General features: G+C 71.0%; 42 protein-coding genes and 1 pseudogene (1 of these 43 only partly in view). 8 read left to right on the forward strand and 35 right to left on the reverse strand.

Features of this window, described 5'->3' with window-relative positions; genetic code table 11:
* The 3 genes in view from hisB to hisD are tightly spaced (each overlapping or abutting the next) and all read right to left on the reverse strand, a layout consistent with a single transcriptional unit that may run on beyond the window.
* Positions 1-564, reverse strand: partial view of an imidazoleglycerol-phosphate dehydratase HisB gene (gene hisB / locus VG296_RS16650; RefSeq protein ID WP_325566646.1) — the 5' portion only. The gene continues 45 nt to the left of window position 1, outside the view; the window shows 564 of its 609 coding nt (coding positions 1-564); the start codon lies at positions 562-564; its stop codon lies off the left edge, out of view.
* Positions 561-1,670 (reverse strand): histidinol-phosphate transaminase, encoded by a 1,110-nt coding sequence (locus tag VG296_RS16655; RefSeq protein WP_325566647.1) that lies wholly within the window; start codon positions 1,668-1,670, stop codon positions 561-563. The genes hisB and VG296_RS16655 overlap by 4 nt, the downstream gene beginning before the upstream one ends.
* A complete protein-coding gene (hisD, locus tag VG296_RS16660; RefSeq protein WP_325566648.1) occupies positions 1,671-3,047 on the reverse strand; it encodes a histidinol dehydrogenase in 1,377 nt (458 codons plus the stop codon).
* 79 nt (positions 3,048-3,126) lie between these two features.
* Between hisD and VG296_RS16665 the strand changes: the two genes are divergently transcribed.
* Positions 3,127-3,789 (forward strand): LON peptidase substrate-binding domain-containing protein, encoded by a 663-nt coding sequence (locus VG296_RS16665; protein ID WP_325566649.1) that lies wholly within the window; start codon positions 3,127-3,129, stop codon positions 3,787-3,789.
* A 15-nt stretch (positions 3,790-3,804) separates the two neighbouring features.
* Here the strand turns inward: VG296_RS16665 and ybaK are convergent, their stop codons facing one another.
* The 8 genes from ybaK to VG296_RS16705 all read right to left on the reverse strand — a co-directional run bounded on the left by ybaK (position 3,805) and on the right by VG296_RS16705 (position 9,221).
* Positions 3,805-4,302, reverse strand: coding sequence for a Cys-tRNA(Pro) deacylase (gene ybaK / locus VG296_RS16670; RefSeq protein ID WP_325566650.1), 498 nt, complete (start codon positions 4,300-4,302; stop codon positions 3,805-3,807).
* A gap of 9 nt (positions 4,303-4,311) precedes the next feature.
* Positions 4,312-4,944 (reverse strand): hypothetical protein, encoded by a 633-nt coding sequence (locus tag VG296_RS16675; protein ID WP_325566651.1) that lies wholly within the window; start codon positions 4,942-4,944, stop codon positions 4,312-4,314.
* Positions 4,945-5,011: 67 nt separating this feature from the next.
* A complete protein-coding gene (locus tag VG296_RS16680) occupies positions 5,012-5,260 on the reverse strand; it encodes a hypothetical protein (protein ID WP_325566652.1) in 249 nt (82 codons plus the stop codon).
* A 101-nt stretch (positions 5,261-5,361) separates the two neighbouring features.
* On the reverse strand, positions 5,362-6,366 hold the full coding sequence (locus VG296_RS16685) for an NADP-dependent oxidoreductase (protein ID WP_325566653.1): 1,005 nt from the start codon (positions 6,364-6,366) through the stop codon (positions 5,362-5,364).
* Positions 6,367-6,410: 44 nt separating this feature from the next.
* On the reverse strand, positions 6,411-7,358 hold the full coding sequence (locus VG296_RS16690; RefSeq protein WP_325566654.1) for an RluA family pseudouridine synthase: 948 nt from the start codon (positions 7,356-7,358) through the stop codon (positions 6,411-6,413).
* Between the two features lie 47 nt (positions 7,359-7,405).
* A complete protein-coding gene (lspA, locus tag VG296_RS16695) occupies positions 7,406-8,023 on the reverse strand; it encodes a signal peptidase II (RefSeq protein ID WP_325566655.1) in 618 nt (205 codons plus the stop codon).
* Between the two features lie 68 nt (positions 8,024-8,091).
* On the reverse strand, positions 8,092-8,658 hold the full coding sequence (locus VG296_RS16700; RefSeq protein WP_325566656.1) for a TraR/DksA family transcriptional regulator: 567 nt from the start codon (positions 8,656-8,658) through the stop codon (positions 8,092-8,094).
* Between the two features lie 260 nt (positions 8,659-8,918).
* On the reverse strand, positions 8,919-9,221 hold the full coding sequence (locus VG296_RS16705) for a DUF167 domain-containing protein (RefSeq protein WP_325566657.1): 303 nt from the start codon (positions 9,219-9,221) through the stop codon (positions 8,919-8,921).
* Between the two features lie 303 nt (positions 9,222-9,524).
* Between VG296_RS16705 and ileS the strand changes: the two genes are divergently transcribed.
* A complete protein-coding gene (gene ileS, locus VG296_RS16710; protein ID WP_325566658.1) occupies positions 9,525-12,683 on the forward strand; it encodes an isoleucine--tRNA ligase in 3,159 nt (1,052 codons plus the stop codon).
* A 49-nt stretch (positions 12,684-12,732) separates the two neighbouring features.
* On the opposite strand, the gene VG296_RS16715 is transcribed toward ileS, so the two are convergent.
* From VG296_RS16715 to VG296_RS16820, 22 genes are all read right to left on the reverse strand, one after another.
* Positions 12,733-14,445 (reverse strand): serine/threonine-protein kinase, encoded by a 1,713-nt coding sequence (locus tag VG296_RS16715; protein ID WP_325566659.1) that lies wholly within the window; start codon positions 14,443-14,445, stop codon positions 12,733-12,735.
* A gap of 351 nt (positions 14,446-14,796) precedes the next feature.
* The gene (locus tag VG296_RS16720; RefSeq protein WP_325566660.1) at positions 14,797-15,933 is read right to left on the reverse strand and encodes a DivIVA domain-containing protein; all 1,137 of its coding nucleotides are present in this window, start codon (positions 15,931-15,933) and stop codon (positions 14,797-14,799) included.
* Between the two features lie 81 nt (positions 15,934-16,014).
* Positions 16,015-16,299, reverse strand: coding sequence for a YggT family protein (locus tag VG296_RS16725; protein WP_325566661.1), 285 nt, complete (start codon positions 16,297-16,299; stop codon positions 16,015-16,017).
* A 59-nt stretch (positions 16,300-16,358) separates the two neighbouring features.
* Complete coding sequence (locus VG296_RS16730) at positions 16,359-17,009, reverse strand: cell division protein SepF (RefSeq protein WP_325566662.1); 651 nt, start codon at positions 17,007-17,009, stop codon at positions 16,359-16,361.
* Positions 17,010-17,118: 109 nt separating this feature from the next.
* The gene (locus VG296_RS16735) at positions 17,119-17,865 is read right to left on the reverse strand and encodes a YggS family pyridoxal phosphate-dependent enzyme (protein ID WP_325566663.1); all 747 of its coding nucleotides are present in this window, start codon (positions 17,863-17,865) and stop codon (positions 17,119-17,121) included.
* Positions 17,865-18,632, reverse strand: coding sequence for a peptidoglycan editing factor PgeF (gene pgeF, locus VG296_RS16740; protein ID WP_325566664.1), 768 nt, complete (start codon positions 18,630-18,632; stop codon positions 17,865-17,867). Before pgeF ends, VG296_RS16735 begins: the two co-directional genes overlap by 1 nt.
* A gap of 34 nt (positions 18,633-18,666) precedes the next feature.
* Positions 18,667-19,818, reverse strand: a complete 1,152-nt coding sequence (gene ftsZ / locus VG296_RS16745) for a cell division protein FtsZ (protein WP_325566665.1) — start codon at positions 19,816-19,818, stop codon at positions 18,667-18,669.
* Between the two features lie 234 nt (positions 19,819-20,052).
* Positions 20,053-20,802 carry a cell division protein FtsQ/DivIB gene (locus tag VG296_RS16750; protein ID WP_325566666.1) on the reverse strand — a complete coding sequence of 250 codons (750 nt, stop codon included), beginning with the start codon at positions 20,800-20,802 and terminating at the stop codon, positions 20,053-20,055.
* A 3-nt stretch (positions 20,803-20,805) separates the two neighbouring features.
* Positions 20,806-22,239, reverse strand: a complete 1,434-nt coding sequence (gene murC, locus VG296_RS16755) for a UDP-N-acetylmuramate--L-alanine ligase (protein ID WP_325566667.1) — start codon at positions 22,237-22,239, stop codon at positions 20,806-20,808.
* A 73-nt stretch (positions 22,240-22,312) separates the two neighbouring features.
* The gene (gene murG / locus VG296_RS16760) at positions 22,313-23,443 is read right to left on the reverse strand and encodes an undecaprenyldiphospho-muramoylpentapeptide beta-N-acetylglucosaminyltransferase (protein WP_349259584.1); all 1,131 of its coding nucleotides are present in this window, start codon (positions 23,441-23,443) and stop codon (positions 22,313-22,315) included.
* A gap of 14 nt (positions 23,444-23,457) precedes the next feature.
* Positions 23,458-24,726 carry a putative lipid II flippase FtsW gene (gene ftsW / locus VG296_RS16765; protein WP_325566669.1) on the reverse strand — a complete coding sequence of 423 codons (1,269 nt, stop codon included), beginning with the start codon at positions 24,724-24,726 and terminating at the stop codon, positions 23,458-23,460.
* A 168-nt stretch (positions 24,727-24,894) separates the two neighbouring features.
* Positions 24,895-26,394, reverse strand: a complete 1,500-nt coding sequence (gene murD, locus VG296_RS16770) for a UDP-N-acetylmuramoyl-L-alanine--D-glutamate ligase (protein ID WP_325566670.1) — start codon at positions 26,392-26,394, stop codon at positions 24,895-24,897.
* Positions 26,395-26,414: 20 nt separating this feature from the next.
* Positions 26,415-27,479, reverse strand: coding sequence for a phospho-N-acetylmuramoyl-pentapeptide-transferase (mraY, locus tag VG296_RS16775; protein WP_349259585.1), 1,065 nt, complete (start codon positions 27,477-27,479; stop codon positions 26,415-26,417).
* A complete protein-coding gene (locus tag VG296_RS16780; RefSeq protein ID WP_325566672.1) occupies positions 27,479-28,876 on the reverse strand; it encodes a UDP-N-acetylmuramoyl-tripeptide--D-alanyl-D-alanine ligase in 1,398 nt (465 codons plus the stop codon). The genes mraY and VG296_RS16780 overlap by 1 nt, the downstream gene beginning before the upstream one ends.
* Positions 28,873-30,468, reverse strand: a complete 1,596-nt coding sequence (locus VG296_RS16785) for a UDP-N-acetylmuramoyl-L-alanyl-D-glutamate--2,6-diaminopimelate ligase (RefSeq protein WP_325566673.1) — start codon at positions 30,466-30,468, stop codon at positions 28,873-28,875. The genes VG296_RS16780 and VG296_RS16785 overlap by 4 nt, the downstream gene beginning before the upstream one ends.
* Before the next feature lie 95 nt (positions 30,469-30,563).
* Positions 30,564-32,384 (reverse strand): penicillin-binding protein 2, encoded by a 1,821-nt coding sequence (locus VG296_RS16790; RefSeq protein ID WP_325566674.1) that lies wholly within the window; start codon positions 32,382-32,384, stop codon positions 30,564-30,566.
* The gene (locus VG296_RS16795) at positions 32,381-32,911 is read right to left on the reverse strand and encodes a hypothetical protein (protein WP_325566675.1); all 531 of its coding nucleotides are present in this window, start codon (positions 32,909-32,911) and stop codon (positions 32,381-32,383) included. Before VG296_RS16795 ends, VG296_RS16790 begins: the two co-directional genes overlap by 4 nt.
* 52 nt (positions 32,912-32,963) lie before the next feature.
* Positions 32,964-33,932 carry a 16S rRNA (cytosine(1402)-N(4))-methyltransferase RsmH gene (gene rsmH / locus VG296_RS16800; RefSeq protein ID WP_325566676.1) on the reverse strand — a complete coding sequence of 323 codons (969 nt, stop codon included), beginning with the start codon at positions 33,930-33,932 and terminating at the stop codon, positions 32,964-32,966.
* A gap of 57 nt (positions 33,933-33,989) precedes the next feature.
* Positions 33,990-35,027, reverse strand: a complete 1,038-nt coding sequence (locus VG296_RS16805) for a LacI family DNA-binding transcriptional regulator (protein WP_349259587.1) — start codon at positions 35,025-35,027, stop codon at positions 33,990-33,992.
* A 23-nt stretch (positions 35,028-35,050) separates the two neighbouring features.
* Complete coding sequence (locus tag VG296_RS16810; protein WP_325566678.1) at positions 35,051-35,929, reverse strand: carbohydrate ABC transporter permease; 879 nt, start codon at positions 35,927-35,929, stop codon at positions 35,051-35,053.
* Entirely contained in the window at positions 35,926-36,924 is a 999-nt protein-coding gene (locus tag VG296_RS16815; RefSeq protein WP_325566679.1) for a sugar ABC transporter permease, read from the reverse strand. The genes VG296_RS16810 and VG296_RS16815 overlap by 4 nt, the downstream gene beginning before the upstream one ends.
* Complete coding sequence (locus tag VG296_RS16820) at positions 36,921-38,225, reverse strand: ABC transporter substrate-binding protein (RefSeq protein ID WP_325566680.1); 1,305 nt, start codon at positions 38,223-38,225, stop codon at positions 36,921-36,923. The genes VG296_RS16815 and VG296_RS16820 overlap by 4 nt, the downstream gene beginning before the upstream one ends.
* A gap of 247 nt (positions 38,226-38,472) precedes the next feature.
* Between VG296_RS16820 and VG296_RS16825 the strand changes: the two are divergent.
* Both VG296_RS16825 and VG296_RS16830 read left to right on the forward strand, forming a co-directional pair.
* Positions 38,473-39,621: pseudogene (locus VG296_RS16825) on the forward strand (beta-galactosidase); the annotation flags it as partial.
* Between the two features lie 60 nt (positions 39,622-39,681).
* On the forward strand, positions 39,682-40,491 hold the full coding sequence (locus VG296_RS16830) for a beta-galactosidase (protein ID WP_325566689.1): 810 nt from the start codon (positions 39,682-39,684) through the stop codon (positions 40,489-40,491).
* Between the two features lie 167 nt (positions 40,492-40,658).
* On the opposite strand, the gene VG296_RS16835 is transcribed toward VG296_RS16830, so the two are convergent.
* On the reverse strand, positions 40,659-40,799 hold the full coding sequence (locus tag VG296_RS16835) for a glycosyl hydrolase 53 family protein (protein ID WP_325566681.1): 141 nt from the start codon (positions 40,797-40,799) through the stop codon (positions 40,659-40,661).
* Between the two features lie 272 nt (positions 40,800-41,071).
* Between VG296_RS16835 and VG296_RS16840 the strand changes: the two genes are divergently transcribed.
* Positions 41,072-41,905, forward strand: coding sequence for a MerR family transcriptional regulator (locus tag VG296_RS16840; protein WP_325566682.1), 834 nt, complete (start codon positions 41,072-41,074; stop codon positions 41,903-41,905).
* A 371-nt stretch (positions 41,906-42,276) separates the two neighbouring features.
* Here VG296_RS16840 and mraZ read toward each other — a convergent pair whose 3' ends face one another.
* The gene (gene mraZ / locus VG296_RS16845; protein WP_325566683.1) at positions 42,277-42,750 is read right to left on the reverse strand and encodes a division/cell wall cluster transcriptional repressor MraZ; all 474 of its coding nucleotides are present in this window, start codon (positions 42,748-42,750) and stop codon (positions 42,277-42,279) included.
* 257 nt (positions 42,751-43,007) lie between these two features.
* Between mraZ and VG296_RS16850 the strand changes: the two genes are divergently transcribed.
* The 3 genes from VG296_RS16850 to VG296_RS16860 form a co-directional block, all read left to right on the forward strand.
* Positions 43,008-44,018, forward strand: a complete 1,011-nt coding sequence (locus tag VG296_RS16850) for an AAA family ATPase (RefSeq protein WP_325566684.1) — start codon at positions 43,008-43,010, stop codon at positions 44,016-44,018.
* The gene (locus tag VG296_RS16855) at positions 44,015-45,514 is read left to right on the forward strand and encodes a DUF58 domain-containing protein (protein ID WP_325566685.1); all 1,500 of its coding nucleotides are present in this window, start codon (positions 44,015-44,017) and stop codon (positions 45,512-45,514) included. The genes VG296_RS16850 and VG296_RS16855 overlap by 4 nt, the downstream gene beginning before the upstream one ends.
* A partial coding sequence (locus VG296_RS16860) for a DUF3488 domain-containing protein (protein WP_325566686.1) occupies positions 45,514-46,568 on the forward strand: 1,055 nt, incomplete at its 3' end. The genes VG296_RS16855 and VG296_RS16860, both read left to right, overlap by 1 nt.

A 46,568-nucleotide genomic window follows, 5' to 3' on the forward strand; every position in this document is an offset into this window, starting at 1 on the left:
GGCGGCGCAGGCGTCCCGCAGCGCCCGGGCCACGGCCTTGAACTGGGCCTCGACGATGTGGTGCGCGTTGCGGCCATAAGGAACGTGCAGGTGCAGGCAGATCTGGGCCTGGGCGACGAAGGACTCGAAGATGTGCCGGGTCAGGGTCGTGTCGTAGGCCCCGATCATCGGCGCCATCGCTTCCGGCTCCTCGTGCACCAGGTAGGGACGCCCGGACAGGTCGACGACGGCCTCGGCCAGGGTCTCGTCCAGCGGCACCGCGGCGTTGGCGAAGCGGCGGATGCCGGCCTTGTCGCCGAGCGCCTCGCGGAAGGCGCCGCCGAGCGCGAGCGCGGTGTCCTCGACCGTGTGGTGCGAGTCCACGTGCAGGTCGCCGGTGGTCTTCACGAGCAGGTCGAACAGGCCGTGCTTGGCCAGCTGGGCGAGCATGTGGTCGTAGAAGCCGATGCCCGTGTCGATGTCCGCGACGCCGGTGCCGTCGAGGTCGATCTCGACCAGGACGCTGGACTCCTTCGTGCTCCGGGCGACGCGGCCGTAACGCCGGTGACGGGTCTCGTCGGTCACGGGTTCTCCTCGCGGATCTCGTTGACGATCTCTTTCAGGGCGTCCAGGAACGCGCCGGTCTCTTCGACGGTGCCCGCCGTCACGCGCAGCTTATTCGGTAACAACCCCTCACGAACGAGCACCCCCCGGTCCAGCAGCGCCTGCCAGACCGCGCGCGCGTCCGCGAAGTCGCCGAAGGAGACGAAGTTCGCGTCCGAGGGGACCACGTCCAGGCCGAGCGCGGTCAGTTCGTCGACGATGCGGTCCCGCTGGGCCTTGACCGCGTCCACCGTGCCGAGCAGTTCCGCCGTGTGCGCGAGCGCGGTGCGGGCCACGGCCTGGGTGAACGAGGACAGGTGGTACGGCAGCCGCACCAGCAGCAGCGCGTCGACCACGGCCGGATCGGCGGCGAGGTAGCCGATGCGCGCGCCGGCCATGGCGAAGGCCTTCGACATGGTGCGGGTGACGATCAGCCGCGGGCGTCCCGGGAGCAGCGTGAGCGCCGACGGGGTGCCGGGCCGGAAGAACTCGGCGTACGCCTCGTCGATGACCACCATGCCCGGCGCCGCGTCCACGATCGCCTCGACCAACTCCATCGGCGCGGCCGTGCCGGTCGGATTGTTCGGCGAGGTCAGGAACACGACATCCGGCTGGTGCCGCTCGATCGCGGCGACGGCGGCGGCCGGGTCCAGCGTGAAGTCGGCGGAGCGGCGCTCGGAGATCCAGGTGGTGCCGGTGGCCAGCGCGATCAGCCGGTGCATCGAGTAGGAGGGCTCGAATCCCAGGGCACTGCGACCGAAGCCGCCGAAGCACTGCAGGATCTGCTGGATGACCTCGTTGGATCCGTTGGCCGCCCACAGGTTCGCGCCGACCAGGCCGTGGCCGAGGTACTGCGCGAGGTCCTTGCGCAGCTCGTCGGCGTCCCGGTCGGGGTACCTGTTCGCCCCGGCGGCGGCGCGGCTTGCGGCCTGGGCGAGATCGGCGATGAGCGCGGCGGACGGCGGGTACGGGTTCTCGTTCGTGTTCAGCAGCACCGGCACGTCCAGCTGCGGCGCGCCGTACGGCGAGAGCTCGCGCAGATCGTCCCGGATCGGCAGGTCCCGCCAGGTGAGCACGGGGTCGGTCACTCAGTCCTCCAGCGGCTGATCGGTAACGGGAAGATCGAACGCCTCGAGGACCTCCGGCTCGGGCTGGCGGCGGGCCAGCACGGCCTCGCCGTGCGCGGGCAGGTCCTCGGCGTTCGCGAGGGTGACGACGTGCTGCGCGACCTCGGACAGCGCCGGCTCGTTGTACTCGACGATGTGGATGCCCTTGAGGAAGCTCTGCACCGACAGGCCGGAGCTGTGGCTGGCGCAGCCGCCGGTGGGCAGCACGTGGTTCGACCCGGCGCAGTAGTCGCCGAGCGAGACCGGCGAGTACGGGCCGACGAAGACGGCGCCGGCGTTGCGCACCCGCCCGGCCAGCACGCGGGCGTTCGAGGTCTGGATCTCCAGGTGCTCGGCCGCGTAGCCGTCCACCACGGCCAGGCCCGCCTCCAGGTCGTCCACCAGGATCAGCGCGGACTGCCGCCCGGCGAGCGCCTGGCCGATCCGCTCCCGGTGCTTGGTCGCCGCGACCCGGTTCTCCAGTTCGAGGCCGACCGCCTCGAGCAGCGCGGGCGAGTCGGTGACCAGCACGGCCGCGGCCATCGGGTCGTGCTCGGCCTGGCTGATCAGGTCGGCGGCCACGTGCCCGGGGTCGGCGGTCAGGTCGGCGAGGATGGCGATCTCGGTGGGCCCGGCCTCGGTGTCGATGCCGATCCGGCCCTTGAGCAGGCGCTTGGCTGCGGCCACGTAGATGTTGCCGGGACCGGTGACGATGTCCACCGGGCGGCAGCCGGTCTCGCCCGGTCCCGAGCCGTAGGCGAACATCGCGATGGCCTGCGAACCGCCGACCGCGTAGACCTCCTCGACGTTCAGCAGGGCGCAGGCGGCCAGGATCGTCGGGTGTGGCAGGCCGCCGAACTCGCGCTGCGGCGGCGAGGCGACGGCGATCTGCTCCACGCCCGCGACCTGCGCCGGGATCACGTTCATCACGACCGAGGAGGGCAGCACGGCCAGACCGCCGGGCACGTAGAGGCCCGCGCGCCGGATCGGCACCCAGCGCTCCGTGACCATGCCGCCGGGCACCACGACCGTCTGCACGTCGCGGCGCTTCTGGTCGGTGTGCACCTTGCGGGCGCGCCGGATCGACTCCTCGAGCGCGGCGCGGATCTGCGGATCGAGGCCGGTCAGGGCCTGCGTGATCGCGTCGGCCGACACGCGCAGCGACCGCAGCCGGACGCCGTCGAAGCGCTCGCCGTACTCGATCAGCGCGGCCTCGCCGCGATGGCGCACGTCCTCGCAGATCGGCCGGACGGTCTCGACGGCCGCCTCGATGTCGAACTCGGCGCGCGGCACCAGGGTGCGCACGTCCAGGCCCGCCGAACGCAGGTCCATTCCACGCAAATCGATACGGTTGATCACACAACCAGTGTAGTTGCCTCTGACCGGCGTCTCGCGGCCATATCCAGATGCTGGGCTGCCAAGCCTCTAGGCTATGCGTATGCCGACGACGCTGCCCCTCTTCCCGCTCGGGTCAGTGCTCTTCCCCGGGGTGGTCATGCCGCTCCGGGTATTCGAACCGCGATACCGCCAACTGGTGGAGGACCTGCAGGCGCTGCCCGAGGGACTCGACCAGCGCTTCGGCGTGGTCGCCATCAAGGACGGGCGCGAGGTGGGCGAGGGGAACGTGCGCAGCGTCTACGAGTACGGCTGCTCCGCGCAGATGTCCGCGGTGGACGCGGCCGACGACGGCTCGTACTCGCTGGTCACCACGGGCGTCGAGCGCTTCCGGGTGCTGTCCGTGGACCTGGGCGGCTCGCCGTACCCGATCGGCGAGGTGGAGTTCCTGGCCGACACCCCCGGCGAGGACGCGGACTCGCTGCGCACCCCGGCCACCGCCCAGTTCCTCGCCTACCAGCGCGCGCTCTCCGGTCTGCGCGGCGTCCGCGTCGGCCCGCTGCCGCAGTTGCCGGACGACGCGAACGTGCTGTCGTACCTGATCGCCGCGACGATGATCATCGACGTGCGGGAGAAGCACTCGCTGCTCGCCGCCGCGGACACGGCCACCCGGCTGCGGCGGGAGCAGGCGTTGCTCCGGCGTGAATCGCTGCTGATCCAGGAGTTGCGCTCGCTGCCCGCAGTGGACCTACTGAAGCGGGATTAGCCGGAATATCCGGGATCAGCCGCGTCCGATCGACGCCGTGACCGCCGCCGTCAGCCGAACAAGATCCCCCGGAGCGAGTTCGACCTCGAAGCCACGTCGTCCGCCGGAGCAGAAGACGGTCTCGAAGCCGAGCGCGGACTCGTCGACGACGGTGCGCAACTGCTTGCGCTGGCCGAGCGGCGAGATGCCGCCGAGGACGTAGCCGGTGGTGCGCTCGGCCGCGGCCGGGTCGGCCATGGCGGCCTTCTTGCCGCCGACCGCACTGGCGAGGGCCTTGAGGTCGAGCGAGCCGGAGACGGGGACGACGGCGACCGTGAGCTTGCCGTCGACGTCGGCGAGCAGGGTCTTGAACACGCGCTCGGGGGCGACGCCCATGGCCTCGGCCGCCTCGGTGCCGAAGGAACCGCTGGCGGGGTCGTGGTCGTAGCTGTACGCCGTGAACGGCACGTTCGCCTTCGTCAACACCACCGTCGCCGGGGTGCCGGCACTCGCCGCCTTGGAATTCCTCGCCACGGCGCAAGGCTACCGGGCGGCGGGGTCCCCCGGCCCGGGGGCGGTCAGGTCGACCGGATCAGCCCACTGCGGGAACTGCTCCTCGGCCTCGTCGCCCGGGCCGAAGATGAGCATCAGCAGGAAGTACAGGCCGACCGCGATCGCGGGCCAGAGCCAGATGACGCCGGTCGCGCCGATCTGCAGCGGCAGGTCGAAGGTGCCGTTGTTGGGCACGTTCTTCGCGGCGGCGACGATCGAACCGCGGCCCGGGCCGAGCCAGGTGCCGAACCAGGCGGCGAAGTAGGCCGCGCCGACTCCCGCGCCGGCCAGCGCGAGCGCCGCGCCGATCGGGCCGCGGCGGCGGCACCAGAGGAAGGCGGCGACCGCGAGCAGGATGGCGGCGACGGCGCCGCAGATGCCGAAGGTGCCGTCCTGCCCGACGAAGCCCTTGGTCTCCGGGTTCGCGTAGTACGCGGACTTCTGGCCGTTCGAGATGCTCACCACGCCCTGCACCATCGGCGCGACCGCCCGCCAGATCACGGCCACCAGGACACCGGCGATCATCGAGAGCGCGCCGAGCAGCAGCGCGCTGTACGCCTCGCCGCGCCACCAGGGCTTTCCGGTGTCGTACGCGGGCAACGTCGGTGATATCTCGATACTCATCGACGACACTGTTTCACAGCCGCCATGCGGTGTCTCGTCGGGGCGATCAGACGAGCGACTGACGCGCTTACAGGTCGCGCCAGCGCTCTCGGGCATCGCGCGAGTCGGCCGGGGCCTCGCTGAACGCGTGCTGGGTGCGCCGCTGCCTCGCCGGATCGAAGAGCGCGGAGTGCGCGGGGGCGCCGGAGTGCTGCCGGGCCTCGCGCAGCACCAGGGCGCGGACGTACTGCGAGACGCTCTGGCCCGCGGCGAAAGCCAGCCGCTCCAGCGCCTCGTACGTGTCCTCGCTCAGGTCCTCGATCTCGATGCGCGGCATGGAGGGGACTATCGTCCCGGGCCCGCGAAAGCCGCAAGGCCCGGGAGGTGAAATCTTCCGCAGCCGATCGAACGCCAGGTCAGAGCGGGATCAGAGCGGGATCAGAGCCGGATCAGCATCTTGCCGGTGTTGGCGCCGCGGAGCACGCCGAGGAACGCGTCGACGGCGTGGTCGACCCCCTCAACGACGGTCTCCTCGGCGCGCAGCTCGCCGTCCTTGAGCCACTGCGCCGCCTGAGGAATCCAGGTCGGGACGAGGTGCATGTGGTCCATGACGATGAAGCCGCGCAGGGTCAGCCGCTTGCCGATCGCCAAGGCCAGGTTGTCCGGGCCGGGCACCGGCGTGGTGGCGTTGTACTGGGAGATCGCGCCGCACAGCGCGATCCGGCCGCCGAGGTTCGCCCGGGCGATCGCCGCGCGCAGGTGCTCGCCGCCGACGTTGTCGAAGTACACGTCGATGCCCTCCGGCGCGGCGGCCTTCAGCTGCGCCTCGAGGTTGCCGAGCCGGTAGTCGATGGCGACGTCGAACCCGTACTCGTCGGTCAGCCGCTTGGCCTTCTCCGGGCCGCCCGCCGAGCCGATCACCTTGGCGGCGCCCAGCTTCCTGGCGACCTGCCCGGCCACCGAGCCGACCGCGCCCGCGGCGCCGGAGATGAAGACCACGTCGCCCTCCTTGACCGGGGCGACCTCCACCAGGCCGGCGTACGCGGTCAGGCCGGTGGTGCCGAGCACGCCGAGGTACGCCTGGGCGGGGGCGATCTCCGTGTTCACGATCTGCGCGTGCTTGGCGGGGATGTTCGCGTACTCGCGCCAGCCGGCCATGTGCAGCACGGTCGTGCCGACCGGGAGCGACTCGTCCGCGGACTCGACGACCGTGCCGATCGCGCCGCCCTCCATCGGGGCGCCGAGCTGGAACGGCGGCACGTAGGACTTCACGTCGTTCATCCGGCCGCGCATGTACGGGTCCACCGAGAGCCATTCGTTGCGCACGACGACCCGGCCCTGCTCGGGTGCGCCGACCGTGGTCTCGACGAGGGAGAAGTCGTCCTGGACCGGTTCGCCTTGCGGGCGGCGGACGAGGTGGACTTCGCGGCTGACGGTGCTCATGCGGGGACGCTCCTTCGCGGTCGTGCGGGGGTGTGTGCCGGAGATCAGCTCTCGGCGGCGATCAGGTCGAGGGCGCGCTGCAGGTCCTCGGGATACGGCGAGGCGAACTCGACGTGCTCGCCGGTGGCCGGGTGCGCGAAGCCGAGGCGCGCGGCGTGCAGCCACTGCCGGGCGAGCCCGAGCTGCTGGGCGAGCTTGGGGTCGGCGCCGTAGGTCAGGTCGCCGACGCACGGGTGGTGCAGCGCGGACATGTGCACGCGGATCTGGTGTGTGCGGCCGGTTTCCAGCTTGATGTCGAGCAGCGTCGCCCGGCGGTACGCCTCGATGGTGTCGTAATGGGTGACCGAGTCCTTGCCGTCGGCGGTCACCGCCCACTTGTAGTCGAGCTTCGGGTGCCGGCCGATCGGCGCGTCGATGGTGCCGCTCATCGGGTCCGGGTAGCCCTGCACCAGCGCGTTGTACCGCTTGTCCACGGTGCGCTCGCGGAAGGCGTCCTTGAGCACCGAGTATGCGTGCTCTGATTTGGCGACGACCATCAGGCCCGAGGTCCCGACGTCCAGCCGGTGCACCACGCCCTGCCGCTCGGCCGCGCCGGAGGTCGAGATGCGGTATCCGGCGGCGGCCAGCCCGCCGACGACCGTGGTGCCGGTCCAGCCCGGACTCGGGTGCGCCGCGACGCCCACCGGCTTGTCCACGACCACGATGTCGTCGTCGTCGTGCACGATGCGCATCCCGGGCACCGGCTCGGCGATCGCCGCCGCGTCGAAGGTCGCGGCGCCGGGCGGGGGCGGGAGCTCGACCTCGAGCCACGCGCCGCCGCGCACCTTCTCCGACTTGCCCGCGGGCTTGAAGTCGATCGAGACCAGGCCCTGCTCGGCCAGCTCCGCCGCCTTCGTCCTGGACAGCCCGAACATCCGGGCCAACGCGGCGTCCACCCGCTCGCCGTGCAGGCCGTCGGGAATGGGCAGGGAGCGGGACTGGCTGGAGGTCACCCGTCCAGGATACCGGCAAACTAAGCGATCGCTCAGCCGCCGCCCGCTCAGTCCTGGTCGGAGTCGGAATCCCCGGCCGGCGGGGCCTTGCGCTCGTCGGTGCCGTCCGGGTGCAGGCCGCGGAAGGCGAGCAGCACCATCAGGACGCCGCCGCAGGTGATCGCGGAGTCGGCGACGTTGAAGATCGCGAAGTGCGGGAACTGGATGAAGTCCACCACCCAGCCGCGGAACAGGCCGGGGGCGCGCGCGATCCGGTCGGTGAGGTTGCCGATCGCGCCGCCGAGCAGCAGGCCGAGGGCCAGCGCCCAGGGTGCGCTGTAGAGGCTGCGGGCCAGCCGCAGGATGACGAGGATGACACCCACCGCGATGAGCGAGAAGACCGCGGTGTAGCCCCAGCCGATGGAGAAGGCGGCGCCCGAGTTGCGGGTGTAGGTCAGCTGCAGGAAGGAGCCGAGCACGTGCACCGGCTGGCCGGGGGTGAGCTTGGCCACCACCAGCAGCTTCGTCACGACGTCGAGCGCGTAGACGACCGCGGCGACGACGAGCAGGATGCCGATCCGGCGCCGGGCCGGGGCCGCGTCGGCGGTCTCGGGTGCCTCGGGTGACGAGGAGGGCTCGCGCTCGCCGCGGGACGCGCGGTCCGCGTCCTCCTGTGCTGTTTCCACCCGGCGACCCTACAACGTTCACGGTCGGCCGGGCACCACGATGCGTGACGCCCGGCCGGTGACTACGACTAGCGCCGCTCCTGCTTCTCCTTGCAGTCCTTGCAGAGGGTCGCGCGCGGGAACACCTGCAGGCGGGCCTTGCCGACGCCCTCGCCGCACGACTCGCACACGCCGTAGGTGCCGGCCGCGATGCGCGCGAGGGCGCGCTCGGACTGCACCAGCATGTCGCGGGCGTTGTTCGCGATGGACATCTCGTGCTCGCGCTCGAAGTTCTTCGAGCTGGTGTCGGCCTGGTCGTCGCCGGCCCCGGTGCCCGCGTCGCGCAGCAGGTCGCCGAGCGCCTGGTCGGCGGAGACGACGTCGGCGCGCAGCCGGTCGACCTCGGCGCGCAGGTCGGCCTCGACCTCGGCGATCTCCTCGGCGGTCCACGGATCCTCGCCGGGGCGGACCGGCAGCGACTCGATCCCCGCCTTGGTCTTGGTCCCGGTGGTGCGAGCGGGGGTGCGCGGGGCGCGGGCTGCGGGCGCCTTGGTCGCCGGGCGCGCGGCGGACTTGGCCGCGGGCGCCTTCTTCGCGGTCTTGGCTGCGGGCGACGAGGCCGCCGGGGTGGCGGTGGTACGCGCGGTGGTGCTCAAGGTGCATCCCTCGCTCTCGGATCGGATCAAAAGGACCGGTCACCACCAGCGGATCCGCGGTGGGCCGGCCGGGCTGCGGGTAGGTCCAACGCGGTTGCGTCGTTCACCCATTCCGCATAACGGGTTACGCGGCAGATTGGTGCCCGGCCCGGCGAAGCGCTAATCACGGAACGGTGAAGATCTTTTCCGGCCGATCGCTGGGCCGACCGGCTGACAGTACGCCCGGTGACCATGCGGTTTCGCATGGTAAACCGGCTACTTCAACCCCGAAGCATGTCGAGCCTGGTCACGAGGTCGGCCGGCGGGTCCTCGACGAGCAGCACCTTGTCCCTGCTGGTGGCGCCGCTGTGCAGGCTGACGGCCGAACGGCGGACCCCGAGCGCCGCGGCCACCGCCCGGAGCGCGGCGGCGGTGGCGCGCCCGTCCACCGCGCGCTCCGTCACTGCCACGACGAGCGCCCCCTTGTCCCCGTACGATCCGCCCACCCTGGCGCGCGCCGAGCCCGGCTTCACCCGGATGGGGATCTTGACGGGAGGGGCGGCGGGCGGCACGGCGGAGATCACGGTATCGATTTAACCGAATGAGACCACGTCCGCGAAGCCGTACACTGGAGCCCTGCGGATCGAGTCGGCGACGAAGGGGCCATCACCCCCGAGCCGCCGGAAGAACGGGACCCCCGCGCGGGCTCCTCAGTAGAACCGGCCTTTCCGCGAGTTGAGTGGGTGTGAGTTCCCCGAGCGGGAACCGCGCCAAGGAGGGTGGTACCGCGGGACGCCGTCTGCCGACGAGCGCTCGTCCCTTCGTGACCGGTGCTGCGCGAGGCCAGGGCCTTCGCAGCATACGACGAGCCGCGGAGGGACCCGCCGATGTACCGCCCCGTACCCGCCAAGGCGGACCTGGTCACCCTCGAACACGAGGTGCTCGACCTTTGGCGCCAGGAGTCCGTGTTCCGCAAGTCCCTCGAGGCGACGGCGGACGGACCGCGCTGGACCTTCTACGAGGGCCCGCCGACCGCGAACGGCATGCCCGGCACGCACCACGTCGAGGCGCGCGTGTTCAAGGACGTCTTCCCGCGCTTCAAGACGATGAAGGGCTACCGCGTCGAGCGGCAGGGCGGCTGGGACTGCCACGGCCTGCCGGTCGAGCTCGCGGTGGAGAAGGAGCTGGGCTTCACCGGCAAGAAGGACATCGAGGCGTACGGCATCGCCGAGTTCAACGCCAAGTGCCGCGCGTCGGTCGAGCGGCACGTCGACGAGTTCGAGAAGCTCACCGAGCGCATGGGCTACTGGGTGGACCTGTCCAAGGCCTACTGGACCATGAACCCGTCCTACATCGAGTCGGTGTGGTGGTCGCTCAAGCAGATCTTCGACAAGGGCCTGCTCGTCCAGGACCACCGCGTGGCGCCCTACTGCCCGCGCTGCGGCACCGGCCTCTCAGACCACGAACTCGCGCAGGGCTACGAGACGATCGTCGATCCGTCCGTGTACGTGCGGATGCCGCTGACCTCCGGCCCGCTCGCCGGCGCGGCCGCGCTGCTGGTGTGGACGACGACGCCGTGGACGCTGCCGTCGAACACCGCGGTCGCCGTGCACCCCGACGTGACCTACGTGGCCGTGAGCAACGGCAACGAGACGGTGGTCGTGGCCGAGCCGCTGGTCGAGAAGGCGCTCGGCGAGGGCTGGGAGCAGGTCGGCGCGTCGTACTCCGGCCGCGAGATGGAGCGCTGGTCCTATCAGCGTCCGTTCGAGCTGGTCGAGTTCCCGGCCGACGTGCCGACGCACTACGTCGTGCTCGACGGCTACGTGACCACGGAGGACGGCACCGGCCTGGTGCACCAGGCACCGGCGTTCGGTGAGGACGACCTCCGAGTGAGCCGGAACTACGGCCTGCCGGTAGTCAACCCGGTGCGCCCGGACGGCACCTTCGACGAGTCGGTGCCGCTGGTCGGCGGCGTGTTCTTCAAGAAGGCCGACGAGCGGCTGGTCGCGGACATGCGTGACCGCGGCGTGCTGTTCCGGCACCTCGAATACGAGCACTCCTACCCGCACTGCTGGCGCTGCCACACCGCGCTGCTCTACTACGCGCAGCCGTCGTGGTACATCCGCACCACGGCCGTCAAGGACGCCCTGCTCCGGGAGAACGAGGCGACGAACTGGTACCCGGAGAACGTCAAGCACGGCCGGTACGGCGACTGGCTGAACAACAACATCGACTGGGCGCTGTCGCGTAACCGGTACTGGGGCACGCCGCTGCCGATCTGGCGCTGCGCCGAGGGGCACCTGACGTGCGTCGGTTCGCTGAGCGAGCTCGGCGCGCTGGCCGGTCGCGACCTGGCCGGCCTGGATCCGCACCGGCCGTTCATCGACGAGGTCTCCTTCCCCTGCCCCTCGAAGGACGGCGACGCGGCGTGCGGCGCCACGGCCGAGCGGGTGCCCGAGGTCATCGACTGCTGGTACGACGCCGGGTCGATGCCGTTCGCGCAGCTCGGCTATCCGCACCTGGACGGCTCGGTCGACGAGTTCCAGGCCTCGTACCCCGCGGACTTCATCTGCGAGGCCATCGACCAGACGCGCGGCTGGTTCTACACGCTGATGGCGATCGGCACGCTGGTCTTCGATCAGTCCTCGTATCGAAACGTGCTGTGTCTCGGGCACATCATGGCCGAGGACGGCCGGAAGATGTCCAAGCACCTGGGCAACATCCTGGAGCCGATCCCGCTGATGGACCGGCACGGCGCGGACCCGCTGCGCTGGTTCATGCTGGCGGGCGGCTCGCCGTGGTCGGCGCGCCGGGTGGGCGACGGGACCATCCAGGAGGTCGTGCGCAAGACGCTGGGCACCTACTGGAGCACCGTGGCCTTCCAGGTGCTCTACGCGCGGGCCGGGGACTGGACGCCGTCGCCGGGCGACCCGGCGCCGGCCGAGCGGCCGGTGCTGGACCGCTGGGTGCTCTCCGAGCTGAACCGGCTGGTGCGCGACGTGGACGCGGCGCTGGAGGACTTCGACACCCAGCAGACCGGCAAGCTGCTCGCGACCTTCGTCGAGGACCTGTCGAACTGGTACGTGCGGCGGTCCCGGCGGCGGTTCTGGAAGGCGGAGCCCGCGGCCCTGGCCACCCTGCACACCGTGCTGGACACGCTCACCCGGCTGATGGCCCCGCTGGTGCCGTTCATCACCGAGCGGGTCTGGCAGGACGTGGTGCGCCCGGTCTCCCCGGACGCCCCGGAGTCGGTGCACCTGGCCGCGTGGCCGGTGGCCGACGAAGCGGTGATCGACGACCGGCTGGCGGCCCAGATGGCGATGGTGCGACGGCTGGTCGAGCTGGGCCGGGCCACGCGTGCCGAGTCCTCGGTGCGGACCCGGCAGCTGCTCGGCCGGGCCCTGGTCGGTGCGAACGGCTGGGCCGAACTGGGCGAGGAACTGCGCGCGCAGATCGCCGAGGAACTGAACGTGCAGAGCACTGACGCACTCAGCGACGCGGCGGGCGACCTGCTGCAGTACAGCGCGAAGGGCAACTTCCGCGCGCTCGGCAAGCGCTTCGCGAAGCGGACTCCGCTGGTGGCCAACGCGATCGCGGCGGCGGACGCGGCCGAACTGGCGGCGGCGCTGCGCTCGGCCGGCGTGGCCACGGTCCTGGTCGAGGGCGAGCCGGTCGAGGTGACGGCCGAGGAGGTCATCGTCACCGAGACCCCGCAGGAGGGCTGGGCGGTCGCCACCGCCGGCGGCGAGACCGTCGCGCTGGATCTGACGATCACTCCGGAGCTCAAGCTGGCCGGCCTCTCCCGCGACGCCGTGCGGCTGATCCAGGAGGCGCGCAAGACCAGCGGTCTCGAGGTCTCGGACCGGATCACGCTGCGCTGGTTCGCCTCCGACGCCGACACCGTCGCGGCCCTGACGGCGCATCAGGCGTCGATCGCGGAGGAGGTGCTCGCCGTCGAGTTCGCCGCGCACGGCGCGTCGCTGGGCGCGGAGGCCTTCCGCGACGAGGAGCTGGGCCTGGAGTTCACGGTCGCGAAGGCCGGCTGACCCGGGCCCGGATTCGCCGGAACTCGCACGCCGCCGGTCAGCTCGGAACTCAGCCGAGCCGACAGGCGGCGGAGACCGACGAGGCGGTCACGTGGTTCTTATCCGCCGTGAGGACGCTGATATCGGTCAGCGTGAGCTTGATCACACCATCGGGGGCCGCGAGGTCGTCGAGGGCGGCATTGGCGGCGAATTTTCCCTTATTGTCCGCTTGGCTCACCCGGAAACGGTTCGTCCGGCCGTTCGCCGTGACCTTGTAGACGGCGAAGCCGGAGGACGGGTCCGCGTTCGCGATGTAGATCCGCAGCGTGCAGGTCACCGGGCGCTTGAAGGCGAAGGCCCAGTTCGCGCTTGACCCGGATTCAGATGCATTGCCCGATTTGCGGAAGGTGTCCGTCGTGCCGCCGCAGGCCGGATCGCCGCCGGCGATCCCGGTCTCCAGGCTGCCGGATGTGATGGAAAACACAGTCCACTTCGAGCTCGCACAGCCCGGTCCGGCCAGGACCGTGCCCCCGGCGAAGGCGGAGACGCTGCTCGCGGAGTTGTTCTTCTTCGCGCCGGCGGTGGCGGAGTGGGTCGTCGTGCCCGCCGTGGCGGCGTGCGACGGACGGGCGAGCGCCGCGACGGCGAACCAACTGGTCACGCCCAGCGCCGCGACGACCAAGGCGACGAGCAGGCCGAGCGGGCCGCGGCGTATCCGTCGGGCTCGGAAGCTGTCGGCGGTCGGCCTGACGGAGCGTTCGCCGGTCTCGGGCAGCGGGGTGACGGGCCTGCTCGGCGTGACGGGCGCGATGGGCGTGATGACGGTCGCGGCGGCGACCAGGGTGGGGTCCGGGAGGATCGGCTCGGCGGGAAGGGCCGCGGCGGCGTTCTGCCGGGCGAGGTCGACGATGCGCAGGCCCGTCGCGGCGACCGCCTCGAGACGCGGCCGGTCCTCGGCGCTCTTCGCCAGGCAGGCGGTGACCAGCTCGCGCAGCTCGTCCGGCACGCCGTCGAGGTTCGGTTCGCCGTGCACGATGCGGTAGATGACCGTGGCCGCGTCACCGCCGGAGTACGGCGAGAGGGCGGTGGTGGCGAAGACGAGCACCGCGCCGAGTGCGAAGACGTCCACGGCCGGGCCGACGGAGCGCGGGTCGGCGATCTGCTCCGGCGCCATGTAGCCGGGCGTGCCCATGGTCCAGCCGGACACGCTGAGGGTGGTGGCGTCCGCGGTTCGGGCGATGCCGAAGTCGACGACGCGCGGGCCGTCCGGTGCCAGGATGATGTTCGCGGGCTTGAGATCGCGGTGCACCACGCCCGCGGTGTGGATCGTGGACAACGCGCCGGCCACGCCGACCGCGAGCCCCGCCGCGGCCCGCACAGAGAGCGGACCACGTTCGGCGACCAGGCGATCCAGCGTCGGGCCGTCGATGTACTCGGTGGCCAACCAGGGCGGGTCGGCGTCCGGATCTCCGTCCAGCACCCGGGCCGTGCCGTCGCCCTCGACCCGCCGCGCGGCCGCCAACTCCCGCCGGAACCGTGCGCGCGCCGTCGCGTCGCCGGTCTGCGAGAGCACTTTCAGGGCGACCGCGGCCGCGTCAGCCGCGCCCTCCTGCCGGGCCAGGAACACCCGGCCCATGCCGCCCTGCCCGAGGACCGCCTCAAGGCGGTACGGGCCCACCTGAGCCGGGTCGCTGGCCCGCAACGGGCGTACCGAGGACGCGGTGTATCCCGCACTCGCCACCGCGAGCGCCGCGCGCCACTCGGCGACCGTCTCCTGCCCCACACCGGCAGTCAAGCAGTCGCGCGCCCTAGTGCGCCAGGGGGCGCACTCTGTATGGGAGTATGAGCACTACCCGTGAGACCATGGCTACGGCTAGTATTGACGTGGGGTCAGAAACCGCATTCCGAACCGTATCCCGTCATGCGGCGAGCCTGACCTCCGGGAGCCGCGGCACCACGCCGGACCGCGGGCCACCGGAGCGTACGCCTCACGCCGCGAGATGGAACCAGATGGGAGCCTCAGCCGTCAGGAGTCGGGGTCCACGCCCACGAGCGGAGTCCGCATCGCGCGGCCTCGGCTGTCGGCGTCCTCGTCCATGAGCTCGTCCACGGGTACTGTCCGCGTCGCGCGGCCTCAGCTGTCGGCGTCCTCGTCGATCAGGAAGCCGCGCATCGGGGACGGGGTCGGCGGGAAGCCCGGGTTCGGCTGCGGCGGGACACCGGGCCGGATCGGGGCCATCGTCTGGGTCATCTGGCTCATCGAGGAGCCGGCCATGGCAGGAGCCTGCCCGGGCATGCCCGGGTTCGGCGCCGCCGCGGCGTAGCTCGGCTGCGAGCCGGACTGCCCCATGCCCGGAACCATGCCGATGCCGGAGGAGTTCAGGCCGCCCATGCCGGGCATGGACTGGGGCTGCTGCTGCTGGGGCGGAGCCTGCGGGGGCGCAGCCGACGCCGAGCTGCCCGGACCGAGCTGCGGCACGCCGCCACCCGAGTAGGACGAGCCGGAGCTGCGGGCCAGCGCCGAGTCCTCGCTGCTGTTCGACTCGAGCTGGCGCATCTGGCTCTCCAGGTACGACTTGAGCCGCTGCCGGTACTCGCGCTCGAAGGCGCGCAGGTCCTCGACCTTGCGCTCGAGCGAGGCACGGGCCTGCTCCAGCGTGCCCATCGCGACGCGGTGCTTCTCCTGCGCGTCCCGCTCCAGGGCCTCGGCCTTGTTGCGGGCCTCGCGCTCGAGCCCGTCGGCCCGGGTGCGCGCCTCGCCGACGATCTTGTTGGCCTCGTTGCGCGCCTCGGCGATCGCCTGGTCGGCCGTCTGCTGCGCCAGCGCCAGCACGCGCGCGGCGGAGTCGCCGCCCGGCTGCACCTGCGGGTACTGGGGCTGCTGCGGCACCGCCATGGCCATCGGCATCGGGGCGGGCAGCTGCGGAGGTATGGGCTGCGGCTCGCGACGCTGCGGCATCCGGTCCATGGGTACCGGAGCGCGATCCATCGGCGGGCGATCCATCGGGCCAGGCCCACCCCGATCCATCGGACCGGACTGCTGCGCGGCCTGCGCCTGCTGCTGGGCCTGCTGCGCCTGTTGCTGGGCCTGGGCCGCGGCGCGAGTCGCCGCCGCCAGCTTGGCGCGCAGCTCCTCGTTCTCCCGCAGCAGACGGGTCAGCTCCGCCTCCACCTCATCCAGGAAGGCATCGACTTCTTCTTCGTCGTAGCCCTCGCGGAGGCGGACGGTCGTGAACTGCTTGTTGTGCACATCCTCGGGGGTCAACGGCATCTCTTCACCTCGGCGTGGTCGTCGGCGTACCGGACAGACAATATCTCGTGTCCTGGCTGTTATGTATCGTCAGATCGTCGCTCAGATCGTTCCCACGAACTGGATCGCCAGGAACAGGATGATCACTAACAGCAAGAACGCCAGGTCGAGCGCCAGACCGCCGATCCGCAACGGCGGGATGTACCGCCGCAGAAACTTCAGCGGCGGATCGGTGGCGGTGTAGGCGGACTCCACGGCTACCAGCATGACACCGCGTGGGTCGTACGAGCGGGCGAATTGGAAAACCCACGTCATCACGAGCCGGAACATGAGCAGGATCCAGTAGACCCAGAGCACAACCGTGATCACTTGGATCGCCACGTGCATCCGCCGCACCGTTCCTTCCGGACCGCAGTCACCCGCGGCGTCCGGTCGGACACCGTCGGTCAGCTCTGGTTGAAGAACCCGCCTTCTGCGATGCGGGCCTTGTCCTCGGCCGTCACATCGACGTTAGCAGGTGACAGCAGAAAGACCTTCTGTGTCACTCTCTCGATGCTTCCCCGCAGGCCGAAAACCAAGCCTGCCGCGAAGTCGACCAGCCGCTTCGCGTCCGGGTCGCCCATCTCGCTCAGGTTCATGATGACCGGGGTGCCGTCGCGGAAGTGCTCGCCGATGGTGCGCGCGTCGTCGTAGCGCTGCGGGTGCAGCGTGGTGATCCGGTACGGCTCGCCGGCGCCGGATCCGTTGCGCTCGTAGGAATCCGGCAGCACCGCCACCGTGGTCGGCCGGATCGAGGCCGAGGGCTGCCGCGCCGGCACCGGGACGTTCGAGCGCCGGGTCTGCTCGGCCAGGAACAGCGGCCGCACCTCCTGCTCGGCGGCCGAGGGCGGCGCCTGGCGCGGCGCCGCGGGCTCGCTGTAGCGCGGCGGCTGCTGGGCGAAGCGCGGGACGAACTCCTCCTCGCGCTCCTCCTCGGCCTGCTCGGCGTGCGCCTCCGCGGGCTCGGCGGACTCGTAGTCCTCGTCCTCGTACGCGTAGGGGTCCTCCCCCTCGGACAGACCGAGGTAGACGGCCGTCTTCTTGATGAAACCGGGCATGACCCGTCCTTCCGTCTAATCCTGGTCCGCACGCCTGCGACTGCTGACATTCACTGTCTGAGTCAGCGGCTGATCGGCTTTACTCATGAAACCCACTCAAATCACGACGTTACCGCAGCGGAGGCCTGCCGCCGAGCAACGCGGTCCCGATGCGGACGTGTGTCGCACCCGCGGCGACGGCCGCTTCGAGATCTCCACTCATCCCCGCCGAGAGTGACACGGCATCAGCATGGATTCCACGCAGTTGCGCGGCAAGGTCGCCGAGGCGCTCGAATGCGGGCTCCGGCGGCACGCCGAGCGGGGCCACCGCCATCAGCCCGGCCAGCGCCAACGCGTCGGATCCGGCCACCGCGTCAGCGATTTCGAGCACCTCGTCCGGATGCGCGCCGCCCCGCCCCGATCCGTCGCGCACGGCCTCGAGGTCCAGATTGACCTGCACGAACGCGCGGATCCGGCGTTCGGCGCGGAACGCGGCCCTGTCCAGCGCGGTGACGAGAGAGAGCCGATCGACCGACTCGACGGCGTCGGCATAGGAGACGACTGATTTGACCTTGTTCGTCTGGAGCTGTCCGATGAAGTGCCATTCGGGCTTGGGATCCGACGCCGCGTCGGTAAAATCCGCGGCGCGTTCCGCGGCCACCTGCGCCGCCTTCGCCGACGCCTCCTGGTCCCGGTTCTCGCCGAACACGGTCTGGCCGAGGCGAAGCAGGTGGAGCACATCCGAGGCCGGACGGAACTTGGTGACGGCGACGAGCGTCACCTTCCCGGCGTCGCGGCCGGCGGCGGCGCAAGCCGCGGAGATCCGCTCGTTGACGGCGGTCAGGTTCGCGGCGATCTCCGCGGCCCGATCCGCCATCAGGAGGCTCGGGTCTCGGTGTCCGCGGTTCCAGTGTCCGCGGTCATCCAGATGAATCCGGCGAAGCGGCCGGTCACGCCCTCGCGCCGGTAGGAGTAGTGATCCTTCGACTCCATCGCGCAGATCTCGGAGCGGTGGCTGTGCTCCGGGGTGATCCCGGCGGCGCGCAACTGCGCCCAGACCCCGCCGGGGACGTCCACGGACGGCGTGCCCCAGCCGGTCGTGGCGAAGGATTCCGGCACCCGTTCGGCGACGTGCGCGCGCATCGTCTCCGGCACCTCGTAGCAGGATCCGCACACGGCCGGCCCGGTGTACGCGATGATCCGGGAGGGTTCGGCGCCGAGCGAGGCCATCCTCGCGACGGTCGCGGGCACCACCCCGGCGGCCATCCCGGGACGCCCCGCGTGCGCGGTGGCGATGATCCCGGCCGCGGGATCGGCCAGCAGGACCGGGGTGCAGTCGGCGACCATGATCGCCAGGCCCAGGCCGGGCACGTCGGTGAGGCCGGCGTCCGCCTCGGGCCGCTCCCCGTCGTCCCAGGGCTCGCGGGCCAGGACCACCTCGGCCCCGTGAACCTGCGTCAGATAGACCACGCGCTCGGGATCGAGCCCGAGCCCGGTCGCGGCGAGCTCGCGGTTGCGCCGGACCGCCGCCGGATCGTCGCCGACGTGGTCGGCGAGATTGAGCGAACCGTAGGGCGCCGCGCTGACGCCGCCGTGCCGGTCCGAGAAGGCGAGGCGAACCCGGCCGTGCCTGAAGATCTCCACACCTGGAGCCTATCCGCCGGCGGGCCCGGCCCGCCTAGTTGATGTTCTTCAGGAAAGCGGGGATGTCGATGTCGTCCTCGGCCCGGGTCGGCGGGATCGTCGGCAGCGGCGCGGTGTTCGCGTTCGCGTCCTCCTCCGGCGCGGGGGTCGAGCCGCCGAGCATCCCGTTGTGCACGGTGGTGCCGCCGGCCTCGGCCTTGTCGGTGTGCGTGATCACCGGCTCGCGGCGCTTGGTCGGCTGGCCGCCGTCGAAGCCCGCGGCGATGACGGTGACCCGCACCTCGTCGCCGAGGCCGTCGTCGATCACGGCGCCGAAGATGATGTTCGCGTCCTGGTGGGCCGCCTCGGAGACCAGCTGCGCGGCCTCGTTGATCTCGAACAGGCCGAGGTCCGAGCCGCCGGAGATGGACAGCAGCACGCCGCGCGCGCCGTCGATCGAGGCCTCGAGCAGCGGGGAGGAGATCGCCATCTCGGCCGCCGCCGTCGCCCGGTTCTCGCCGCGCGCTGAGCCGATGCCCATCAGCGCGGAACCCGCCTCGGACATCACCGACTTGACGTCGGCGAAGTCCAGGTTGATCAGGCCCGGGGTGGTGATCAGGTCCGTGATGCCCTGGACGCCGCTGAGCAGCACCTGGTCGGCGGACTTGAAGGCGTCGAGCACGGTGGCGCCCGGCGCGGAGATCGAGAGCAGCCGGTCGTTGGGGATGACGATGAGGGTGTCGACCTCGGCGCGCAGCTCCGCGATGCCCTCCTCGGCCTGCGTCGCCCGGCGCCGTCCCTCGAAGGTGAACGGCCGGGTGACCACGCCGATGGTGAGCGCGCCGAGCGAACGGGCGATCCGCGCGACGACGGGCGCGCCGCCGGTGCCGGTGCCGCCGCCCTCGCCCGCGGTCACGAACACCATGTCGGCGCCCTTGATGACCTCTTCGATCTCCTCGGCATGGTCCTCGGCGGCCTTCTTGCCCACGTCGGGGTTCGCGCCCGCGCCCAGACCACGCGTCAGTTCACGCCCGACGTCGAGCTTGACGTCCGCGTCGCTCATCAGCAGCGCCTGCGCGTCGGTGTTGATCGCGATGAACTCGACACCCTTGAGTCCGACCTCGATCATCCGGTTGATCGCGTTGACGCCGCCGCCGCCGATGCCCACGACTTTGATGACGGCCAGGTAGTTCTGGGGTGCACCCACGATTCGAAGGCCTCTCGCGCTGGTGAGTTGTTCGCCGCGGCGCGCGGTCAGCGGCCGCGCACACGGTCCAGTCAAGAACTGTATCGCCCCTGACGGCCGTCAACATCATCTAGATGACTCCATCGACGAAACGACAGTAGGTCGGACAGTGCTCACCCCGCAACGAACACGCCGAAAGTCACCCCACCGCAGTTTCGCTGATTACTTGTCGCTTCAACGCTTTATCAGCTTATTTTATGACATTGCCGGAGCATCAGGTGCACTCACATCGTAGTGCCTGCCGCCCCCTATGCGCAGCAGCGCCACCAGATCGCGGGCTTTGTCGACGGCGCCGTCACCGCCGCCCCAATTAACCGTCGCCCCGTCAGTGAATCGCAATGTGATGGCATATGGATCGGACGCGGTGATCGCGGAGATCTGCGCGGCCACGCTCGAGGGCAGGGCGCGCAGCGCGGCGAGGGCTCCGGGCACGACCTCGGCCGCCTTGGCCGGGGCGGAGACCGTGATCACCGGCAGGCCCTTGGTCGCCTTCGAGACCTGGCCGAACACGACGCCGCCGCGGTCGACGACCTCGTATCCCCGCGCGTCCGGAACGAGCGCTGCGGCACTCCGCTCGGTGACCGTGATCACGACGGTTCCCGGCCAGTTCCGGCTCACCTTCGCGGAAGCGACCTGCGGAATCTTATCCACTCGCGCGGCCGCGGCTCCGGTGTTCAGCGCTGCCATCGGGCCGCCTGCGGTGATCTGAGCCGCCGTCAATACCTGTGTTGCGGTGATACTTTTCGTGCCGACGACCTTGATGCCGCGAACCGCGATCAACGAGGTGTGCCAGAGCAGCAGGTATCCGATCAACGCGAGCAGGCACGCGGTCACGGTGAGCGTCACCGAGAGCCGGCGCCAGCGCGCACGCGCCCGCAGCCGGGCCGCGTACAGCCGGGCCGGCAGATCGGAGACGCGTCGCGCGTCCTCGCTGGCGTCGCTCAAGGGCTATCCCTGGATCTCGGCGCGCCGACGCAGCAGGTCGAGCACCTTCGGCCCTACGGTGGTGACGTTGCCCGCGCCCGCGGTCACCACCACGTCGCCCGGCCGCGCCCAGTCCGCGAGCAGCCCCGGCACGTTCGCCGTCTCGGGCTCGAACACGACCTGTTCGGCGGGCAGCGGCACGTCCCGCGCGATCACCGAGCCGGTCACGCCGGGGATCGGGTCCTCGCCGGAGCCCGGGTAGACCTCGAGCACTGCGACAAGATCGGCCGCGCCGAGCGGAGCGCCGTACTCGCGCAGGAAGGCCTGCGCCCGGGAGTAGCGCTGCGGCTGGAACGCGACGATCAGCCGGCCGTTCCCGGCCAGCTCGCGGTAGGCGGCGAGAGTCGCGGCGATCTCGGTCGGGTGGTGCATGTAGTCGTCGTACACGCGCACTCCCCCGACCTCGCCGATCAGCTCCATCCGGCGACGCGCGCCGGTGAAGTGGGCGAGCGCCTTGGCGGCCGCGGCGCGATCGACGAACGCGGACAGCACCGCGACGGCGGCACCGGCGTTCTCGACGTTGTGACGCCCTGTCATATTGAGGTTGAGGTCGATGTCGCCGGCCAGCAGCGCCTTCGAACTGCCGCTGGCGATCGCGACGTCGGTGATGCGGATATCCGCTTCTGCCGAAATCCCGTACGTGAGGACCGTGATCCCCTTCGCGTGCGCGTGCTCGATCGCGATCCGCGCGCCCGGGTCGTCGACGCAGGCCACGAGCGTGCCGCCGGGCTTGATCCGGTCGACGAAGGCCTTGAAGGCCTCGTATACGGCGGCGACGGACTCGAAGTAGTCCGGGTGGTCGAGTTCGACGTTGGTGACGACCGCGATGTCCGGCTCGTAGTGCGTGAAGGTGCCGTCGGACTCGTCGGCCTCGGCGACGAAGACCTCGCCCTTGCCCGCGTGCCCGCTGAGCCCGGTCGCGCCGATCTCGCCGCCGATGATGTACGAGGGGTCGAGGCCGAGCTCGGTCAGCGCGACGGCGAGCATCGAGGTCGTGGTCGTCTTGCCGTGCGTGCCCGCGACGAGCACGGACGTGCGCCCGACCATCAGCGAGGCGAGCGCCGTGGCCCGGTGGATGACGCGGAGGCCGCGCTCCTTCGCCGCGAGGATCTCGACGTTGTCCGCGCGCAGGCCGGTGGAGACGACGACGGTGTCCACGCCGTCCAGGTTCTCCGGGCGCTGGCCGAGCGAGATGATCGCTCCGTCGTGTTCGAGCTCGTCGACCGTCGGCGTGCGCTTGATGTCGCTGCCGGAGACCGGCAGGCCGCGCTCCAGCGCGACGCGCGCGACCGGCGCCATGCCGACGCCGCCGATGCCCACGAAGTGGATCCGGCCCAGCTCCTCGGCCGGCGGCAGCGGATCGAGCCGCCGGTGGTAGAGGCCGTGGATGTTGCTCACGCCATCACCTCGCCGGCGCTCGGCAGGCGCGTTCGCGCAGGCACTGTGCTCAATGGTGAGCTCACAAGCTCGCTCACTTGTCCGCCTCCGCCGTCACGGTCTCTTCCTTGTCCGCCGCCGCGCTCGCGCGCACCGCCTCGTACACCAGCTCCACCAACGCTTCGTCACCGTCCCGCCGCCCGAACGCCGCGGCGGCATTTGCCATCTCGTCCAGCTTCTCGCGATCGGCGTACAGCGGCAGCAGATTCGCCGTCAGCCACGCCGGGGTCAGTTCGTCGTCGTCCACCATGAGGCCGCCGCCCGCGCGGACCACCTGCTGCGCGTTCAGCCGCTGCTCACCGTTGCCTATCGGCAGCGGCACGTATACCGCGGGCAGGCCGACGGCGGCGAGCTCGGAGCAGGTCATCATCCCGCCGCGGCAGAGCACCGCGTCGGCCGCCGCGTACGCCAGATCCATCCGGTCCAGGTACGGCACGCGCACGTAGCGGGCACCGGAGACCGCGACCTCGTCGCCCTCCCGCCAGGCGCCGCGGCCGAGCGCGTGCACGATCTGCACGCCGGCCGCCGAGAACTCCTCGGCCGCGCCCTCGATCGCCTCGTTCAGCCGCCGGGCGCCCTGCGAACCGCCGAACACGAGCAGGGTCTTGAGCTCCGGCCGCAGCCCGAAGAACTCCACCGCCTCGGCACGCAGGGCCTGCCGGTCCAGGCCCGAGATCATCTGGCGCAGCGGCATGCCCAGGTAGCGCCCGCCGCCGAGCCGGCAGTCGGGGGACCCGGTCGCGATCCAGTCCGTCATCCGCGCGCCGATCCGGTTCGCCAGGCCAGGCCGCACGTTCGCCTCGTGCACCACGATCGGCACCGAGCGGCGGCGCGCGGCGAAGTAGGCGGGCAGCGCGACGTAGCCGCCGAAGCCGACGACGACGTCCGCGGCGGCCTTGTCCAGCACCTCGGCCGCGAGGCGCACGGTCCCGGCCAGCCGGGAGGGGACGGTGAACACGTCCATCGTGGGCCTGCGCGGCAGCGGGACGGCTGGGATCAGCTCGAGCGGATAGCCGCGCTGCGGGATGAGCCTGGTGTCCAGGCCCTTCGTCGTGCCGAGGCAGGTGATCTCGGTCCGCTCGTCCCGGCGGCGCAGCGCGTCGGCCAGCGCGAGGGCCGGTTCGATGTGCCCGGCGGAGCCGCCGCCGGCCAGCACCACGTGCAGCGGAGGATCTTCGGTCACGAGGGGTTTCCCAACTTCTCGGCGGCGCGATCGCGAGCCTTGGGGGTACGCGAGCCGAGCTTAGCGGGTGCCGGGGCGCCGGAGGAGGCGTCGTCCGGAAGATCGTCGACCTCGCCGCGCCGGTACTGGGTGCGGGCGAAGGAGAGCAGCATGCCGACCGCGGCCAGCGAGGGCAGCAGCGAGGAGCCGCCGTAGGAAACGAAGGGCAGCGGCACGCCCGCGATCGGCAGCGCGCCGAGCACCGCGCCGAGGTTGATCAGCGTCTGCGCCATCAGCCAGCCGGTCACGGCCGCGGAGGCGAGCCGGATGAACCCGTCCTGCGCGCTCAGCGCTATCCGCAGCCCGGAGTACCCGACGAGGACGAACAGCGCGAGCACGGCCAGCGCCCCGAACAGGCCCATCTCCTCGCCGATGATCGCGAAGATGAAGTCGGTCTGCGCCTCGGGCAGCTGCCCCCACTTCTCCCGGCTGGCGCCGAGCCCGACGCCGAACCAGCCGCCGGAGGACAGCGCGCTGAAGCCCTGCGCGGCCTGGTACCCGGTGCCGGTGGGGTCGGCCGCGGAACTGGACAGGAACTCCGTGAACCGGCGAACCCGGCTCGGCCGGATCAGCACGGCGAGCGTCGCCAGCCCCGCCGCGCCCCCGGTCAGCACCGTGAACAGCCGCGCCGGCGCGCCGACCACGAACAGCAGGCTGAAGGCGATGGCCGCGATGACCATCGACGTCCCCATGTCGCCGCCGAGCATGACCAGGCCGATGATCACACCGGCCATCGGCAGCAGCGGCACGATCAGGTGGTCCCAGCTGGTGAGCCGCTTCTCCTTGCGGTCCAGCAGATCCGCGCCCCACAGCACCAGCGCGAACTTCGCGAACTCGCTCGGCTGAATGGTCAGCGGCCCGAGCACCAGCCAGTTCTGGTTGCCGCCGGTCGACACCTGCCCGAACGCGAGCACCGCGACCAGCAGCAGCAGCGTGACGATCAGCAGCGGATACGCCATCAGCCGGTACACCCGCACCGGCAGCCGCGCCGCCACGATCAGCAGCGGCACCCCGATCGCCGCCGACGCCGCCTGCTTCGCGATCGTCCCCAGCTCCGGCTTCCCGGTGACCAGGTTGTTCGTGGTGGACGCGGAGTAGACCTCGAGCAGCCCGATCCCCACCAGCAGCGCCGTGGCCCCGATCAGTATGAAGTAGGGCGCCATCGGGTGCCGCAGCCACTGCCGGGCCTGCGCAAGCCCGGTCCGCGCCCGCACCACCACGCCCATCCGCCGCCTGACCTCTCCGCCGCCCGTGACTCTCGCGAGGTTAGCGCATGACCCTATTAAGCCGGGTCACCGCCACGGGAATGCGCGAGACCGAAGACGGCAACGGCCGAGCGGGGACACATCCCCGCTCGGCCGACTTCACGATCGGATCGCAACCGATCTTGTGCGCTAACCGCGCGCGGCCTTCCTTGCCTTGACGGCCTTGGCGAAGAGGTCGCCGCGCTCGTTGTAGGAGACGAACATGTCCATTGAGGCGCAGGCGGGGGCCAGCAGGACGGTGTCGCCTTGCTGGGCCAGTTCGGCGGCGGCGTCGAGGATGAGGTCGATGGACGCTTCGGCGTCCAGGCCGGTGTCGGCGCCGCCGATGTCGCGGACGGGGACGTGCGGGGCGTTCTCGCGCAGGGCCTCGGCGATGACGGCGCGGTCTTGGCCGAGCAGGACGACGCCGCGCAGACGCTTGGCGGACTTCTCGACGAGGTCGTCGAACCGGGCGCCCTTGGCGAGGCCGCCGGCGATCCAGACGATGTGCTCGTAGGAGGCGAGGGACGCGGCCGCCGCGTGGGTGTTCGTGGCCTTGGAGTCGTCCACGTAGTCCACGCCGTCGAGCACGGCGACGAACTCGATGCGGTGCGGGTCCGGCCGGAAGTTGCGCAGGCCGTCGCGGACCGCCTCGACCGGGACGCCGTAGGCGCGGGCGAGGGCTCCGGCGGCGAGGGCGTTGGCGACGTTGTGCGGGGCGTGCGGTTCGACGTCGTAGATCGTGCCGAGTTCGGCGGCGGCGCTTCTGCGGTTCTCGATGAAGGCGCGGTCGGCGAGGATTCCGTCGACCACGCCGAGCATCGACAGGCCGGGGGCGCCGAGGGTGAAGCCGATGGCGCGGCAGCCTTCGACGACGTCGGCCTCCTCGACCATGTGCTCGGTCACCTTGTCGGCGACGTTGTAGACGCAGGCGATCTGGCAGCGCTCGTAGATCTTGGCCTTGGCCCTGATGTACTCGTCCATCGAGCCGTGCCAGTCGAGGTGGTCCGGCGCGATGTTCAGCACCGCGGCGGCGAGCAGGCTCAGCGACTCGGACCAGTAGAGCTGGTAGCTGGAGAGTTCGATCGCGAGGACTTCGTAGGGGTCCTGCGCGAGGACGGCGTCCACCATGGGGAATCCGACGTTGCCGCAGGCGACCGCGCGCTTGCCGGCCGCCTCCAGCATCGCGGCGAGCATGCGGACGGCCGTGGTCTTGCCGTTGGTGCCGGTCAGGCCGAGCCACGGCGCGAAGGAGCCGTCCGGCAGCGGCTTGCGCAGCCGCCACGCCAGCTCCGCGTCGCCCCAGACCGGGATCGCGGCCTCGCGGGCGGCGGCGACGATCGGGGCGGACGGCGGGATGCCGGGGACGACGACCAGCAGCTCGCAGCCCTCCGGCAGCGTCTTGTCGTCGCCGAGTCGCAGCGCGGCGCCGCGTTCGGCCACCGGAGCCGAGCGCTCGGCGGTCTCGGCGTCGTCGTAGCGGTCGCACAGCAGCACGTCCGCGCCCAGGTCCAGCAGCGCGTACGCGGCGGAGATGCCGACCACCCGCGCGCCGACCACGCACACGCGCAGCCCTTCCCACGGAACGGATGCGACACCGTACGGGTCGGGCTCGCGCCAGTCGATCGCGTCCGCGCTCTCGTTGCTCATGCCGTGCTACTCGCTCCGTCTCACTTCGTCGCCGCGAATCCGCCGTAGAACACGCCAAGACTCAACGCGACGCATAAACCTGCGATGATCCAGAATCTGACGACGACGTTGACTTCCTGCCAGCCGAGCATCTCGAAGTGATGGTGCAGCGGCGCCATCTTGAACACCCGTTTGCCCTTGCTGGCCTTGAAGTAGCCGACCTGGATGATGACCGAGAACATCTCCAGCAGGAACAGGCCGCCGATGATCACCGCGAGCAGTTCGGTGCGCGAGCAGATCGCCAGGCCCGCGAAGGCGCCGCCGAGCGCGAGCGAACCGGTGTCGCCCATGTAGATCTTGGCCGGGGCCGCGTTCCACCACAGGAATCCGAAGCAGGCGCCCATCAGCGCGGCGGCCACGATCGCGAGGTCCAGCGGGTCGCGCACCTCGTAGCAGCCCTTGCTCGGCGAGGAGCCGCAGCTCTGGCCGTACTGCCACACGCCGATCACCACGTACGCGGAGAACGCCATCACCGACGCGCCGGTGGCCAGGCCGTCCAGACCGTCCGTCAGGTTCACCGCGTTCGACCAGCCCGCGATGATCAGGTAGGCGAAGACCACGAACAGCACGGGACCCAGACTCAGCCAGCCGATGTCGTAGAGGAACGACACGTGGTCGCTCGCCGGGGTCAGCCCCATCGAGTTCGGGAAGTGCAGCACCAGCACCGCGAACACGACCGTCACGATCGACTGGCCGACCAGTTTCGCCTTGGCGCGCAGGCCGAGCGAGCGCTGCCGGAAGATCTTGATGAAGTCGTCCACGAAGCCGACCGCGCCCAGACCGGTCATCAGGAACAGCACCAGCAGCGCCGAGTCCGTCGGCCACTTCCCGGTGGCCAGCTTGGTGACGAAGTAGGCGAACAGCGTGGAGAGCACGATGACGGTGCCGCCCATGGTGGGCGTGCCGCGCTTGACCTGATGGGTCTGCGGGCCGTCCTCGCGGATCTCCTGGCCGTAGCCGCGCTTGGCGAAGAACTTCACCGCCATGGGCGTGCCGATCAGCGAGCACACCAGCGCGATCACGCTGGCGTACAGAACCGCTCTCATCATCGCTCGTCATCCTCCAGCAGGGCACGGGCCACCCGCCGCAGGCCGACGGAGTTGGAGGCCTTCACCAGGACCACGTCGCCGGGGCGCAACTGGGCGCGCAGCACGGCGATCGCCTCGTCCGGGTCGGCCACGGTCGCGGACTCCTGTCCGCCGGAGCCCTCATGCATCGCGCCGGCGTGGATCATCCGGGCCTCGGGGCCCACCGCCAGCACTCGGTCCACGCGCAGCCGCACGGCGAGCCGCCCGAGCGCGTCGTGCGCCTCGGCCGAGCTGTCGCCGAGTTCGGCCATCTGCCCGAGCACCGCCCAGGACCGGCCCGCGGAACGGGCGCGGGCGAGCGTCGCGAGGGCTTTGAGCCCGGCGCGCATCGACTCGGGGTTGGCGTTGTACGCGTCGTCGATCACGATGACGCCGTCCGCGCGGTGCGTCACGGTCATCCGGCCGCCGCTGAGCGGTTCGGCCGCGTCGATCCCCGCCGCGATCTCGGGCACGGTCATTCCCACACCGGTACAGACGGCGGCGGCGGCCAAGGCGTTGGAGACCTGGTGCTCGCCGACGAAGCGCAGTTGCGCCCGCGCCTCGACCCCGTCCACGCTCAGCGTGAAGCCCGCGCAGCTGTTCTCGTCGACGGTGACGTCCGCGGCCCGCACCCGGGCTGACGGCTGGTCACCGAACCACAGCACCGGGGCGTCCGAACGCTCCGCCATCCGCGCGACGTACTCGTCGTCCGCGTTGAGCACGGCGAGCCCGTCCTTCGGCAGCGCCTCGATCAGCTCGCCCTTCGCCGACGCGGTCGTCTCCTTGGAGCCGAACTCGCCGACGTGCGCGGTGCCGATGTTGAGCACCAGGCCGATGTTCGGCGGCGCGAGCTCGCACAGTTGCTTGATGTGGCCGACGCCGCGCGCGCCCATCTCCAGCAGCAGGTAGCGGGTGTTCTCGTCGGCGCGCAACACGGTCAGCGGCAGGCCGATCTCGTTGTTGAACGAGCCCTCGGTGAACACGGTCGGCGCGTGCGTCGCGAGCACCTGGCCGAGCAGGTCCTTCGTGGAGGTCTTGCCGGACGAGCCGGTCAGCGCGATCACGGTGGTCTCCGGCAGCCGCCGCAGCACCCCGCGGGCCAGCCGGCCGAGCGCGGCCTCGACGTCCCGGACGATCACCCCGGGCACGCCGACGTCGCGGCTGCCGAGCATCGCCGCCGCTCCGGCCTGGACCGCTCCCGCCGCGAAGTCGTGTCCGTCCGCGTTCGCGCCGTCGAAGGCCGCGAACAGGCCGCCGGGCACCGGCTTGCGCGAGTCCAGGAACGCGGGGCCGTCGACCACGAGCGCGGACCGCGTCCCCGCCGCGAGTTCGCCGTCCACGATCCCGGCGATCTCGTCGAGCGTGAGCGCGATCACCCGAGGGCCTCCTGCCGACCCGCGTGCTGGATAGCGGCGCGCAGTACCGCCGCGTCGTCGAAGGGGTGGATCACTCCGGCGATCTCCTGACCTTGTTCGTGTCCCTTGCCGGCCACCACCACGGTGTCGCCGGGTTCGCTGCGCCCGACCGCGCGGGCGATGGCCTCGGCGCGGTCCGCGCAGACCTCGACCTCGGCGTGCGCGCCCGCGGCGACCGCCTCGCGCGCCCCGGACTCGGCGGCCGCGAGGATCAGCAGCGGGTCCTCGGAACGGGGATTGTCATTGGTGAGGACCACTTCGTCGGCGCCTCGCGCGGCGGCCGCTCCCATCAAGGGCCTCTTCGCCCGATCGCGGTCGCCTCCGCAGCCTACGACAATACGCAACTTCCCCCGGGTCACCGGACGCAGCGAGTCGAGCAGGGTGCTGATGGCGTCGGGGGTGTGCGCGTAGTCGACGATCGCCAGAAACGACTGCCCGGCGTCGATCGGCTGGATCCGCCCGGGCACGCCCGCCACGCCGGCCACGCCGGAGATCGCCGCCTCGGCGTCCACCCCGGCGCCGATCAGGCTGACCACGGCGGTCAAGGCGTTGGCCACGTTGAAGGCGCCGGGCAGACGAACGCCGGCGCGGCGGCGGGTGCCGTCCGGGCCGACGAGATCGAAGCTCGAACCGTCCGGCGCGAGGTCGACGTTCTCCGCGCGCCAGTCCGCGTCGGCGGCGCCGGAAGGTGAGATTGTCCACACTCGCACGCCGAGCGACGCGGCGCGCTCGGCGATCCGGCGGCCGTACCGGTCGTCGGTGTTGACGACGGCCAGCTGCGTGTAGGCCGGGGTGAACAGCTTCGCCTTGGCCTCGAAGTAGTCCTCGAAGTCGGCGTGGAAGTCCAGGTGATCCTGCGTCAGGTTCGTGAAGGCGGTGACGCGGTAGCGGATCCCGGCGGTGCGTCCGTAGGCCAGCGCGTGGCTGGAGACCTCCATGGCGACGGCCTCGACCGACTCGCGCCGCATCGCCTCGAGCAGCGCCTGCAGGTCGGGCGCCTCGGGCGTGGTGCGCACCGACTTGACCGCGAGGTCGCCGATCCGGGTGCCGGTGGTGCCGATGACGCCGGTGTGCAGGCCCGCCGCGCGCAGCCCGCCCTCCATCAGGAAGCTCGTCGTCGTCTTGCCGTTGGTGCCGGTGATCCCGAGCATCGTCATCGCCTCGGCCGGCCGGCCGTAGAGCGCGACCCCGATCCGCCCGAGCACCGCCCGCACCTCGGGCACGATCACCAGCGGCAGCCCCGAGTCGACCGCGGTCTTCGCGCCCTGCTCGTCGGTGAGCACCGCGACCGCGCCGAGCCGGGCCGCGTCCGCCGCGAACTGGGCCCCGTGCACGGAGGCTCCGGGCACCGCCGCGTACAGGTCGCCGGGGCGCACGGCCCGCGAGTTCATCGTGAAGCCGCTCACCGAAAGCGCGCGATTCGCGTCCGGCCCGAGGATCCGCACCTGATCGATCGACTCGACGAGTTCGCCGAGCGGACGAGCCGGGACGGCCCGCGGACGCGGATCGGCCTTCGACTCCGGGGTGGTTTCGGAACTGGACTGCTTGGGCACGTCGGCAGGCTACCGCTTAATCAGCCCGACGCGTGCCACGCCCCGCGCCCGGACCGCGCGCGGCGGCGAGCGGTTGCCGATCTATTACCAAGCCGCTACCAGGTGATCGGCAAGTTCGGGGTTTTCGTGCCGGTCGGCGCCACGCCCTGCTCCTGCAATGCGTAAGACATCACTTTTTGGAAAACCGGCGCGGAGACCGAGCCGCCGAAGTAGTTGGCGCCTTGCGGGCCCTCCACGTAGACCCCTATCACCAGTTGGGGATTGTCCGCGGGCGCGTATCCGATGAACGACGCGGTGTATCCGCAGTAACCGCCGCAGCTGGCCACGTAGCGGTTCGCGGTGCCGGTCTTGCCGGCCACCCGATAGCCGGCGATCTGCGCGGATGTACCGGTACCGGCATCCGAGACGACCGATTCCATCATCGAGGAAACCTGCTTCGCGGTGGACGCGGAGACCACCTGGGTGCGCGGCGGGGCCGCGGCGGCGGTGAATTTGCCGTTCCCGTCCACATATCCCTTGACCAGTGTCGGGGTGACGCGCACGCCCTCATTCGCGATCGTGGCGTAAACACTGGTGGCCTGGACCGCGTTCACCGAAAGGCCTTGGCCGAACGCCACGGTGTACTGCTGCGAATGGTTCCAGTCCGCGGACGAGGCGAGGATGCCGGGCGATTCACCGGGCAGGCCGAGTCCGGACTGCCGGCCGAGCCCGAAGGCGGAGAAGTAGTCGTACAGTATGGCGTTGCGCTCGGCCATGTTGTTCGGCGCGAGCTGCAGGGACGTCAGGTCGGTGCCGATGTTGCTCGACTCGGCCAGGATCCCGTTGAGCGTCAGGTGCTCGGTGCCGTGGAAGTTGTCGTCGTGCACGACGTAGCCGTCGCCGGTGTTCAGCGTCGGCGGCACGACCACCTCGGTCCGCGGATTGGTGACGCCCTGCTGGATCTCCGCGGACATCGTGATGACCTTGGCGACGGAGCCGGGCTCGAACACGTCCGAGAGTGCGGCGTCGCCCAACTCCGCGCTGGTCGCCGTTCCCGGATTGTTAGGGTCGAAGGTCTGCGAGGTGGCCAGCGCCAGGACCGCGCCGCTGCGCGGATCCATCACGACGACCGTGCCGAGAGCCGCCTTGGTCTTCGAGACCTCGTCGTTGATCGCCTGCTGCGCCGCATACTGGATCTTGCTGTCGATGGTGGTCTCGACCGAGGCGCCGTTGACTGCGGCCTGCTCGTTGATGCCGGTGGTCGGGATCTCGTAGCCGTACGCGGCCTGGTACGAGATCTTGCCGTTGGTTCCGGAGAGCAGCGAGTTGTACTCGGACTCGAGACCGGAGCCGCCCGCACCCTGCGAGTTGACCAGGCCGACGACGTTCGGGGCGATCGCGCCCTGCGGATAGACGACCTTCGGGTCCTGGTTGCCGGTGATGCCGACCAGGCCGAGCGCCTTGATCTGCTTCCACACGGTCGGGGTGACCTGCTTCTCGAGCACCGCGTACTGCGAACTCGAGTTCGCCAGCTTGCCGCGCAGCGCGGCGACGTCCACGCTGCCGGCCGGGTTGCCGAGGTACGCGGCGAGCTTCGAGGCGTAGACGGCGGGATCCTGCTTCTGCTGGGCGATGAGCAGCGGGTCGGCGATGACGTCGACCGCGTCCACGGACTCGGCGATCGGCTGGCCGGAGGCGTCCAGTATCGAGCCGCGCGTCGAGTACAGCGTGACGTCGGCGGTCCGGTCGGCGGCTGCCTTCGCGGCGTACCCTCCGGCGTCGGTCACCTGCAGTTGCACGAGCCGTCCGCCGTAGAGGGAGAAGACGAAGGCGAGGGCGAACATTCCGGCGCGCAGACGGTGCTTCGGGCGGCCGAGGCGCAGTGCAGTGGCGGTGCGGGGTCGGGCGGGACGCGGCGGCTGCGGCGGTTGGGTCATCGCGGGCTCCCGCTGGTGTTCGGGCTTGCGGAGGTACTCGCGGACGTCGATCTCGACGGCGACGCGCTGCCGCTCGCGGACGAGCTGGTGGTCGACGTCGGCGTCGGGGAGGCGCTGGCCGTCGGCGTGGGAGTGGGAGTCGGCGAGGGGGTGGGCGCCGGGGACGCGGTGCCCAGCACGGCTCCGCTCGTCGGGTTCAGGAACGCCGGCTGCGGGTTCGGCACCAGGCCGAGCGCCGCCGCCTGCGAGGCCAGGCTGGAGGGGGCGGACAGTCCGGCGAGCTGCTGGGACAGCTGCTGCTCACGGTCCGTCAGCGAGGCCTGCTTCTGCTGGGCCTGCTGTATCTGGATGGAGTTGTCGTCCATCGCCGTGTTCAGCATCAGCAGGCCGACCAGGCCCACGGCGAGCACGCCGAGCACGAGCAGTGCGAAGGGGATCGCGGATCGGCGCCCGGCGAAACCCTCGATCACGGCCAGCCGGGGTCCGGCTCCTGCTCGGGGGGTGCGCTTCGCGGGTCGATCGGACATGACGGCCAGTATTGCGCACCAGCCTGAGTTGTGACGGAATGTCAGCGCGCGGTCAGCCCGTGAACCGGGCCCGCACCGATCCCGTACGCACCCGCTCGGCCGCCCGGAACTTGGCGGACGCGGCGCGCGGATTGGCCTCGACCTCGGCTTCGGTCGGTTCCTGCGCTCCGCGTGTCAGCAGCTTCAGGATCGGCTCGGTTCCCGGCGGAGCGATCGGCAGGCCGCGCGGCGCGGTGGACTCGGCCCCGGCCGCGAAGACCCGCTTGACCAGGCGGTCCTCCAGCGAGTGATACGACAGCACCGCGATACGGCCGCCCACGGCCAGCAGGTCCACCGCGCGCGGGATCGCCCGGTTGAGCACCTCGAGCTCTCCGTTGACCTCGATCCGCAGCCCCTGGAACGCGCGCTTGGCCGGGTGCCCGCCGGTACGCCGCGTGGCCGCCGGGATCGACTCGCGCACCAGCTCGGCGAGCTCCCCGGTCCGCTCGATCGGCGCCTTCGAACGCCGCGCCACGATCGCCTGGGCCACGCGTTTGGCGAAGCGCTCCTCGCCGTAGTCGCGCAGGATCCGCGTCAGATCACCGACCGGGTACGTGTTCACCACGTCGTGCGCGGTGAGCGAGGCGGTCTGGTCCATCCGCATGTCCAACGGAGCGTCATACGCGTACGCGAAGCCGCGCTCGCGCATATCGAGCTGCATCGAGGAGACGCCGAGGTCGAACAGCACGCCGTGGATACGTTTGATGCCCCGGTCGGCGAGCACGTCCGGCAGCTCGTCGTACACGGCGTGCACGGCCTCGAAGCGCTCGCCGAACGGAGCCAGCCGCGCCCGGGAACGCTCCAGGGCCTCCGGGTCGCGGTCGAGCCCGAGCAGACGAGCCTTCGGATAGCGCGTGAGCAGCGCCTCGCTGTGCCCGCCGAGACCGAGGGTGCAGTCGACGAGGACCGCGTCCTGGACCGCGTCGGCCGCGTCGAGGGCCTGCACGCACTCGGTGAGCATCACCGGGATGTGCGCGACCACCGCTGCCTCCGCTCCAAGATCCTCAAGGTGACGAACCCCTGGAGTCTACAAGTGCGCTCAGGCCGTCTCCCGCACGACGAGCTGTCCCGGCAGGATCACCGCGGCCGGTTCCTGGCCGTCGAGCAGCGCGAGCAGCAGCCGGACCATCTCCTCGCAGATCCGCTTCCACGGCTGGCGGACGGTGGTCAGGGCGGGCCGCGCCGCGGCCGCGGACGGGGAGTCGTCGAAGCCGACCACCGCCACGTCGCCCGGCACCGCGCGCCCGGCCCGGTCCAGCGCGTCCATCGCGCCCAGGGCCATCAGGTCGGAGGCGACGAACACCGCGTCCAGGTCCGGGGTCTGCTTGAGCAGCCGCTCCATCGCCAGCTGGCCGGAGATCCGGGTGTAGTCGCCGTGCGCGACGAGGTTCTGATCGTAGGTCAGTCCGGACTGCTCGAGCCCCTCCTGGTAGCCCTTGAGCCGCTCCCGGCCGCCGGACAGGTCCAGCGGTCCGGTCACGGTGGCGATCCGGCGCCGGCCCAGCCGGGCGAGATGCGTCGTGGCCAGCCGCGCGCCCTCGACCTCGTTGACCGCCACGTACGCCAGTTCGCGCTCGTAGCCGATCGGCAGACCGCAGGCCACGGTCGGGATGCCGAGCGAGGCGAGCCGCCCGAACACCGGGTTGCCCGCGTGCGTCGAGACCAGCAGCGCGCCGTCGATGTGGCCGCTGGAGATGAAGCGCACCACGCGCTCGACGTCCTGCTCGCTGTCCGCGATGGACAGCAGCAGCGGCATGTCGTGCTCGGCCAGCGCCTGGGTGCAGCCGCGCAGCAGGACCTGGAAGTTCGGGTCCTCGAAGAACTTCTCCTGCGGCTCGGAGAGGATGAAGGCCACCGAGCCCGAACGCTGGGTCACCAGCGAACGGGCATGGGTGTTGACGACGTAGCCGGTCTGCTTTATCGCCTTGTTCACGGCGGCGAGCGCGGTCGGAGAGACGTTCACCCCGCCGTTGAGCACGCGCGAGACGGTGCCTCGGGAGACCCCGGCAGCCGCGGCCACGTCCTCGATCGTCGGGCGCCTGCGTCCGTTGTCCACGACCACTCCCCGTTCCCCCATCCTCGACGGGCCGGCATTGCGGCTCACTTTACCGATCCGGCACCGAGATCGACCCGCCAGAAACGCTGCAGCAGGAAGAACAACAGGATCAGCGGCAGGATCGACAGCAGCGAACCGAGCAGCACGAGCGTGTAGAGCGCGGGTTGCGAGGTGCCGGCGTCCAGCAGCGTGAACAGGCCCACGGTCAGCGGGTACTTGTTCTCGCTGCTCAGCATGAGCCAGGGCAGCAGGAAGTTGTTCCAGATGGCGACGAACTGGAACAGGAAGATCGTCACCAGGCCGGGCACCATCATCGGCACGCCGATGCGCAGGAAGGTGCGCCACTCGCCGGAGCCGTCCATCCTGGCCGCCTCGAGCACCTCGTCAGGCACCGAGGCGCCGGCGTAGATCCGCGCCAGGTAGATGCCGTAGGGCGAGATGATCGAGGGGATCAGCACCGCCCAGTACGTGTTGGCCAGCCCTATCTTGGCCACCAGCAGGTACTGCGGCACGGCCAGCACGACGGCCGGCACCAGCATGCCGACCAGGATCATGGTGAACAGGAAGCCCTTGCCGCGGAAGCGGTACTTGGCGAAACCGTAGCCGGTCAGCGCGGAGACCAGGGCGGACAGGATCGCGCCGCCGCCCGCGTAGAGCGCGGTGTTGAGCATCCAGGTCCAGAAGACGCCGCCGTCGTACGAGGTCAGGTTCCTGAAATTGGCCAGGAACGAGCCGCCGGGCCGGAACGCGGCGTAGCTGTCCAGCTGGGTGTTCGTCTTGCTCGCGGCGATCAGCACCCAGGCGATCGGCAGCAGCGCGTAGACGGCGCCGAGCAGCAGCACCGCCGTCGGCACCAGCGCCGCGCGGCGCGGCTTCGCCGGAGCCGTCCCCTGCGACGCGATGGTCAGCGCTCCGATACTCATCGGGCCTCGCCTCCGAAGATCTGCCGGTTGGTCAGCCGCAGCACGGCGACGGAGAGCACGAACATCAGCAGCGCGATGACGACGGACTCCGCGGCGCCGAGGTAGATGTCGTTCGCCGTGTAGGTGTCGCGGTAGACGGTCATCAGCGGCGTCCAGGTGGTCGAGACGCCGCCGTAGGAGATCTGGTGCATCGCGTACGGCTCGTTGAACACCTGCAGCGTGGCGATCGTGGAGAAGATCGCGGTCATGATGACGGCCGGCCGGATCATCGGCAGCTTGATCCGCAGCGCGATCTGCCGCTCGTTCGCCCCGTCGATCCTGGCGGCCTCGTACGCCTCCTGCGGCAGCGAGCGCAGCGCCGTGTAGAGCACCATCATGTTGAAGCCGGTGCCGCCCCACACGCCGATGTTCGCCACCGAGAGGAAGACGGTCCGCTGGCCGAAGAAGTCGATGCCCTGCACCCCGAACAGCGCGTGCAGCGTCGAGTTGATCGGCGAGAACGCGGGCAGGTACATCATGCCCCAGATCATCGAGCCGATCAGCGTCGGCACCGCGTAGGGCAGGAAGATCGCGATCCGGCCGAAGCGCTGGAACCTGACCCGCTGCGCGTCCAGGATGAGCGCGAAGACGGTGGCGAGGCCGAGCATGACCGGGATCAGGATGCAGCCGTAGAGCAGCGCGCGCAGCACGGACTGCCAGAACTCCCCGTCCTGGAACACGGCGGTGTAGTTGGCGAAGCCGGCGGAGACCTGCTTGCGCGCCCCGGCACCGAGACCGAGTCCCTGGACCTGCGTCTTCTGCGTGCTCAGGTAGATCGTCCAGCCGAGCGGGACCAGGAAGACCGCGGCGAAGAGCACGACGGCGGGGGCGATGAAGGCGTACGGGGTGCGCCGCGGGCTCGGACTCCAGCCGCGCCCGCCGCCGGGGCGGCCCCGCCGCGCCAGGGAGACGGACGCGGCGGGGCCGTGCTGCACGGAGGAGGTGGCCGTGGTCATGATCCGCTGACCGTGAAACCGCTGCTCTTCATGTCGGCGACGACCGACGACTGCAGCTTGCCGAGCGCGGAGAGGTAGCCGGCCTGAGTCTTGACCGTGCTGGCGAAGTCGTCGCTGAAGTCGCTGTAGGCGACGTCGACGTCCGGGCCCCAGGTGGCCGCGGCGGTCCGCGAGGAGTACTGCTTGGCCAGCGTGTAGAAGTCGGGCTGGTTCATGAAGGTCTGCGCCGGCAGCGAGGAACTCGACTCGGCGGAGAGCGACGCCGGGTAGATCGAGCCGTCCTGCACGAGCAGGTTGGTGCCCTGGGCGGACTGGTTGAGCCAGGCGATGAACTGCGCGGCCTGCTGCGGGTACTTGGAGTCCGCGGTCACCGAGGTGGCCGAGCCGCCCCAGGCGCCGGAGACGTCCTGGCCGGCGGACCACTGCGGCAGTTCGGCCATGGCCCACTTGCCCGAGGTGCCGGCGGCCGAGGAGGACAGGTCGCCCGGCGCCCACACCGCCGCGATCCAGCTCGCGTACTCGCCCGAGGAGAAGGACTTGTCCCAGCTCGCGGTCCACGCCGTCTGCGAGTCCACGGCGCCCTCCTGCACCAGGTTGCCCCAGTAGGAGGCGACCTGCTTCGCGGCCGGCGAGTCGATGCCCACCGACCAGGACGAGCCGGAGGCCGACCACCACTGGGCGCCCGCCTGCTGGGTCAGGCCCGCGAACAGGCCGGCGTCGGTGGTGGCGGTGTCGCCCATGTAGATGCTCGGGTCGTCCTTGTGCAGCTGCACGGCCTCCTGCTGGTACTGCGCCCAGGTCGTCGGCACCGCCAGGTGGTGATTCTTGAAGATGTCGGTGCGGTAGAAGAACGCCAGCGGGGCCGCGTCCTGCGGCACGCCGTAGAGGGCGCTGGTGCCGAGCGTCACCTGCGTCCACAGTCCGCTCGGGTAGTCGCTCTTGAGGCTCGCGTCGTACGACGATATGTCGGCCAGGTAGTTGTTCGAGACCATGGTCGGCAGCGACTGGTACTCGATCTGTGCCATGTCCGGCATGTCCTTGGCCTTGCCCGCCGTCAGCAGCTTGGCGAGCTCTGCGTCACCGCCTGCGGCCTCGGTGAACTTGATCTGTATGTCCGGGTGCGAGGCGTTCCAGACATTCACGACCTTCTGCATGTTGGGCACCCAGGACCAGAAGGTCAGTGTCACCTTCTGGGTGGAGTTCGCGCTGGGCGCAGAAGAGCCGCTGGACGAGCAGCCGGCCGCCAGGCCGGCCGCGGCCAGGGCGCAGACGGCGGCCTTGGCGGAGCGAGGGAACTTCATCGTCCACTCCTGTCGAGGGGGTGAGGGTGTGACGCTCGGTCACCGCGGTGACGCTGCGGGAGAAGCTGTTGTGAACGCTCCCAGATTCGTGACAGAATCCATTGCTGTCAAGTGGTGGTTCACCGCCGCACCGGTGAGCTACCGTTCTGTAACCATTTCGTGAGCGCTCCCAGGCCGTGCGGCCTGGGAGCGCTCACGAGGGGACTGTGCACGACTCGATTCTCTTCCGGTTCAGCGAGGAACGCCCATGACCGAGCACGTCCGACCTCTCGCCTACGGCGCGGACTACAACCCCGAACAGTGGCCCGAGGAGGTCTGGGCCGAGGACGCCCGGCTGATGCGCGAGGCCGGGGTCAACCTGGTCAACCTCGGCATCTTCGCCTGGCCGCTGCTCGAGCCGGAGCCGGGCGTCTTCGACTTCTCCCTGCTGGACAAGGTGATCGGGTACCTGGCCGAGGCGGGCGTGCAGGTCGATCTGGCCACCCCGACGGCGGCGGCGCCGAACTGGTTCCTGGCGCGGTATCCGCACGTGCGTCCCGTGATGGACGACGGCGTGGTGCTCGGCGGCTCCTCGCGCCAGACCTACTGCCCGCACTCGCCCGAGTACCGCGAGGCCTGTCTGCGCATCGCAGGTGTGCTCGCCGAGCGCTACGCCGCACACCCGTCGGTGACGATGTGGCACGTGCACAACGAGTACGGCGCTCCGACCGGCGAGTGCTACTGCGCGGTCTCGGCCGAGGCGTTCCGGTCGTGGCTGCGCGCGAAGTACCACACGCTCGACGCGCTCAACGAGGCCTAGACGGCGAAGTTCAGGGGCCAGCTGTACACGGCGTGGGAGCAGATCGACACCCCGAAGCGCACGCCGATGTCGGACGTGAACCCGGCGCACCGCCTCGACTTCCGCCGCTTCACCTCGGACTCGACGCTGGAGCTCTACACCGGCCAGCGCGACGTCATCAAGGCGGCGCTGGCCGCGGCGGGGCGCCAGGACGTCCCGGTGACCACCAACTTCCAGCTGATCAACTGCAAGGCGCTGGACTTCTGGAGCTGGGCGCGCGAGGTGGACGTGGCGGCGAACAACCACTACCTGACCGCCGAGGCCGCGGACAACCACATCGAGCTCGCGTTGACCGCAGACTTCACCCGCTCGATGCGCCGGGGCGAGCCGTGGATGATGATGGAGCACTCGACCGGAGCGGTCAGCTGGCAGCCGCGGAACATCGCCAAGCGGCCCGGCGAGATGCGTCGCAACACGCTGGCACACGTGGCGCGCGGCGCGGACGGCGCGCTGTTCTTCCAGTGGCGCGCCTCACGCGGGGGCGGCGAGAAGTTCCATTCGGCGATGCTGCCGCACGGCGGCACCGACACCCGGATCTGGCGCGAGGCCGTCGCGCTCGGCGCGGATCTCGGGGCACTGGGAGAGATCGCCGGTTCGCGGGTGGCCGCGGACGTGGCCGTGCTCTGGGACTGGGAATCCTGGTGGGCGCTGGAGCAGGTGTTCCGTCCGTCGGTGGATCTGAACTTCAAGGAGCGCCAGCTCGCCTACTACGAGCAGCTGTGGCGTGCGCATGTGCAGGTGGATTTCGCCCACCCGGCCGATGATCTCTCCGGCTACCGGCTGATCGTGGTGCCGCAGATGTATCTGTGCCGGGAGCAGTGGGGGAAGAATCTGCGCGATTACGTGGCCGGCGGCGGAACGCTGGTGGTGTCCTACTTCTCCGGCATCGTGGACGAGGACGACGCGATCCATCTCGGCGGCTACCCGGGCGTGCTGCGCGACCTGCTCGGCCTGACGGTGGGTGAGTTCCTGCCGCTTCGTTCCGGCGAACAGGTCGCGCTCACCGCGTCCGGGCAGGCGCACGGCGGTGTGTGGACCGAGGAGATCGAACTGCACGGCGCCGAGGCGGTCTACCGCTACAAGGACGGTCCGGCCGCCGGCGGCCCCGCCGTCACCCGGCATCGGCGCGAGCAGGGAACCGTCTGGTACGTCTCGACGAACCCGGATCCCGGGACGCTGCGGGAGATTCTGCGCGCGGCCGCCGCCGACGCGGGGGTCGAGTTCGACACCCGGACCCCCGGCACGCTCGAGCTGGTGGAGCGCAGGTCCGCCGCGGGCGCGCGGTTCCAGTTCCTGATCAACCACGGCGAGTACGCCGCTCCCGTGCCCTCGCCCGGCCTCGACCTGCTGACCGGCCAGGTGTGCACCCCCGCCGACCTCGTCCCGGGCGGCGCCGTCCGCGTGCTGCGCCTCGACGAGCGGCCCTGAGCCGCGGCTCGTCCCGCTGCACGACGCGCCCCGCCGGATCGCCCGGGATCCGGCGGGGGCGCCGCGCGTGTGGAGAACCGCTATCGGGCCGCGAAATCGGAGATCGCGGCCAGGGCGGTGTCGCTCAGGTTGAACATCGCCTTCGTCGTTGAACCCGTCCTCGGGGTTCACGAATACGCGCAGCGCACGTAGTTCAGCCCGGCAGCTGACATGATCTGCAGCGCGTTCTCCTTGGTGCCGGAGCTCGTGTAGTACACGCCGCCGTCCTGCTCACCTCGATAGAGGCTGGAGACATCCGCGCCGCGCACCGAGATCGGCGCCGAGCCCGCGGCGAAGGTGACGTCGTCGTAGTTGGTCCACGCGCTGGCTGTGCTGCTCGCTCCGCCTCACCGGACGGCCCGTCGTCGCGGCAGAGTTTTGGGAGCGCTTACCTGCTCAGCAGGGAAGTTTCAGCACGCTCGCGGGCACTTGTCGACGGCCCGGCCCGACCGGCTTGCCCGGCCGCCGGTTGACCTTGACCCTGGGGGAAGCCGCACCGTGGATTTCACCGGACGACCGGTCCGGTACGAGGGAGCGTTCCATGCGCCTGCTGAGCATCGGAGAGTTCGCACACGCCTCGCGCCTTTCGCCGAAGGCACTGCGCCTCTACGACGAGCTCGGCCTGCTGGTGCCGGCGCGTGTCGACCCCCACTCCGGCTATCGCCGTTATGCGGCGGAGCAGCTGGAGCCGGCCCGCCGGGTCGCCGCGCTGCGCCGGATCGGCGTGCCGCTGGCCGGGATCAAGCGGATGCTGCCGCTTGCGCCGGCCGACGCCGCCGCGGCGCTCGCCGAGTTCTGGTCGGGCGCGGAGGCCGAGCACGCCGCCCGGCGGAGCATGGCCGCCCTCCTCGCGGACGAACTCCAGGGAAGAAGGTCTCATATGTACGAGGTCGAGGTCAGAGACGTGCCGGAGCGCAAGCTGCTGTGCGTGGTCAGCCGGATGCACCAGGCCGAGCTGGTCGAGCGCAGCCGCGAGCTGTTCATCCGGCCGATCCAGGCGGCGGCTCTGCCGCAGGTGCCGGGGGACGCGGGTGCGGCGTTCATGATCTTTCACGGCGAGGTCAGCGGGGACAGCGACGGCCCGGTGGAGTGGTGCAAGCCGGTGCCGCAGGACCGGGCCGAGGAGTGTGCCGCGCTGCTGCCCCAGCTGACGCTGCGCACCGAGCCGGCGCACCAGGAGGCCTACGTCCGGCTCGCCGCCGCCGACATGGCGGACGGCGGCACCGAGGCCGAGCTGGCGCTACGCGACCTGCGCGACTGGGCGACGCGGGAGCGGCGCGAGCCGGGCGGCGCGATCCGGATGGTGCTCTCGCGCACGCTCGCCGACGGCGCGGACGCGCAGCAGCAGCGCCAGTTCGCCGTGCCGCTGCGCTGACGCCGACGCTGACACTGGACGGGCGCCGCGCCGGATCCCGCGGCGCGGGCCGAGCCGGGTGCGGTGTCAGACCGCGGTCTCGGGCCGCGGTGGCGGGTCGCCGTACCGGACGGTCTCGGGCCGCCCTACCGCGCCGCCGTACCGGACGGTCTCGGGTCGTCGTGGCGGGCGGTCTCGGGCCGCCGTACCGGGTCGCCCTACCGCGCCGCCGTGTCAGGGTTCGGACAGCAGGAAGCCGCCGTGGCCGACGGTCTCCGCCCGCTCGCACTGGAGGGAGAACTGGTGTGTGGCCGGCGCCGGGGAAGGTGCGTCAGCAACGGGAGCGGGTGGGGGCCGTGGGCCACGGCGGCGGGTCGTGCGGTCCGGCTCGCTCAGAAGCCGGAGCCAGAGAGCTCGGCCAGCACCTCCCCGGTCAGGTCGGCGAAGGCCGGTTCCTTCTCCTCGAGATACCGCTGCCACGCCACGGAGTCCCAGAGCTCGAAATGGGTGTCCGCGCCGACGACGGTGACCTCCCGGTCGAGGCCGGCATAGTCGCGCAGGTGCGCCGGAAGGGTCACCCGGCCCTGCTTGTCCAAGGTCTGCTCGCTCGCCCCCGCGTAGAGCACCCGCAGGTGGTCGCGCACCGCCTTCGGCGAGACGAGGCCGTTCGCCGCGGGCAGGGCCCTGATGCGCTCGGCGAGCTCGGTGAAGCGGACGGCGGGCCACACCGCGAGACAGCGCTCCTGCCCCTTGGTGATCACCAGCCGCTCCGTTCCGTCCACTCTGGCCGCCTCCTCGCGCAGCCGCGCGGGCAGGATGAGCCTTGCCTTGTCGTCCAGTCGTGGTTGGAAGGTGCCGAGGAACACGGCGCACCTCCCGACCGTCTCCCGGAACCCGGCTGGATCCAGGGAAAATACCAATGGAACCCGACAAGGCCCCACTTTCCCCCACTCTACTCCACTACGCGCCCGCTGGGCCGGATGGAGGACGCCCCCGGATTTGCTCTCCCGGTGACGGAATGAACCCACGTCCCTTGCGCACAGCCCGCATGAGTCGTGCACTATGTCCGGTGACACCCTTCCATCGGGAGGGAGGTACAGAGGGCACACGAGGGGAGGGTCCGTTGCCAGGCACAGTCGGGCAGCAGGGACCGCAGGCACTGGAACGCACTCAGGTCGACTGGCTCGCCGGCACGGTGCATCGGATCCAGGAGCGGATCGAGACCGTCGTCGAGGGGAAGGGCGAGGTGGTCAGGCTCGCGCTGACGGTGCTGCTCGCCGAGGGGCACCTGCTGATCGAGGACGTCCCCGGCGTCGGCAAGACGCTGCTGGCCAAGGCGATGGCGGGGGCGCTCGACTGCACGGTGCGCCGGATCCAGTTCACCCCCGACCTGCTGCCCTCCGACGTCACCGGCGTGACCGTCTACGACCAGCACAGGGGCGAGTTCGAGTTCAAGCCTGGCGCGGTGTTCGCGAACCTGGTGGTGGGCGACGAGATCAACCGCGCCTCGCCGAAGACGCAGTCCTCGCTGCTCGAGTGCATGGGCGAGCACCAGGTGACGGTCGACGGCGTGACCCATCAGCTCGAGCCGCCGTTCATGGTCATCGCCACCCAGAACCCGATCGAGATGGAGGGCACCTACCCGCTGCCCGAGGCGCAGCGGGACCGGTTCATGGCGCGGGTCGCCATGGGGTATCCGGCGCCCGCCGCGGAACTGCGCATGCTCGAAGGGCACACGCAGGCCAACCCGCTGGACGACCTGCAGCCGGTGGTGGGCACCGCCGATTTGGTCAAGCTGATCGAGACGGTGCGTTCCGTCTACGTCTCGGACGAGGTCAAGCAGTACGTCATCAACCTGGTCAGCGCCACCCGTGAACACTCGGACCTACGCCTCGGCGCCTCGCCGCGCTCGTCGCTGCACCTGGTGCGGGCGGCGAGGGCGCACGCGGTGCTCAGCGGCCGCGGCTTCGTGCTGCCCGACGACATCAAGCACCTGGCGATCACCGTGCTCGCGCACCGGCTGATCCCCACCGCGGAGGCCAGGATCGGCCGCCGCGACGCCCAGCAGATCGTCGCCGACCTGCTCGAGCGGGTACCGGTCACACTGACCGCGGGAGGTCATCGACGGTCGTGAGCGCTCGCCAGGCACTGCACACCTTCTCCACCGGGCTGACGGTCCGGGGCCGGGCGTTCCTGACTTCCGGGCTGGCGTCGATCGCCGCCGCGATCCTGCTCTCCTACCCGCCGCTGCTGCGGATCGGGGTGCTGCTCGCCGCGTTGCCCGTGGTCGCGGCCGTGATCACCGGCGCCTCGCGCTACCGCATCTCCTGCCGCCGGGTGCTGCAGCCGGCCCGGGTGCCGGTGGGCGCCTCCGCGCAGGTGCACCTGCGGCTGCAGAACGCGGCGCGGCTGCCGAGCAGCGCGCTGCTGGTCGAGGACCGGCTGCCGTACACCCTGGGCAGCAGGCCGCGGTTCATCCTGCGCCGGATCGAGCCGAGCGGGCACCGCAGGGTCGCCTACCGGATCCGCTCCGAGCACCGCGGGCGCTACGACATCGGCCCGCTCACCCTGCGCAGCGCCGATCCGCTCGGCCTGTTCGAGCTCAGCCGCTCCTTCACCGCGCAGCACACGCTCACCGTCGTGCCGCGGGTGCAGCCACTGCCGCCGACCAGGCTCGGCGCCCTGTGGTCGGGCCGGGGCGAGGGGCACGCGGCGTACGCGGCGGCGGCGGGCGAGGAGGACATCGGCGTGCGCGAGTACCGGCACGGCGACGACCTGCGCCGGATCCACTGGCGCGCCACGGCCCACCACGGCGAGCTGATGGTCCGCCGGGAGGAGCGCACCTGGCACAGCCAGTGCACGATCCTGGTCGACAGCCGGACCTCCGCGCACCGCGGCACCGGCCCGGCGGCGTCCTACGAGTGGGCCGTGTCGGCGGCGGCCTCCGCGGCGGTGCACCTGCTGAACCAGGGCTACCACGTGCGCTTGTCCACCGGGACCGGCGCCGGCCTGATACCGGCGGAGGACCAGGACACGGTGCTCGACGCGCTCGCGGTGGTCAAGCCGGTGCCGATCAGGGCGCTGAACCTGGACGAGTGGTCCGGCGGCGGTGCGGGCACACTGGCCGGCAGCGATCTGCTGGTGATCGCCTTCCTCGGCGAACTCGGGCCGGCCGACGCCGCCGAACTCGCCAGGGCACGTCCCGGCTCCGCGGGCGGGGTGGCGTTCCTGCTGGACACGGCGACCTGGGCGGGGCCGGTGACGCGGCCGATGGAGGACCGGGCGTTCCGCGACTCCGTGCGCATCCTGCTGGCCGGCGGCTGGCAGGTGGTGCCGGCCAGGGCCAACGACGACTTCGCCGAACTGTGGCGCGCGGCCGGCCGGCACGGCGCCGCGGAGGACCAGCCGTACCAGCAGCCGTACCGGCCGTTCGCCCCGGCGCTCGGTGCCGTTTCGCCGGCCGCCGCCGCGGCCGCGGCCGGACCGACGGTGCCGACCGACGGGACGGTACCGGCACCGGCCGCGACGACGACAGCAGCAGCGGCAGCGGCAGCGACGACAGGACCGGTCACAGGACCCGACGCACCGTCGAACCCGGGCGCCGCCAACGCGAACGGGGAGAGCCGCTGATGCCCCCGACACTGACCAACTCACGCTCCTGGCAACTGCCCGCGGCCGCGGTCTTCGCCACGATGAGCTCCTCGATCGGGCTCGGCCGGCTGATCCACCCGGGCCGGTGGGTGGCCATCGTGCTGCTCGCCGCCGTGCTGCTTGCGCTGACCGGCGTCGGACTGCGCCGACTGAACCTGGCGCGCGGGTTGATCGTGCTGGCCCAGCTCGTGGTCGTGCTGCTCGTCCTGACCGTGATCCTGGTGCACGGCTCCGCGATCGGCGGCGTCATCCCCGGGCCGGGCGCGGTGCGCGCGCTCTCGCACCGGCTGTCCGAGGGCGGATCCGACCTGCGCCAGTTCTCCCCGCCGGCGCCGGAGACGCCCGGCATCACGGCACTGATGGCGATCAGCGGCACCGCCTTCGCGTTCGTCATCGAACTGCTCGCGGTCACGCTGCGCCGACCGGTGCTGGCCGGCGCGCCGATCCTGGCCGTGTACCTGATACCCGCCACCCGGCAGCCAGGCGGCCTGAGCTGGCTCGCCTTCGCCTGCGCCGCGGCCGGGTACCTCGCACTGGTCGGCACGGACGGGCACGAGCGGCTCGGCCAGTGGGGGCGCACGGTGCAGCAGCGCACCGGCAGGCCGAGCATCGCCGGCGCCACCAACACCGGCCTGACCCGGCGGATCTCGGTGTGGGCGATCGCCGCCGCGCTCTTCCTGCCGCTGCTGGTCCCGGCCACTCCGCACCTGCTCGACCTCGGCGGCGGAGGCAGCGGCGGCGGGGGCGGGGGTGGCGGCACGATCTATCTCGACCAGAGCGTCAACATCTCCCAGGACCTCTCGAGTCCGCAGGCGGTGCCGCTGTTCACCTACCGGACCGACTCGACCACGCCGCTGCGCGAGTACCTCCAGCAGGAAGTGCTCACCCAGTTCAACGGCACCGAGTGGGACCCGCCGACCAACACCGTCGCGATGCCGTCCGGCGCGGTGGCGGTGCCGGGGCTGACCGACACGTCCGTCGCCCGGCAGAGTGTGAAACTGTCGGTCGACGTCACCGGCAACTTCGGCTTCAG

Source organism: Actinospica sp. (genome assembly GCF_035552695.1).
Classification (GTDB): domain Bacteria; phylum Actinomycetota; class Actinomycetes; order Streptomycetales; family Catenulisporaceae; genus Actinospica.

What these genes read in the sequence shown, in the direction of transcription:
- VG296_RS16665 (WP_325566649.1), top strand. Translation starts at nt 3,127, where the DNA reads ATGCCGACGACGCTGCCCCTCTTCCCGCTCGGGTCAGTGCTCTTCCCC.
- VG296_RS16675 (WP_325566651.1), bottom strand. Translation starts at nt 4,944, where the DNA reads ATGAGTATCGAGATATCACCGACGTTGCCCGCGTACGACACCGGAAAG.
- VG296_RS16680 (WP_325566652.1), bottom strand. Translation starts at nt 5,260, where the DNA reads ATGCCGCGCATCGAGATCGAGGACCTGAGCGAGGACACGTACGAGGCG.
- VG296_RS16685 (WP_325566653.1), bottom strand. Translation starts at nt 6,366, where the DNA reads ATGAGCACCGTCAGCCGCGAAGTCCACCTCGTCCGCCGCCCGCAAGGC.
- ileS (WP_325566658.1), top strand. Translation starts at nt 9,525, where the DNA reads ATGTACCGCCCCGTACCCGCCAAGGCGGACCTGGTCACCCTCGAACAC.
- VG296_RS16720 (WP_325566660.1), bottom strand. Translation starts at nt 15,933, where the DNA reads ATGCCGTTGACCCCCGAGGATGTGCACAACAAGCAGTTCACGACCGTC.
- VG296_RS16725 (WP_325566661.1), bottom strand. Translation starts at nt 16,299, where the DNA reads ATGCACGTGGCGATCCAAGTGATCACGGTTGTGCTCTGGGTCTACTGG.
- VG296_RS16730 (WP_325566662.1), bottom strand. Translation starts at nt 17,009, where the DNA reads ATGCCCGGTTTCATCAAGAAGACGGCCGTCTACCTCGGTCTGTCCGAG.
- VG296_RS16735 (WP_325566663.1), bottom strand. Translation starts at nt 17,865, where the DNA reads ATGGCGGATCGGGCCGCGGAGATCGCCGCGAACCTGACCGCCGTCAAC.
- ftsW (WP_325566669.1), bottom strand. Translation starts at nt 24,726, where the DNA reads ATGGGCGTGGTGGTGCGGGCGCGGACCGGGCTTGCGCAGGCCCGGCAG.
- murD (WP_325566670.1), bottom strand. Translation starts at nt 26,394, where the DNA reads ATGAGCAACGAGAGCGCGGACGCGATCGACTGGCGCGAGCCCGACCCG.
- mraY (WP_349259585.1), bottom strand. Translation starts at nt 27,479, where the DNA reads ATGAGAGCGGTTCTGTACGCCAGCGTGATCGCGCTGGTGTGCTCGCTG.
- VG296_RS16790 (WP_325566674.1), bottom strand. Translation starts at nt 32,384, where the DNA reads ATGACCCAACCGCCGCAGCCGCCGCGTCCCGCCCGACCCCGCACCGCC.
- VG296_RS16795 (WP_325566675.1), bottom strand. Translation starts at nt 32,911, where the DNA reads ATGTCCGATCGACCCGCGAAGCGCACCCCCCGAGCAGGAGCCGGACCC.
- VG296_RS16805 (WP_349259587.1), bottom strand. Translation starts at nt 35,027, where the DNA reads ATGGGGGAACGGGGAGTGGTCGTGGACAACGGACGCAGGCGCCCGACG.
- VG296_RS16810 (WP_325566678.1), bottom strand. Translation starts at nt 35,929, where the DNA reads ATGAGTATCGGAGCGCTGACCATCGCGTCGCAGGGGACGGCTCCGGCG.
- VG296_RS16815 (WP_325566679.1), bottom strand. Translation starts at nt 36,924, where the DNA reads ATGACCACGGCCACCTCCTCCGTGCAGCACGGCCCCGCCGCGTCCGTC.
- VG296_RS16820 (WP_325566680.1), bottom strand. Translation starts at nt 38,225, where the DNA reads ATGAAGTTCCCTCGCTCCGCCAAGGCCGCCGTCTGCGCCCTGGCCGCG.
- VG296_RS16840 (WP_325566682.1), top strand. Translation starts at nt 41,072, where the DNA reads ATGCGCCTGCTGAGCATCGGAGAGTTCGCACACGCCTCGCGCCTTTCG.